Raw genomic sequence first — 55,255 nt, 5'->3', positions numbered from 1 at the left:
GCCCGAGTTCGCCGCGGCGGTACGGCGGGCCGCCCGCGAGATCGGTGAGCGGGTCAGCTGCGACGCGCGGTACGTGCACCGGGTGGAGGCCGGCGAGATCCGCTGCCCCAACTACGCCTACGAGCGGGTGTTCCTGCACATGTTCCCCGGCCGCACCCTGACCGACCTGGGCTTCGCGCCCCGCTCCGCGGTGCGCGGCCGCCGGGCGCGAACCGCCGGGGACCTGCTCCCCGGACCGCGCGCCGAGAACCCGGCGGGCCACACGAATGAGAACAGCGGGACGCACGAGCCGTATGAGACGCACAACCGGTACGACACGTACGACACGCACGACCACGAGGAGAGCGACGTGCTGCGTCGCGCATTCATGACCGGCGGTGGCGCCACGGTGGCCGCCGCCTCACTGAGCCCGCGCGGGCTCGCCCCGGACGCCGCGGCGGCCCAGCGCGCCGTGCGCCGCCCGGGCGCGAGCGACGCGGGCGCGCTGGAGGAAGCCGTCCGCCGGATCCGGCTGCTGGACGACCGGCACGGTGCGGACGGGCTCTACCGCCGCGCGGCGGCACCGCTGCGGGCCGCCTACGCGCTGCTGGACGCCGGGGCGACCCGGCAGCGGACGGCGGACCGGCTGTACGCGGGCGCCGGTGAACTGGCCATCTCGGTGGGCTGGCTGGCGCACGACTCGGGCCGCTTCGACGACGCGCGCTCGCACTACGCGGAGGCCCTGGCGACCGCACGGGTGACCGGGGACCCGGGACTGGAGGCGCACGCCTTCTGCAACACGGCGTTCCTCGCACGGGACGCGGGCCGGCCCCGGGAGGCGGTCAGGGCGGCGCAGGCCGCGCAGCGGGTGGCGCGGTCGCTGGGCTCGCCCCGGCTGATGTCGCTGCTGGCGCTGCGCGAGGCGGGCGGCTGGGCGGGGCTCGCCGACCGTACCGGCTGCGAGCAGGCGCTGACCCGGGCGCAGACGTACTTCGAGCGGGGCGCCTCGGAGGCCGACCCGGAGTGGATGACCTTCTACGGAGAGGCGGAACTGGAGGGCCTGGAGGCGCAGTGCTGGTCGACGCTGGGCGACTGGCCGCGCGCGGCGCGGCACGCACGGCGCGCGGCGGAGCTCCAGGATCCGCACTTCACCCGCAACATCGCCCTGTACACGGCGGAACTGGCGGACGACCTGGCCCGCGGCGGCCGGCCCGACGAGGCGGCCCGGGCCGGCATGCGCGTCCTGGACCTGCTGTCGGACGTCCAGTCCTCCCGCGTGCGCACCATGCTGGCGGGCACGTCCCGGGTGCTCCTCCCGCACCGCCACGCCTCCGGCGTCTCGGCGTTCCTCGACCGCCACGCCGCACTGCCGCGCATGGTGTGAACGCCGCGCCCCACGCGCGCCGAAACGCCGGGGACGGGACGGGCGCGGCGCGCTCGGGGCTCTCCGGCCATTGGGGCTCGCGGGCACGGGCGAACCACTGGGGTGCGGCCCGTTTCGCGGGACGGTCTCAGGCCGTCAGGTGGCCCTGGTCGTTCCAGGTCTCGACGGCCGGTTCGCCGTAGGCCCAGCCGAGGACCGACAGGGACGTCGGGTTGAGGCGGATGCGGGCGGCGAAGTCGAGCGGAAGGCCCAGCCAGCGGGCGCCGATGGAGCGCAGGATGTGGCCGTGGGCGAAGACCAGCACGTCGCGGTCGGCGGAGCGGGCCCACGCCACCACCTCGTCCGCGCGGGCCGTCACCTCGGCCAGGGTCTCCCCCTCCGGCACGCCGTCCCGCCAGATCAGCCAACCGGGGCGGACGGCCTGTATCTCGGCCGGGGTCATGCCCTCGTACGCCCCGTAGTGCCACTCCATGAGCGTGTCCCAGGTCTGCGCGCGGTCGCCGAACCCGGCCAGCTCACACGTCTCCCGCGCGCGGGACAGCGGGCTGGTGCGCACCTCGACACCGGACAGGCCGTCGTACGGCGCCCGGTGCAGGCGCTCGCCGAGGAGCTTGGCACCACGCCGTCCCTCCTCCAACAGCGGTACGTCCGTGCTGCCGGTGTGCTTGCCGGACAGCGACCACTCGGTCTGTCCGTGCCGGGCCAGCAGGATGCGCGGTGCCATGGGAGACCTTCCAGGAGGAATTCGCAAGAGGAACTACTCCATCATCGCTCACACCGGTCGCGGGCAACCCGGCGGGCGATCTCGACGTCTATCAGGGCCGAGGGCGTCTGCCGGGTGAACGGGCCACACCGTAGAGTGGCTGGCCGCCGACGGAGCGCCGCGCGAGACCAAGGGGGAGCGATCGGATGCCGCACACCGAGACACCGGGCACCGGGACAGCCCCGGCAGCCCGGCTGCGCTGGTGGTCCGAGCTGCCGATCATCCTCCTGGTGTACGCCTGCTACTCGGCGGGACGGCTGGTCGTGCGCGGCGACGTCTCCGACGCCGTGGACCACGGTCTGGCGATCCTGCGCATCGAGAAGGCGCTGCACCTCAACGCCGAGCACCCGCTGAACCGTCTCTTCACCGCTGAGCCGTGGCTGGGCATACCGGCCGACTTCTGGTACGCCTCGCTGCACTACCTGGTGACCCCGGCGCTCCTCGTCTGGCTGTTCCGCTCCCACGCGGTGCGCTACCGGGCCGCCCGCACCTGGCTGATGACGTCCACCTTCATCGGCCTGATCGGCTTCACCCTGCTGCCCACCTGCCCGCCCCGGCTGCTCGACCCGAGCCACGGCTTCGTCGACACGATGGCCCACTACAGCGCGTACGGCTGGTGGGGCGGCGAGGCGAGCGCGCCGCGCGGGCTGGGCGGCATGACCAACCAGTACGCGGCGATGCCGAGCCTGCACGTGGGCTGGTCGCTGTGGTGCGGGGTGATCCTGTGGCGCTACGGGCGCACCCCGCTGGCCAGGGCGGCCGCCGTCGCCTATCCGCTGGTGACCGTGATCGTGGTGATGGGCACCGCGAACCACTACTTCCTCGACGCCGTCGCGGGCGCCGCCGTCATGGGCGCCGGACTGCTGCTCGCGCCGTACGTGATGCGGTGCACCGACCTGGCGAAGGCGCGGTGGCTGTCCCGGCCCGCGCCGGTCACGGCGGCCGCGTCGGGCGCCGGTTCCCCGATTGTCAGTGCCGGATGCCAGACTTCCGCGGGTGAGCGATTTCCACGGCAGCGGCAGCCCGAGTCGCGGTACGGACCAGCAGCCGAACCGGGTGCCTCCCCCTCGGACGCGGGAGAAGGCGCTCCGGCACCGGCTCGCTGAGCTGCGCGGCCCCGAGGTGCCGGCGAAGGCGCTGGACGCGCGCGCCCTGGCCGCCCTCGCCGCCAACCCGGGCTGCAGACGGCGCGCGATCCTCGACGGCGCCGGGGTGAACAAGGCGGCGCTGGCGAGCGCGCTGGGCGCACCGTCGGTCTTCGGCCAGTCGCAGTTCGCGTTCGTGCGGGGCAACGCCTTCGAGGCGAAGGTGAAGGCCGACGGCGGTACGGAACTGCTGCGCCTCGCCCACGAGAAGCTGGACCGCGCGGCCGAGCCGCCCGCCGGCGCGCACGTGCCCGACCTCACCGCACAGGGCCCCGAGGGCCGCACCGCGCGCACGGAACTGGCGCTGCGCGAGGCCACCGAGGCCGCCACCGCCGCACCGGGCGCCTGGACGCTGCTCGACCACCCGATGCTCGCGCTGGACGTCGCGGGCTCCCCCGCCTTCCTGGAGCCGGACGCGGTCGTGGTGCACCCGGACGGCAGCTGGACGGTCGTGGAGATCAAGTCCTTCCCCATGCTGGACGGCGCCGCGGACCCCGCGAAGGTCGGCGCGGCGGCCCGCCAGGCCGCGGTGTACGTGCTGGCCCTGGAGCGGGTCGCCGCGCGGCTGGAACCGTCCCCGCGCGTGCGGCACCGGATCCTGCTGGTGTGCCCCAAGGACTTCTCCAACCTGCCCACCGCGTCCGCCGTGGACGTGCGCAAGCAGCGCGCGGTGACCGCCCGCCAGCTGGACCGGCTCACCCGTATCGAGGAGATCGCCGACACGCTCCCCGAGGGCACCTGCTTCTCGCCCGAGCTGCCCGCCGAGCGCCTGGCCGCGGCCGTGGAGTCCGTCCCGGCGACCTACGCGCCGGAGTGCCTGTCCGCGTGCGAGCTGGCCTTCCACTGCCGGGACCGTTCCCGCGCGGCCGGCGCGGTGACCCGGCTGGGCCGTCCGGTCCGCGCGGAGCTGGGCGCCCTGACCACCGTCGAGGAGGTGCTCGCGGCGGCCCGCGGCGAGGCCGGCGACCCCGACGACCCGACGGTGGCGGCGCTGCGCCGGGCGGCGGCCCTGCGCGCGGAGGCTCTGGCCGACGCGCCCGTTCCCGTCGCCGCGCGGGAGGTGGCCCCGTGTCGCTGATCGCCACCCTCGCCCGCCTCGAGGCCGTCAGCACGGGCCGCGCCCAGCCCGCCGCCACCGTCCGGCACCGCCATCTGTCCGCCCGCCCGCTGGTGTTCGTGCCGCTCACCACCGCCGGTGAGGCGGGCGCGCCGCTCGGCGCGCTGGTGGGCACCGACCGGGACGCGCCGAAGCTGCTGGCCGTGCCGCAGCCGCGCGACCGCGACCTGCGGTTCGCGTTCCTGTCCGAACTGGCCGACGTGGTCCTGCCGTACGTCGACGGGTTCGCCGACGCCGTCGAGGCCGCCGAGCGCGCCGAGACCGACCCGGAGACCGGCAAGCGGATCAAGGTCGAGGTCGAGCTGTGCGCGGACGCGCCCCAGCTGATCGTGCCGTCGCGGGCCGGCATCGACCTCGTACGGCTCCTCGGGCGGTCCATGCGGTTCCGGCGCACGGCGGAGCAGGACCCGGAGGCGCCGTTCCCGGCGCCGCCGCGGGTGCCGCTGCTCGGGCGGTGGCTGACGCACTTCGGGGAGCGGGCCCGGGTGCCCGGCTCCTCGCTGCTGCTGGCGACGACCGACGTGCTGTCGCGGCACTGGGCGACCGGCCAGTCCACGCTGGAGGACCAGCACCTCGGGGCGCTGCTGGCCTGGATCGACCCGCCCGAGGGGCGCTTGGGTGCCGAGGCGGCGCAGGAGGCCGAGCTGGCGCGGGACGCCGACGGCCAGTTGTTGTGCCCGCCCGCGGGCCCGGCGACCGACCCGGCGTTCGACAACAAGCTGCTGGCCCCGGCGATCGAGCGCTACGACCGGGCCCGTACCGCGCTCGCCGCCGCGGAGGACGGTCTGGAGGCCGACGACCGCCTCGGTGCGCTGACCGCCGCCGAGCGGGAGATCCGCGCGCTGGTCGAGAGCCGTACCCGGCCCACCTGGGACGCGGTGTGGCGCGGCCTGGACCTGCTGCGGGAGCTGCCGGAGGGCGCGCGGGTCGAGGAGCGGTGGACGCGTGACCGCTGGTCGTTCACCTCGCACCGGGACCGGGTGCTGGCCGGTGAGCCCCCGCAGCCGCGCCGCGACGACGCGGTCACCGCGGCGAACAAGCTCGCCGTGCGCGAGCGGGAGCAGGCCCGGCTGGAGGCGCAGGAGGCCCTGGACGATCCGCTGGTGATGGCGGGCCGGCGGCTGGCCGGGGAGGCGTTCGCGGGCGAGGTGGTCGACGTGGTGATGGCGTACAGCGACAGCAAGCGGCCCAGCCCGCGCCCGCTGGTCACCGTCCGCACCGACGACGGCCCGCATCTGGGCGAGCGGGCCCGGGTGTACCGCTCGCTGGGCGGGAAGCCGCAGGCGGCGGAGTTCGTCGGCCGCGAGGACGGGCCGGGCGGCGACGGCGGGGAGACGCTGCTCGTCCTGCGCATCCTGGACAAGATGGGGCGCGGCAAGGAGCCCGAGGCGGGGTCCGTGCCGGAGAAGGGCGACCGCGTGTGCTTCACACTGTTCGAGCACGAGCCGCGCGGCGGGGCGAAGCTGCCCGACCCGGAGGAGACCCCGTGGACCCATGGCGGGCCGCCCGGTGAGGAGGCCGTACCGGAGGCCGCGGACCCGGTGACCGAGGAGGACCTGCTGTGACCGCCCCCGCCGAAGCGGCCGTGTTCGATCCCGGTGCGGCGGCCGCGCGCGCCACCGACGCGATCCTGCGCGACACGCTGCACGGCGCCGCGCGCGGTGTCGTCGTCGACTCCCCGCCCGGCGCCGGCAAGTCCACGCTGGTGGTGCGCGCGGCGCTGGAACTGGCCGCGGCGGGCCGCCCGCTGATGGTGGTGGCGCAGACGAACGCGCAGGTCGACGACCTGGTGCTGCGGCTCGCCGAGCAGAACCCGGACCTGCCGGTGGGCCGGCTGCACAGCAGCGACTCCGACCCGTACGACAAGGCGCTCGACGCGCTGGACAACGTCCGTACGTCGGCGAAGGCCGCCGATCTCGCCGGGCTCGGCGTGGTCCTGTCGACGGCGGCGAAGTGGGCGCACGTCAAGGGCGTCGAGCCGTGGGAGCACGCGATCGTGGACGAGGCGTACCAGATGCGCTCGGACGCGCTGCTCGCGGTGGCGAACCTGTTTCAGCGGGCGCTGTTCGTGGGCGACCCGGGTCAGCTGGACCCGTTCTCGATCGTGGGCGGCGAGCAGTGGGCGGGGCTGTCGTACGACCCGTCGGCGTCCGCGGTGAGCACGCTGCTCGCCCACAATCCCGATCTGCCGCAGCACCGGCTGCCGGTGTCGTGGCGGCTGCCCGCGTCGGCGGCGCCGCTGGTGTCGGACGCGTTCTACCCGTACACGCCGTTCCGCAGCGGCACGGACCACGGCGACCGGACGCTGTCCTTCGGGGTCCCGTCGGACGGTTCGGGCCCGGACCGGGTGATCGACGAGGCGGCCGCGTCCGGCTGGGGCCTGCTGGAGCTGCCCGCCCGGCACACCCCGCGCACGGACCCGGAGGCGGTGCGGGCCGTGGCCACGGTCGTACGGCGGCTGCTGGACCGGGGCGGCGCGGCGACCTCGGAGCGCTCGCCCGACCCCGTGCCGCTGACCGCCGGCCGGATCGCCGTCGGCACCGCGCACCGCGACCAGGCGGCGGCGGTACGGGCGGCGCTCGCCGAGCTGGGCGTGGCGGACGTGACCGTGGACACGGCGAACCGGCTGCAGGGCCGGGAGTACGACGTGACGGTGGTCCTGCACCCGCTCTCCGGCCGCCCCGACGCCACCGCGTTCCACCTGGAGACGGGCCGCCTGTGCGTCCTCGCCTCCCGGCACCGGCACGCGTGCGTCGTGGTGTGCCGCGCGGGAGTGGGCGAGCTGCTGGACGACTACCCGTCGACGGAACCGGTGCAGCTCGGGACGCTGGTGAAGTTCCCGGACGGCTGGGAGGCCAACCACGCGGTCCTGGCCCACCTGGCGGAACACCGGGTGGCCTGGCGGCCCTGACACGCCGTGCGGCCCGTTCCTGCCGACCGGCCGTCCTGCGTACGGCAGTTGGGCGTCCGGCAGTCGGGCGGCGGCACCACTAGGGTGGCCGCCATGTCTGTGAACCTTCGCATAGAACTGGACGTCCGTGGACTCGTCTCCCGTGAGCAGGCCGAGGAGGTGCGGAGCGCGGTCCATGAGGTGATCCGCGACGAGCGCATCGACAACGAGGTGACGCTGTCGCTGCGGGAGCACGACGGTGAGCACATGGTGCTGGGGCGCACGGGTCACTACCCGGTCATCATCTCGGGTGTCCGGCACTGGGAGCCGGAGTTCAAGCGGGGGCTCGAGGTGGCCGTGCGGGAGGTGGCTCCGGAGGCCTACGTCCGGTTGTTGTGCGTCGACGTCGACCTGGAGCGGGCCATCGAGGCGGGCACGATCTGAGCGCGCGCGTTCCCGGGTCGCGGACCGCGCCGCGACGCGCGAGCCGGCACTACCCGTCCCTCTGCCGGGAATAAGCGGGGACTGCCTCCTGTTGGTCCCACCGCAGCGGAACGTCACGTACTCACAGGAGGCACCCCACCGTGGCCGCAGACGAGATCCGGGGCTCAGCCGACGGCACCGCCCCCGTGCCCCTCTCCGTCCTCGACCTGGTCACCGTGGGTGCCGGGCGCACCGCCTCCGACGCGCTGGGGACCAGCGTGGAGATCGCGCGCCTCGCCGAGTCGCGCGGCTTCCACCGCTACTGGGTCGCCGAGCACCACTCCATGCCGGGCGTGGCCTCCTCCTCGCCCGCCGTGATCCTGGCGTATCTCGCCGCGCACACCGACCGCATCCGCCTCGGTTCCGGCGGCGTGATGCTGCCCAACCACGCGCCGCTCGTCATCGCCGAGCAGTTCGGCACCCTGGAGGCCATGGCCCCGGGCCGGATCGACCTCGGCCTCGGCCGCGCGCCCGGCACCGACGGGGCCACCGCCGCCGCCCTGCGCCGCACCGACCGGCTGAACGAGGGCGCCGACGACTTCCCTCAGCAGCTCGCCGAGCTGACCCGCTTCCTGGACGACGACTTCCCCGACGGGCACCCCTACCGCCGCATCCACGCCGTCCCCGGGCCCGTCCAGGCCACCTCGCCGGGCGGTGTGCAGTCCCCGCACCGGCCGCCGCTCTGGCTGCTCGGCTCCTCCGGGTTCAGTGCCCGGCTGGCCGGCATGCTCGGCCTGCCGTTCGCCTTCGCGCACCACTTCTCCGCGCAGAACACGATTCCCGCGCTGGACCTGTACCGCGAGAGCTTCCGCCCGAGCGAGGTCCTCGACGCGCCGTACGCCCTCATCGGCGTCTCGGCGCTCGCCACGGACGACGCGAAGGAGGCCCGCCGGCAGGTGCTGGCCGCCGCGCTGAACATGGTCCGGCTGCGCACCGGCCGTCCCGGCCTCGTCCCGACACCCGAGGAGGCGGAGGCGTACGACTTCAGCCCGATGGAGCGGGAGTTCGTCGACTCCTGGAACGCCAACGTGATCCACGGCACCCCGGACGAGGTCCGCACCGGCCTGGACGAGCTGCAGAAGCGCACCGGCGCCGACGAGTTGATGATCACCGCCAACGCGCACAGCGGCGACGTGCGCCTGCGTTCCTACGAACTGATCGCGGACGCCTACGGGTTGCCGACGCCCGCCTGAACGCCGGGCGTGCCCAGCAGTTCGGAGATGCGGTCGGGTGACACCGGGCGGGAGTACAGCCAGCCCTGACCGGTGTCGCAGCCGATCCGGCGCAGCCGGGTGGCCTGCGCCGAGGTCTCCACGCACTCCGCGGTGACCGTGAGGCCGAGCCGGTGGGCGAGCTGCACCATCGCCTCGACGATGACCTCGTCCGCCGGGTTCGCGGGCGCGGCGGCGCGCTCCTCGTACTGGAAGCCGCGCACGAAGGAGCCGTCGAGCTTCAGCACCGACACGGGCAGGCGGCTGAGGTAGGCCAGGTTCGAGTAGCCGGTGCCGAAGTCGTCGATGGCGATGCGCACGCCCATGTCGCTGAGCGCCTTCAGGGCCTCGATCGGCCGGCCGGAGGAGCCCATCACCGCCGACTCGGTCAGCTCCAGTTGCAGCAGGTGCGGCGGCAGGCCGGTCTCCGCGAGGGTCTCGGCGACGTCCGCCACCAGGTCGGAGTCCCACACCTGACGCACCGCCACGTTCACGCTGACGAAGATGGGCGGCTCGTCGGGGTGCTCCACCTGCCAGTCGCGGGCCTGCCGGCAGGCGGGGCGCAGCACCCAGCGGCCGAGCGGCACGATGGAGCCGTCCTCCTCGGCCAGTCCGATGAACCGATTCGGCGTCAAGGTGCCGAAACGCGGGTGGTGCCAGCGGATCAGGGCCTCCACGCCGTGCACCCGGTCGTCCTCCATGCCGACCAGCGGCTGGTACTCCAGCGCGAACTCGCCCCGGTCGATGGCCGGGCGGAGCGTGGAGGCGAGGGCCTGGCGCGTCACCCGGTGGGCGTTGCGCTCCGGGTCGAACAGCGTCCAGCGGGCCTTTCCGTCGGCCTTCGCCCAGTACAGCGTGGTGTCGGCGGCCTGCATCAGCGCGGTGGGCGTGGTTCCCGCGGCGTGCCGCTCGACCACACCGATCGACGCCGAGACCGACAGCCGCCGGCCGGAGAGGTCGAACGGCGCCTGGATCGCGCCGAGCAGCGACTCGGCGAGGTCGGCGAGCTGTTCGGTGCCCGTGGAGTCCTCCACCAGCAGCGCGAACTCGTCCCCGCCGAGCCGGGCGACCAGCGGGGTGCCGGCCCTGGTGCGGCCCGCCTCCTGGGCGCAGCGCGTCAGGCGTTCGGCGACGGCGGCCAGCAGCCGGTCGCCGACGCGGTGGCCCAGGGTGTCGTTGATGGCCTTGAACCCGTCCAGGTCGAGGTAGCACAGCCCGATCCGGCCGGTTCCGCTCTCCTCGTACGACTCCGCCTCCAGCGCCGCCGTCAGCCGCTCCAGGAACAGCGTGCGGTTGGGCAGCCGGGTCACCGGGTCGTGCATCCGGACGTGCCGCAACTGGGCCTGGAGTTCGCGGTGGTCGCTGATGTCGTCGACCGAGAGGAGCACGCCCCCGTCCTCGGCGGGCAGCGGTGAGACCGTCACCCGCACCCACAGCGCGTGCCCCTCGGGGTGCTTCAGCCGGCGTGTGCAGCGCAGTTTGGCGCGCTGTCCGCGCAGCAGCTCCCGGTAGGCGTGCCAGGTGCGGGCGTCGCCGGAGAGGTCCACCAGGTCGGCGGCGACGGCACCGGTCAGGGTGTCCGGGTCGCGGCCCAGCAGGCCGGCGAGGGCGGCGTTGGCGCCGGTGACCGTGCCCTCGCGGTCGACCACGGCCATGGCGAGCGGCGCCGCCGTGAAGACGGAGCGGTACGCCGGTGACGGTGGTGGCGCCGGGGACGGAGGTGGCGTGGATTCGGTACCCGGAGACGTGACGATCTCACTCTCTGTGACGACCGGCCGGTTGAGTTCTGTTGCGGGCGCCGGCCCTTCGGACGTTCCGCTCACCGCTCGCTCCCGCAGTGCCCTCGATCGCTGTTCGTGCAGGGAAGTCTCAGGAAAGTGTGCCGATCATAGAGGCCCGTGTCCGGGCCTTCCAGCTACTGTCCAGTCTCCAGGAGGGGCCCGCATCTCTGCCAGATCGTTTCTGCCCAGGGGTGGACGGCTTCTGCAGCCCTCCGACCAGTTGTGACGTTCCGTGAGTGAACAGGGTGTCGACCCCGCTTGGAATTCCGCCTTTCTCACTCGTCCGGTGCATCCGAACAGGGCGTAGTACGACAAGTCATCACAATCTGGGTGCGGTGTCCCGTGAACCGTCTCCCGGAGGTCCCCGTGCCGCGTCAGCTCACCCCGGGAGGACTCGGCCGTGAGACGCTCCGGGACCGGCTGAGCCGTTCGGGTGTACGGCCCCGGCTGCGCAGCACGGCGGCGATGTGCACCACCATGTCGGCGCTCGCGGCGACCTCGATGGTCAGCGTCCCCTCCGGCGCCGAGCCGTTCTCCGCCGCGCCCTGCGCCCTCACCCGCACCGACGCCCACCACTCCGAGGGCCTGGACACCTGGAACGCCGCCTACCCGCGCCCGACCCGGAGCCTGGACGCGGTGATGGTGTTCCTGTCCTTTCCCGACTCCCACCCGCTGACCACGCCCGGCGAACTCGCCGCCGACCACTTCCCGGCCACCAGCGACTTCTTCCGGCAGGCGTCCTACGGCAGGTTCACGCTGCGCCCGCACGCACTGAGCCGGTGGATCCGCATGCCGCGCCCCTCCACCGCGTACGCCATACAGCGCGACTGGACGGTGGCCCACCGCGCGGCCTATCTGCGCGACGCGCTCGCCGTGACCGACCGGCACGTCGACTTCTCGCGCTACGACGTCGTGTACTTCGTCGCCGACCCGGACGCGCCGGGCGTGGACTCCGACGCCACGAAGGTCGTCAACCTGGACACGCCGCTGCGCGCCGACGACACCGACATCCGCCGGGTCGTCACCGTGTTCGAGAACCACCCTCCGGACCGGCTGGTCCTCGCGCACGAGACCGGGCACGTCTTCGACCTGCCGGACCTCTACCACCGGCCCGTGGACGGCAAGGGCGACTGGGACACGCATGTCGGCGACTGGGACCTGATGGGCAGTCAGTTCGCGCTGGCGCCCGATCTCTTCGGCTGGCACAAGTGGAAGCTGGGCTGGCTGGAGCCGCGGCAGGTGCGGTGCGTGCAGGAGGCGGGGCCGGTGCGGCTGACGCTGGAGCCGCTGGCGGCGGGGCCGGGGACGCCGGTGACGGGTGCCGCCGGGGCGCCGTCCTTCGGGCTGGGCCGCGGGACGAAGCTGGCGGTCGTGCGCACCGGACCCGACAGCGTGCTCGCCTTCGAGGCGCGCGGCCAGGTCGGCAACGACGCGGCGGCCTGCCGGCAGGGCGTGCTGGTCTACCGGGTGAGCAGCGGCACCCGGTCCGGGCGCGGCCCGGTGGAGGTCGTGGACGCCCATCCGGACACCGAGGCCTGCTGGGAGGACTCGGTCTACCCGCCGCTCGCCGACGCGCCGGTCGCCCTCGGCGAGAGCTTCACGGTGCCCGGGGAGTCGGTCCGGGTGGAGGTGGAGGGGCGGACGACGGCGGGAGCCTGGACGGTGAAGATCACCACCGGGTGAGCGCCAGGGCGTACGAGAAAGGCCCCCGGTTCTCACCGGAGGCCTTCTCGTGTCGTGCGCCGCCAGGGACTCGAACCCCGGACCCGCTGATTAAGAGTCAGCTGCTCTAACCAACTGAGCTAGCGGCGCCTGCTGACGTCGTAGACATTAGCACCACGATCGGCGGGAGGAGAAATCGATATCCGCACGGCCTCCCGGGCCGCCCGCACCGCCGCCCAGAGCAGCACCTCGGGGCCCGGCAGCCAGGGGTGACGGGTGTCGGGGGCGACGAGCCAGCGCGCGGCGGGCGCGGACCCGCCGGTCTCCGTCGGCGCGCCGGCGGAGGACAGGGCGGGGGAAGCAGCCGGGCAAGCGGCGGGGACGGTCACCGCGTCTCCGGTGCCGTGGCACAGCAGCGGCGGGACGCCGCCCGTGCGGCCGGTCCGCTCGCGGTCGCGGCCCTGCCCGGCCCACTCCTCCCACTCCATCAGGGCGGGCAGTCGCTGGGCCGTGCCCGGCGCCGCGAACAGCAGCATCCGGCCGCGGAACTCCGCCACCGGCCCGGAGCCCGGCCCCTCCGCCCACATCCGGTCCAGCATCCGGCGCCCGAAGATCGCGGGCGCGCTCACCACGTCGAAAACCACGCCGCAGGGCAGGACGACCGGGGCGTCCGGGCGCTCGCCCCACAGCGAGAGCGTGCTGCGCGGATACGTTCCGGCCGAGGCGAGCCAGGCGGCGCCGTCCGGGGTGACACCGCTGACGTCGGAGGCATTCCGTGTGCTGCTCATGACCCACAGGTCTACCCGCGGTGAGGGAACGATTCCGCTGAGTTGCGCAAAATGGGGACACGAGGGCCGAGAAGGGGGTACCTTGCCCGCCCGGCATATGCCATGCCCGTTCGGGCGGGTGCGCGGGCCGCCGGTCTACACCGGGTCGACGTGCCCCGGACCCTCGCCGCCGCGCATCAGGTCCCGGCCGAACTCGACCATCTTCTTCGCGTAGTCCTCGGTCCACTCGGCACGCTCGGCGATGTCCGCCGTGGTGAGCCGGTCGAAGCGGCGGGGGTCGGCCAGCTGGGCCGCGGCCATCGCCTGGAACTCCACCGCCCGGTCCGCCGCGGCACGGAACGCGAGCGTCAGCTCGGTCGCCCGCTCGAGCAGCGCACGGGGATCCTCGATCGACTCCAGGTCGAAGAAGTGCTCGGGGTCCGAGGCCGCTTCCGCGGGCTCGAACAGCAGGGGCGCGGGGCGTAGCCGCGGCTGGTCCCGGCGCGGCGTGTGCTCCGCCATGTGCGTCTCCTTCTCGTACGTCACGATCGGCCTTCACCCGCGAGCGGGGGAACCCAGGGAGGTGGGCCACCGTCCATTGTCCCGCGCCCGCGCAAGAGGGCCTCCGGCCGGAGTCCGGCAGGAGGCCCGCTGCGTCCGCGGTACGGCCGTCGCGCCCGGCGCGGGCGTCAGACCTGCACGATCGGCTCCCGGGTGAACAGCGCGCCCAGTTCCGGTGCGTTCACCCGGCGGTCGGTCAGCCGCAGGCACTCCCAGGCCGTGACCTGGTTGGCGGTGAGCACCGGCTTGCCCAGCTCCTTCTCCAGGGCGGCGATGTGGGCGACGGTGTGCAGGGCCGTGTCCGGCAGCAGCAGCGCGTCGGCGTCCGGGGTGTCGGCCGCGCGGGCCAGCGCGAACAGCTCCGCCTCGCCCCAGGTGCCGACCTCCGCCGCGGTGACGATCCCGGAGCTGCGCACCCCGGTCACCTCCGCCCCGCCGGCCCGCAGGAACCCGGCGAAGAGCTGGGCCACGTCGTCCGGATAGGTCGCGCCGACGGCGACCCGCCGCGCCTCGACCTCCCGCACCGCGTGCACGAAGGCGAAGGACGTCGACGACGCGGGCATGCCGGCCGCCCGCGCCAGCTCGCGCACCTGCTCGTGGGCGCCGTCCCAGCCGTGCACGAAGCTGCCGCTGGTGCAGGCCCACACCACCGCCTCGGCGCCCGAGAGCCGCAGCTGCTCCAGGCCGGCCGCCAGCCGTGCGGGCGAGCCCATCTCCAGCAGGGCGTCGACCCGGTGCGCGTCCTCACCGATGTCGGTGTGCACCAGGTCCACCCGGACATCGCTGCCCAGCAACTGCTCGATGCGCGGATAGTCGTCCTCGGCGGAGTGTCCCGGGTAGAGGAATCCCAGTGCGGTCATGTCCAGCCTTCCTGCTGCTTCTCTTCCGGCACGTCCGGCAGTACGGCACCGGACGCCTGACCCGGCAGCGCCGTCCCGGCGCGCGCCGACGCGTCGATCAGTGCCTGGTACGGCCCCACCGCCCGGGTACCCAGTCGGCGCAGCGCAGCCCACACGGTCACCTGGTTGGCCGAGATGACCGGGATGCGCAGTTCCGCCTCCAGTTGGGGGATGACGTCGTAGGTCGGCAGGTTGGTGCAGGAGAGGAAGAGCGCGTCCGCCGCGCCGAGCCGGCCGCGCGCCGCCGCCCGCCTGGCCATGTCCACCACCTCCCGGTAGGTGACCTTCCAGATGTGCCGGGTCAGGCCCATGTACGCGCACCCGGTGACCGTGACCCCGGCCAGCGCGACATAGCCCTCCAGCACCCGGGTCACCGACACGGTGTACGGCGTGACCAGCGCCAGCCGGCGCACGTCCAGCTCCACCAGCGCCTCCAGGAGTGCCCCGGAGGTGGTGATCGCCGGCACCGCGCCGGCCCGGCTCATCGCCTCGCACATCGCGCGCTCCCCCACGACACCGCCGACGAAGCTGCCCGACGTGCAGGCGTAGGCGACGACCTCGGGCGCCACCGTGGTGAGGGTGCGCACCGCGTCGCCGAGGGTGGCGTGCTCGCTGACCAGCCGGGCGAGGTCGAGGCTCACCTCCACCGGCACGTACGGGGTGCGGGTCAGATGCAGGGAGACCTCGTCGGGCACCCAGCGCCACAGCTCGCGGTCCAGCGCGAAGTCGAAGGGGGCGACGACACCGACACCGCGCTGCGGGCCCGGGCCGCCGAGGGAGGAGACGTCCATGTCAGCACCGGCCTCACGGTGGGAGACGAGCACACAACGGATCGCGGGAACGCCCGTGTTGACGACGGTAGGTTCGGGTGCGAGCGTGGTCAATCCGCACATCCCAGACGTCTGCACCTTGTGTGTGCCGGACCCCGGCCGTGCCGGAGAAACGGCAGCTCATGACCCTGCCCACGCTGCTCGTACTGGACGCCGACCCGCCGCCCCGCCTCGGCCGGCTCACCGGCCGGGTCCGGGTCGAGCACGCGGACGCCTCGACGCTCGCCGGCCGTCTGCCGTCCGCGGACGTGCTGCTGGTGTGGGACTTCACCTCGCACGCGGTGCGCGAGGCGTGGCCCGGCGAGGGGCCGCGGCCGCGCTGGGTGCACACCGCGAGCGCGGGCGTCGACCATCTGCTCTGTCCGGAACTGGCCGCCTCCGACACCGTGGTGACCAATGCGCGCGGCGTCTTCGACCAGCCGATCGCCGAGTACGTCGCGGCCCTCGTCCTGGCGTTCGCCAAGGACCTGCCGCGGACGCTGGAGCTGCAGCGGGAGCGCACCTGGCGGCACCGCGAGTCGCGCCGGCTCGCCGGGACGCGCGCCTGTGTGGTGGGCTCCGGGCCGATCGGCCGGGCGATCGTCCGCACGCTCGACGCGCTCGGCGTGACGACCGCGCTGGTCGGGCGGGCCGCGGGGGACGGCGTGCACGGCCCCGAGGACCTGGACCGGCTGCTCGCCCGCGCGGACTGGGTGGTCGCCGCCGCGCCGCTGACCGATGGGACGCGCGGCATGTTCGACGCCCACCGGTTCGCGGTGATGCAGCCGTCGGCGTACTTCGTGAACGTCGGCCGGGGGCAGCTGGTCGTGGAGGAGGCGCTGGTCCGGGCGCTGCGCGAGCGGGTGATCGCGGGGGCCGCGCTGGACGTCTTCGCGTCCGAGCCGCTGCCCGGCGACAGCCCGCTCTGGGAGGAGCCGGGGCTGGTCGTGTCGCCGCACATGAGCGGGGACACGGTGGGCTGGCGGGACGAACTCGGCGCGCAGTTCGTGGAGTTGTTCGAGCTGTGGGAGGCGGGCCGGCCGCTGGTGAACGTGGTCGACAAGCAGCGCGGGTATGTACCCGGTCACTGACGTTCCTGGGAGGTCGCATGTCCGAGCTCACCGCGCTGACCGCCGTACGCCTCGTCGAGGGCTACCGCAAGGGCGAGTTCTCCCCCGTGGAGGTGACCCGGGCGGCGCTGGAGCGGGCCGAGGCGGTCCAGCCGGAGGTGAACGCGTTCGTGCGGCTGCTCGCCGAGGACGCGCTCGGTCGGGCGGCCGCGTCCGAGGAGCGGTGGCGGCGGGGCGAGCCGTGCGGGCTGCTGGACGGGGTGCCGGTGACGGTGAAGGACATCCTGCTGCTGCGCGGCGCCCCGACCCTGAAGGGTTCGCTGACGATCGACGCGGCGGGCCGCTGGGACGAGGACGCGCCGTCGGTGGCCCGGCTGCGGGAGCACGGCGCGGTCTTCCTCGGCAAGACGACGACTCCCGAGTTCGGCTGGAAGGGCGTGACGGACTCGCCGCTCAGCGGCGTCACGCGCAACCCGTACGACCGCTCCCGCACCGCGGGCGGGTCCAGCGGCGGCGCGGCGGCGGCCGTGGCGCTGGGCGCGGGACCACTGGCCCTGGGGACGGACGGCGGGGGCAGTGTCCGCATCCCGGCGGCGTTCTGCGGGATCTTCGGGCTGAAGCCGACGTACGGGAGGGTGCCGCTGTATCCGGCGAGCGCGTTCGGCACGCTGGCGCACGTCGGTCCGATGACCCGGGACGCGGCGGACGCGGCGCTGCTGATGGACGTGATCGGCGTGCCCGACTCCCGTGACTGGTCGGCGCTCGCACCGGCTCCGGGTTCGTTCGCGGACGGGATCGCGGGCGGGGTGCGCGGGCTGCGGGTGGCGTACTCGCCGTCGCTGGGCGGGCAGGTGGCGGTGCGGCCGGAGGTGGCGGCGGCGGTGCGGCGGGCGGTGGAGCGGCTGGCCGCGCTCGGCGCGTACGTCGAGGAGACCGATCCGGATCTCGCCGACCCGGTGGAGGCCTTCCACACCCTGTGGTTCGCCGGTGCCGCGCGGGTGACCCAGCACCTCACCCGTGACCAGCGGGAACGACTGGATCCCGGGCTGCGGGAGATCCGCGCCGAGGGTGCCCGGCGCTCGGCGCTGGACTATCTGGCCGCGGTGGACGTCCGGGTGGACCTGGGCCGTCGCATGGGCCGCTTCCACGACGCCTACGACCTGCTGGTCACGCCGACCCTGCCGGTCACGGCGTTCGAGGCGGGCGCGGAGGTGCCGAAGGGGTCGGGGCACCGGCGCTGGACCGGCTGGACGCCGTTCACCTACCCCTTCAACATGACCCAGCAGCCCGCCGCGACCGTCCCCGTCGGCACCGACGCCGACGGGCTGCCCGTCGGTCTGCAGCTGGTGGCCGCCCGGCACCGGGACGCGCTGGTCCTGCGAGCGGCCCACGCGCTGTACGAGGCGGGAGCGACCGCGGGCGTCAGGCCCGCCGGAAGCTGAGGGTCTCCCCGGCCGCTCCCGTGCGCCACAGGTCGTTGCAGCCCTCGGCCATCGCGTCGAGCCCGTCCACCACCTGGCCCCAGACGATGCCGGGGACCCAGCCGACGTCGCCGTTGAGGAGGAGGTTGTTGCGCTCGTAGAAGAGCGCCAGGTCGACGACGGTGGTGCCGGGGCGGACCTCACGGTCGTAGCCGTACGCCCCGGTGCCCAGTTCGGTGCCCGCGAAGGAGAAATAGCACAGGTCACCCGGAATGGGCGTGACCGTCGGATTCTCCAGTGGTGGCTCGGATTCCGCGAACGGCGGGAACAGGGCATAGATCTCGTTACGCGCGTATTTGGCGTGGTAGACGTCACCGGACAGCGGGAGGGATTTCCAGACGGCTTCGCAGGTGATCGGCGCCCGGTCGTCGAGGAGTCGGGCCGTGCAGGTGATTCCGCGTTTGACCAGCGTGATCTCGAGATATCGCTCTGCCATGTTCTCCATCGTCCCGCGCCGGTCAAGACCGCCCGACCGCCGAACGGGGCCGAATCTGGCCGGAATAACTCGCATCCGTTCGGGTAGCCGCGCCGCCATGGCTCCACCACTACAACCACTGAGACGACTCCGGGAAACCTCCGGGCCCTCTCGCCGGTCGCTGCTCGCGGGGGTCGCGGCGCTCGGCGCACTGGGTGCCGCGGGGTGCTCGCGCGTGCCGACCGCCTCCACCGCGGACGGCGGTGACCTGCTGGACCGGCTCAAGGCGGCGGGCGTCGTCCGCCTGGGCATCGCCGGTGAGATTCCCTTCGGTTACATCGACAGGAACGGCGAGCTGACCGGCGAGGCGCCGGAGCTGGCCAAGGTCATCTTCAAGCGGCTCGGGGTGGACCGGGTGCAGCCCGTGCCCACCGAGTTCGGTTCCCTGATCCCGGGGCTGAACTCGCAGCAGTTCGACGTCGTGGCGGCCGGGATGTACGTCAACCCGGAGCGCTGCGAGCAGGTCATCTTCTCCGACCCCGATTACCAGATGCTCGACTCGTTCATCGTGCGCAAGGGCAATCCGCTGGGGCTGCGCGACTACCGGGACGTCGTCGAGAAGAAGGCGAAGTTCGCCACCGGCACCGGGTACGCGGAGATCGCGTACGCCGTCGAGGCCGGCTACAAGGAGAGCGACATACTGATCGTCCCGGACCAGGTCGCCGGCCTGAACGCCGTCGAGGCCGGACGGGTCGACGTCTTCGCCGGTACCGCGCTCACCACCCGCGAGGTGGTGAAGAAGTCGGCGAAGGCCGAGGTCACGGAGCCGTTCAAGCCGATCGTCGACGGCAAGCCGCACGTGGACGGCGGCGCCTTCGCCTTCCGGCCGACCGAGACCGGGTTGCGGGACGCCTTCAACGTCGAGCTGCACAAGCTCAAGGAGAGCGGCGAGCTGCTCCGCATCCTCAAGCCCTTCGGTTTCACCGAGGCGGAGATGACGGATCTGACCGCGAAGGAGTTGTGCGGCGGATGACATCGGGACTCTGGGAACTCGTACTGAGCGGCGTCTGGGTCACGATCCAGCTGCTCGTCCTCAGCGCGCTGCTGGCGGCGGCGGTGTCGTTCGTGGTCGGTGTCGCACGCACCCACCGGCTGTGGGTCGTCCGCTTCCTCGCGGGCGTCTACACCGAGGTGTTCCGCGGGACCTCGGCACTGGTGATGATCTTCTGGGTGTTCTTCGTGCTGCCGCCGGCCTTCGGCTGGCAGCTCGTGCCGCTGTGGGCGGGCACCCTGGCGCTGGGGCTGACCTACGGGGCGTACGGCTCGGAGATCGTGCGCGGCGCGCTCGCCGCGGTCGACCCGGCCCAGCGTGAGGGCGGTATCGCGCTCAGCTTCACCCCGTGGCAGCGGATGAAGCTGATCCTGCTGCCGCAGGCGGTGCCGGAGATGATCCCGCCGTTCTCCAACCTGCTGATCGAGCTGCTCAAGGGCACCGCCCTGGTGTCGATCATGGGCATGGGCGACCTGGCGTTCAGCGGCAACCTGGTGCGCCTCGCGCTGCAGGAGAGCGCGGAGATCTACACGTACGTCCTGCTGATCTACTTCGTGATCGCCTTCCTGCTGACCCGGCTCATGCGCGGGCTGGAGAAGAAGCTGAAGGCCGGGGTCGGCAAGGCGCCGCGGAAGAAGCCGGCCACCGTGCGGGTACCCGAGGGAAGTGGTGTCTCGTGAAGTGGGACTGGAGCGCGGTCTCCGATTTCATGCCGCACTTCTGGGACGGGCTGATCGTCACACTCCAGGCGCTCGTCCTCGGCTCGGCGATCTCGTTCGTGCTGGGGCTGGTGTGGGCGCTGCTGATGCGGGTGCCCACGCGCTGGGTGACCTGGCCGGTCGGCGCGCTGACGGAGTTCATCCGCAACACCCCGCTGCTGGTGCAGCTGTTCTTCCTCTTCTACGTGCTGCCCGAGTGGGGTGTGACCTTCTCGGCGCTGACCACCGGCGTCTTCGCGATCGGGCTGCACTACTCGACGTACACGATGCAGGTCTACCGCGCCGGTATCGAGGCCGTGCCGGTGGGCCAGTGGGAGGCGGCGACGGCGCTGAACCTGCCGCTGCGCCGGACGTGGACCGTGGTGATCCTGCCGCAGGCCGTGCGCCGGGTGGTGCCCGCGCTCGGCAACTACGTCATCTCGATGCTGAAGGACACCCCGATGCTGATGGCGATCACCGTGCTGGAGATGCTCGGCGAGGCACGGCTCTTCGCCCAGCAGAACTTCCAGTTCACCGAGCCCCTGACGGTGATCGGCTTCGCCTTCATCGTCATCTCCTACCTGGCCTCCCTTGCCCTGCGAGCCCTGGAGCGACGCCTTGTCCACTGAAATGCACCCCACCGACAGCAAGCCCGACCCGCGCCGGAGCACCGGTGAGCTGATCCGCCTCGAGCAGGTCACCAAGCGGTTCGGCGACCACACGGTCCTGGACCACCTGGACTTCTCCGTGGACGCCGGCAAGCACGTCACGCTGATCGGGCCGTCCGGTTCGGGCAAGACCACGATCCTGCGGCTGCTGATGACGCTGCTGAAGCCGGACGAGGGCACCATCACCGTCGACGGCGATCAGCTCTTCCCCGCGCCGGAGAAGCAGGTCCGCGAGGTCCGCAAGAAGATCGGGATGGTGTTCCAGCAGTTCAACCTGTTCCCGAACATGACGGTGCTGAGGAACATCACCGAGGCGCCGGTCACCGTGCTCGGCATGTCCAAGGACGCCGCCGAGGAGCGGGCGCGGGAGCTGCTGGAGCTGGTCGGGCTGACCGAGCACATGCACAAGCACCCCTCGCAGCTGTCCGGCGGGCAGCAGCAACGGGTGGCGATCGCCCGGGCGCTGGCGATGCGGCCGCAGGTGCTGCTGCTGGACGAGGTGACCTCGGCGCTGGACCCGGAGCTGGTCGCGGGCGTGCTCGACGTGCTGCGGGACATCGCCCGGTCCACCGACATCACCATGCTCTGCGTGACGCACGAGATGAACTTCGCCCGGGACATCTCCGACCAGGTGCTGATGTTCGACTCGGGCCGGATCATCGAGTCGGGTTCGCCGGAGAAGATCTTCAGCGAGCCGGAGCACGACCGCACGCGGGAATTCCTCAGCGCGGTCCTGTGACCACGCCGGTGTGAGACCGGCAACGCCCGAGGTCCCCGCCTTGGGTCATCCCTCTGGCATGTGCCAGAAGGTCGGCGCCGCAGTTCGGAGGGGCCGCGATCTCGTCAACAGCCGCTTCCCGAAAGGTCTTTGACCGCTATCGTGGAAGGGATTCGCTGACCGGATTGCGGCCCCAAGAGCGAGCGCAGGGGGAAACCGTGGCGCTGAGGCACGAGCCGAACGCGTCGTACCACTCGGTCCAGGACTCGCTGCGCGTCCTGGAGACGGTGGCACGGCACACCACAGGAGTCACCGAAACGGAAATCGCCCGCGAGACCGGCCTGCGCACGGAGCGACTGACCACGCTCCTGCGGATGCTGCGCCGCGAGGCCTACGTCGAGCAGATCGCCGACGGCACCTACGCCACCGGGGCGGCGTTCACGCGCCTGGGATCGGCACACGGACACGAGGGGGCGCTGCGCGAACAGCTCCAGCAGATCCTGGACCGGCTCCGCGACTCCGTGGGCGCCGCCGTCTACATCAGCCGCTACGAGGACGGAGAGGTCAAGGTCACCCAGTACGCCGACAGCCCGGCCACACCGAAGGTGAACGAGTGGGTGGACTTCCGCTGCTCGGCGCACGCCACCGCGGTCGGCAAGAGCCTGCTCACCCAGCTCGACCACGACGGCCGGCGCGACCACCTGGCCCGGCACAAGATGGCCCGGCTCACCTCGCGCACGATCACCAGTGACAAGCTGCTGCTCTCCCGGCTGGCGTCCCAGCCGCCGACGGTGCCGGTCCTGGACCTCCAGGAGTACGCGATCGGCACGGTCTGCGCGGCCGTCCCGATCACGGCCGGCTCCTCGGTCGGCTGCCTGGCCCTGTCACTGCCGGTCGAGCACGCCCACCGGCTGCGCCGGGCCGCGGACACCCTCAACCGCAACGCGGCACCGGTGCTGCTGTCGCTGACGATCTAGACGCCCGGAGGGCTCCCGACCACCGCCGACGGGTGCGCACGGTGCTCCCGCCGGCGGTGGTCGGGAGCACCCCCGCACACCGGGTAGTATTTTCTCCGTCGCCGACCGCGGAAGCGGACGGCGGGAGTCATGCGCCGCTAGCTCAGTTGGTTAGAGCAGCTGACTCTTAATCAGCGGGTCCGGGGTTCGAGTCCCTGGCGGCGCACCTGGAAGGGCCTCTCGTGGGAGCGAGAGGCCCTTTGTCGTGCCCGGGGTCCGGCGGGCCGGTCCCCGGGAGTCCTCAGAACGTGACGTCCGAGCAGGCGTAGAACGCGTTGCCGGTGTCGTGGACCGTCCAGACCGCGAGGATGACGTGGTGGCCGCTGAGGCCGGACGGCAGGCGACCGCTGTGCGAGAGGGTCTGTGGCGGGCGCTGGCCGTTGTAGGGCACCGTCAGGAACGGGGTCAGGTTGAGGTCGGACCGGGCCAGGTTGTGGTTCTGGTTCCAGCCCGGCTTGGTGACGTAGTACTTGAAGTCGGTGGTGGCGTGCATGGCCGTGAACTGCCACCGGAAGGTGTAGTCCTGGCCGCCGGTGACCCGGGTGGTGGGCCAGGCGCCGCCCGACGGGGTCCGCGGGCTGTCGAGCTGGGCGAACCGGGTGTTGTTGGCCGAGCAGAGCTGACCGTCGGCGGGACCGGAGGCGGGGAAGCCCTTCGGCCCCTCGACGCTCTGCGGCTCCCACTGGATGGCGCCGCAGTTGGTCACCGTGCCGTTCTGGCAGAGCTTCTGCCGGCTGACCGGCAGGTCGGTGTAGCCGTGGCCGCTGGCACCACCGGAGGAGAGCACGAGGGCTCCGGTCGTGGCCAGCCCCACGGCGGCTGCGTACATCTTGGTCCGTGTGCGCATGCTGCCGCTCCTGGTGAACGTGGGGAGTTTCAGTGAGCCGTGCAGGTAGGTCTAGACCAAGTCTGAGATTATGGCCGCGGATTGAACATGTCCATACCAATCGCAGGACTGTTCGCGGAACGCTTCGAGGCACGGGACGGCGCCGTCACGGCCCCGGCTCGGCCCGTCCCGCGCAGAACGCCACCGTGAGGTCCTTCACCAGCACCTTGCGTTCGTAGTCGTCCAGCTCCACCAGGCCCCGCGTCGTCAGGCGGGTCACCGTGTCCTCCACCGAATCCACCACCGAGCCGAGCACACTCGCCCGGTGCTGCGCGTCCAGCGCCGCGATCCTGCGCCGATGCATCGCGGCGGCCACCTCCGGCGCGTACTCCACCCGCACCGGCCGCACCGCGAACACCTCCACCCCCACCGGCGCGGTGTCGGCCGCCACCAGCCGGGTCAGCGCGTCCTGCGCCGCCTCCGTCGTCTCCCGCCCCGCGCCCGGCGCCGCCATCGGCACCCGCAGCAGCGCCGCCTCCACGCACGCCCGCAGATACGCCTCGTGATCCTCCACGGCGAGCGTCGCCCGCGCGGTGTCCCGCACCCGCCAGACCACCAGCACCGCCACCCGCAGGGCCACTCCGCCGCGGTCGGCCGCCTGCATCGGCTCGCCGCGCCAGTGCCGCAGCCGCACGTCGACCCGGCGGCGCAGCAGCAGCGGGTTCACCCACAGCAGCCCGGTGCGCCGGACGGTCCCCCGGTAGCGGCCGAACAGGCCGAGCACCCAGGCCCGCCCGGTCCGCCCGCGGGCCAGCCCGCAGAACCCGAACAGTCCGAGGGCCCCGGCCGCCGCGTACGCCGCCCACTGCGCGGGACCTGGCCCGCCGGTGCCCGTCCGTGCCACCAGGCCGAGCGCCTCGCTCGCGGCCGGCGGCAGCACGCCCGCCCACCACGAGGTGGCCAGGCAGCCGGCGGCCCCGCACGCCCCGGCGAGCAGCCCCGCGGCCCCGGGCAGCACCCGGGCCGGCCGTTCCACCAGATCGGGGTCGATCCGGGGCACGGCGGGACGCCACTCGCGCGCGGCGCCGGCCCCCGCGCCCGGCCCGTCCCGGCGGCCCGCGCCCGGCCGGCGGGTGACGACCGCCGGGCGCAGCCGCACCGCCGCGGGGCCGGGATCGTCACGGAACAGCAGGTGAACGGGGATCTCGGTGGTGGACTCGGTGTGGATGAGCCGCACCGGACGAGCGGCCGCCGCACCGTCCGCGGGCCCTCCGGGCTCCGGGACGTGTTCGGGGGTGTGGGACGTCGTCGTGGTCATGCGTGCCTCCAGCCTCCGCGCCAGATGCGTCACATCGGGGGACGTGGGCGCCCGGAAGGGCCTGGCGCCCGGATGGGGCGTGGCCGGGGTGGGCCACGCGTCTGGGTGGGGTCAGGAGAAGAGCCGCCGCCAGGTCTCCGGGCCCGGACAGCCGTCGGCCGCGCCGCCCCGCCAGCCCTGGGCACGCTGGAACGCCTCCACGTTGCGGCGGTCCGCCTCGCTCCAGCGCGGTCCCGGCCCCGTCGTGTAGTACCGGCCGAAGCCCTTCTTCACCAGCTGCCTGCCGAGCCGGGTCACGTGGTCGTTGACGGCTCCGGGACGGAACGGCGCCCGGCCCGGATAGCCCGGCACCCCGTGGGACGACGGGCCGGAGGCACCGCCCGGCGAGCCCGCCGGCAGGCCCGGCGAGTGGCCCGCCGGCAGGCCCGACGAGTGACCGGCCGGCAGGCTCGGCGAGTGGCCCGACGGCAGGCCCGGCAAGGTGGAAGCGGAAGCTCCGTTTGGGATGTTCCGGCCCGTTCCCGTCACCAGCAGCTCCCACGTCAGCGGCCCCGGCAGCCCGTCCGCGGCCGCCCCGCGCCACCCCTGCGCCTCCTGGAACGCCCGGGTCGCCCTGCGGTGGGCGTCCGTCCAGCGCGGGCCCGGCGGTGCGGCGAAGAAGCGCCCGGCACCCCGGCGGACGAGCATCCGGCCGAGTTCGGCGACGTACCTGTTGTGCGCGCCGGGGCCGAAATAGGCCACTCCGGGGAACGGCGTACGGGCCGGTACGGCATCCGTCGCCGGGCCGGCTCCGCCGCCCGCCGTACCGTCGGTCACCCCCAGATAGCGGTACGGCACATAGCGCGCGGAGTTGCTCCAGTAGGCGTACGGAGTGGTCGCGCGACGGGTGTGCGGGCGGGTCTGCTCGTAGGCCACGTAGTGCGTGCGCGCGGAGTTCGTCCAGCCGCCGAAAAGGACGACGTGGGATCCGTTGTGGGGGTCGGACGCATTGTGGAACAGCAGCATGTCGCCCGGCTGGAGTTCGTCCTTGGTGATGCGCTCCGCGTACTTTCCGAGACTTCCGGTCCATTCGTTTCCGGGCAGCTTCCAGGCCATCGACACATAGCCCGAACAGTCCTGCCGATAACCGTCGGACCAGTACGACCTCACGCTGTACGGAACCCTCTGCGCGACCCAGCTCCGGGCCCGCTCGATGATGTCGGCGCGGCTGATCAGCGGCGCCCTCGCGGGGCTCGCGGGCGGGGCCGCCTGCCCGCCGGGACCGTGCAGCGGCGCCTTCTTCCCCTGCGGCGTCCCGGGCCCGTCACCTGCGGGAACGCCGGGATCGGCGGGGTGCCGGGCGTGGGGGGCGGCGACCGCGGGGACGGCGGGCGCGATGATCGCCGCGGTGGTCAGCGCGGCCACCACGGCGGCGGTGCGGCGCGCCGCCGGATGACCCGGGAAGCGGCCCGCCGCGGAATGCGGCAGCACGCGCCGCCAATGCGCGCAGCCGGGGCAGTCGCAGTCCGCCGCCGGATCGAATTCCTCGAATACCGGAGACTCCATGCGATTCCCCTCACATTTCCGGTCCGTTCCTCCGCGCCTGTGCACGACGGCCAGTTTCGCAACTGTCTTCCCGGTGCGCATGCTGACGGTCCGAATGATGTAAAGGCGGCGGTCGGCGGCGGCCCGCCCGTGCGGCCCCGGCCGCCGGGGGTCCGGGGCACCCTCCGGGGGCCTGTAGAGTTGTGCCGTCAGCGCGCGCCGCTAGCTCAGTTGGTTAGAGCAGCTGACTCTTAATCAGCGGGTCCGGGGTTCGAGTCCCTGGCGGCGCACCGACAGGACGGGCTCCTCGTGCACACGAGGAGCCCGTCGCTTTTTGGCCGGATTCCCTCTCGCGCCCATTGAGCGCAACCCTCTCGCCCCCCGTATGGAACAGTGGCCCCTCCGGTCCCCCTCAGTGGTCACAATGGGCACATATGACCGGTGAACACCGTGTTTCGCATCTTGCGATCATGATGCGCACCGTAGAACCTGGGTTTTTCAAGTAGCTGCCGTTTCGCGGCTGTTGGGGGGTAAGGGACCGGTTGCCACGGTGCGGGACGTCTTGGGGGATCCCGTCCTTGAAGTGATGCCGAGGGGGGCATCCTGCAACCGGAGGAGCGCTGCACCGTGTCTATAAGGTGTGGGTGACGTGGTGACAGCGGTCAACCATTGACACGTCCGTGAAGGTCGAGGGGAACCGGCCCCGGGCGGAAGGAAGCGACGAAACACGCGGCGACCACCGCGTGTGGGGGGATGACTCATGACCTCGACGCCGACGGGCGCCCGGAGGGACGACGACCCGTCCCAGACCACTCAGCTCAGGGTGCCCTCCCATCGGAACTGGAACACGGGAGCGTTCCGGCGGATCAAGAAGACGCTGCCGAGATACGACTACGAGCACTACAGCAGGCTCGCCGGTCCCCTCACCCAGCCCGACCCGAACAAGCCGTACCGGGTGCAGTACCGCTCGCTGATATCGCAGGAGCCGCACCGCATCCGCATCGCGCTGATGCTGGCCGCCGCCCCCGTGCTGTCGCTGGTGCTGCTGGTGTGGCTGCTCCAGCCGTCGCACTGGACCGAGCGTGACTACCCGGCGTTCGCGTGGCTGCCGGCCCTCGACGTCGTGATGCTCGTCTCGATCGGGCTGATCGAGTTCTTCCGCTGCATGAACGTGCTGTCGAACGCCCACGCCACGCTCGTCGCCCGCGACCCGGTCCCGGTGGTGCCCGAGACCGGCACCAAGGTCGCCTTCCTCACCTCCTTCGTGCCCGGCAAGGAGCCGCTGGAGATGGTGACGAAGACGCTGGAGGCGGCGGTGAGGATCCGCCACCGGGGCCTGATGCACGTCTGGCTGCTCGACGAGGGCGACGACCCGGAGGTGAAGGAGGTCTGCGCGCGCCTCGGAGTGCGCCACTTCTCCCGCAAGGGTGTCGCCAAGTGGAACCAGGCCAAGGGCCCGCACCGCGCGAAGACCAAGCACGGCAACTACAACGCCTGGCTGGACGCGCACGGCGACGACTACGACTTCTTCGCCTCCGTCGACACCGACCACGTGCCGCTGCCCAACTACCTGGAGCGGATGCTCGGCTTCTTCCGCGACCCGGACGTCGGCTTCGTCATCGGCCCGCAGGTGTACGGCAACTACGACAACTTCGTCACCAAGGCGGCCGAGTCCCAGCAGTTCCTCTTCCACGCGCTGATCCAGCGCGCCGGGAACCGCTACGGCTCGCCGATGTTCGTGGGCACCTCCAACGCGGTGCGCATCAAGGCGCTCAAGCAGATCGGCGGCCTGTACGACTCGATCACCGAGGACATGGCGACCGGCTTCGAGATGCACCGCGCCAAGAACCCGGCGACGGGCCGGAAGTGGCGCTCGGTCTACACCCCGGACGTCCTCGCGGTCGGTGAGGGACCCAACGCCTGGACCGACTTCTTCACCCAGCAGATGCGCTGGTCGCGCGGTACGTACGAGACGATCCTCAAGCAGTACTGGAAGGGCTGGTACTCGCTGCCGCCGAGCAAGCTCTTCAACTACACGATGATGATCATCTTCTATCCGATGTCGGCGCTGAACTGGATCCTGGCGGCGCTCAGTTGTGCGCTGTTCCTGGGCGCGGGCGCCTCGGGTGTGAACATCGACCCGGTGGTCTGGCTGATGCTCTACGGCAACGCCTCCGCGCTGCAGATCGGCCTGTACGTGTGGAACCGCCGGCACAACGTCTCGCCGCACGAGCCGGAGGGCTCCGGCGGTGTCGCCGGCATGGTGATGTCCGCGCTGTCGGCGCCGCTCTACGCGAAGGCGCTGATCGACTCGGTGCTGCGCAGGAAGAGCAAGTTCGTCGTCACCCCGAAGGGTGACTCGGCCAGCCCGGACACCTGGTTCGGGACGTTCCGCTACCACTGGTACTTCATCCTGATCTTCGCCGGCTCCATCGCCGCGGGCGTCGTCCAGGGCAACGCCCACCCGGCGATGGTGATCTGGGCGACCTTCGCCCTGCTGATCACCGCCGCACCGATGTTCGCCTGGCGGCACGGCATGCGGCAGGACCGGCGGAAGCCGGGCGCGCACGCCGCCGGTGGCCGGCCGCCGGCACCGGCACCGGCACCGGCACCGGCGCAGGAGACGCCGACGCAGCAGTTGCCGCGGATGCCGCAGCAGCAGCACTACGCGCCGCACCCGCCGCAGGACCGGCCCGGCTGGGCCGCCTCGTACGGAGGGCCCGCGGGCACCGGGGGTGGCGCCCCCGTGGACGACCAGACCATGCAGATCGCCCTTGGTGGACTTGGGGGACGTAAGGAATGAAGGACCGTGCAGGCCGCCGTCGCGCCCGTCGGCTCGCGATAGGCACGGCGGTGGTACTCGCGCTGGCCGGAATGAACGGGCCGTGGCTGTACCGCTTCGGCTCCGAGCAGTACCACCAGTACAAGATCGACCAGCCCGAGTACAAAGCCGCCAACGGCAAGTGGGAGATCGTCGAGTTCCCGGAGGAGTACCGGCAGAACACCATCCACGCGGCGCTGCTGCGCACCGGCAAGGTGCTGCTGGTCGCCGGGTCGGGCAACAACCAGGACAACTTCGACGCGAAGAAGTACGACACCCGGATCTGGGACCCGGTCAACGGGACCATCAAGAAGGTGCCGACGCCGACCGACCTGTTCTGCACCGGTCACACCCAGCTGGCCAACGGCAACCTGCTGATCGCGGGTGGCACCAAGCGGTACGAGAAGCTCAAGGGCGATGTGAAGAAGGCCGGCGGCCTGATGCTCGTCCACAACGAGAACCCGGACGAGCCGATCACCCTGCCCGCCGGGACGAAGTTCACCGGCAAGGAGAACGGCAAGACGTTCGTCTCCAAGGACCCGGTGCTCGTCCCGCGCGCCAAGAAGAACTTCGACGAGGAGACCGGCGAGTTCCTGGGCAACACGCCGGGCGTCGGGCGTATCTACGTCGAGGCGCAGCGGGAGGGCGCGAAGTACGAGACCGGCACGCAGGACAACTACCGGGTGCAGGGCCTCACCGGCCTCGACGCCCGCAACACGTACGGCATCGCGGAGAAGCTCGCCCTGGACAAGAAGGACTTCCAGGGGATCCGCGACGCGTACGAGTTCGATCCGGTCGCCGAGAAGTACATCAAGGTCGACCCGATGAAGGAGGCCCGCTGGTATCCGACGCTCACCACGCTGAGCGACGGCAGGATCCTCAGCGTCTCCGGGCTGGACGACATCGGCCAGCTTGTCCCGGGCAAGAACGAGATCTACGACCCGGAGACCAAGGAGTGGGCCTACACCGACAAGGTCCGCCAGTTCCCGACGTATCCGGCGCTGTTCCTGATGCAGAACGGCAAGGTCTTCTACTCGGGTTCGAACGCGGGCTACGGGCCGGACGACGTGGGACGTGAGCCGGGCGTCTGGGACGTGGAGACCAACACGTTCACCAAGGTGCCCGGGCTGAGCGACCCGGACATGATGGAGACGTCCGGGACGGTGCTGCTGCCGCCCGCGCAGGACGAGAAGTACATGGTGATCGGCGGCGGCGGGGTCGGCGAGTCCCGGCTGTCCAGCGAGAAGACCCGGATCGTGGATCTCAAGGCGGACGACCCGAAGTTCGTGGACGGCCCGTCGCTGGAGAAGGGCACCCGCTACCCGCAGGCGTCGATCCTGCCCAACGACGACGTGCTGGTCTCCGGCGGCTCGGAGGACTACCGCGGCCGCAGCGATTCCAACATCCTCCAGGCGCGGATCTACGACACGGAGACGAACACGTTCAAGCGGGTCGCCGATCCGCTGGTGGGCCGCAACTACCACTCGGGGTCGATCCTGCTGCCCGACGGCCGGGTGATGTTCTTCGGCTCCGACTCGCTCTACGCGGACAAGGCCAACACCAAGCCGGGCGAGTTCGAGCAGCGCATCGAGATCTACACCCCGCCCTACCTGTACGGCGACAACGAGCAGCCCGACCTGTCGGGCGGGCCGAAGACCATCGCGCGCGGTGAGTCCGGCACGTTCACCTCGAAGGACGCCGCGTCGGTGAAGAGCGTGCGGCTGATCCGGCCGAGCGCCTCGACCCATGTCACCGATGTCGACCAGCGGTCCGTCGCGCTGGACTTCACGGCGGACGGCGACCGGCTCACGGTGACGGTGCCGGACAACAAGAACCTGGTGCAGTCGGGCTGGTACATGCTGTTCGTCAACGACGGCGACGGCACGCCCAGCAAGGCCCAGTGGGTCAAGGTGCCGTAGCGGCACCTCGGTCGGCGTCCAAGGGCGCGGGAGCGACGCGGCGGGCCGCGTCGCTCCCGCGCCCCGGCGCGTTCAGCCCCGGGCCAGGTCCAGGGCGTACTTCGGCCACCACTCGCCGGCCTTGGGGCCGCCCTTGCACTCGCCGTCCGACTCGCCGGGCCGCTTCACCCACAGGTAGGCGTCGACCAGCGGGTCCGCGGTCTTCACCGTCGGGGTCTCGCCGAGCGCGCGGCCGGGCGGGTTGCACCAGCGTTCGTCCGCGTCGCCGCCGGTGTAGGGGCCGTTTCCGTTGCGGCTGGTGTCGATGACGAAGTGCTTGCCGCCGACCTTGGCGGACAGCTCCTTGCCGTAGGCGATGGAGTCCTCGGTGGAGTAGAAGTTCGACACGTTCACCGCGAAGCCGTCGGCGCGGTCGATGCCCGCCCGCTTCAACGGGTCGAAGATCTGGTCCGGGTTGCCCCAGCCGGCGTTGCCCGCGTCCAGGTACACCTTGGTGTTCTTCAGGCCCTTGAGCGTGGCGACGGCGCCCTGGAGGAGGTCGTAGCGTTCCTCGTGGAACTGCTGCGGGGTGCAGCCGTCCACGAGGTGCAGCACCGCGTCGGGCTCCAGGATGACCGTGGCCGGGCGGTCGCCGATGCCCCGGGCGACCGCGTCGACGAAGGCGCGGTAGGCGTTGCCGTCGGCGGCGCCGCCCTGCGAGTACTGGCCGCAGTCGCGGTGCGGGATGTTGTAGAGGACGAGCAGCGCGGTGCGGCCCACCTCGTCGGCGGCCTCGGTGAAGCCGCGCGCCTGTTCCTCGGCGTTCTCCGGGCTGATCCACTCGGCCACCGGCTGTTCGGCGATCCTGCGGATCCGGTCGGCCTCCTTCTTCCTGCCGTCCTCGGTCAGTTCGGCGACCTTCCGCGCGGCCACGCCGTCGGGGTTGACCCAGTACGGGTCGGCCTCCTTCGGCTGCTGTGTGATCGCCGCGCCCCCCTTGTCCCCCTTGTCGTCGCCGTCGGAGGAGCACCCTGTGAGCAGCAGTGCCGCCCCCAGCACCACTGCCGACGTCCGCCCCCCGGCGAACGCCCCGACCCCCCTGGTGCCGTACATCCAACCCCCCTTGGGTGTACCTGGTCCATGTGCTTCGAGCCTCAATCCTGACATACGTCCCGGTACGCCCACGAGGCCGAGCGTGCCTTGTCCGCGAGCCGTTACAGCCCACGCGGCCGGTCGGACGTCGCCGGCCCCGCACCCGCCGCCGACCACCCCCACCTGCAATGATCACCAACCGCTACCGTGCGGCAACTTGGCGTCAATCACCCCTGCGCCCGGCCCGTCCGTCCCTCTAGAGTCGTGCCACCGACCCCGGCCGGGCCCGTTCCGGCCGGTGCTCGTGCGCGCCCTGGGCCATCGCGGCCTCCCGCGCGGTCTGCCGGGTCACTCCCGCGGCCCGTGCCCGCGCGGTCGAGGACCAGCCCGGTCGGCGGCCTCCGGGGAGCGGGGCGCCGACCGGGCCGGGCGTGCTCCTTCCGCGGGTTGGTCAGGGGCCGGGTGCGGCCTCTCCTCGGGCCTGTCAGGGTCCGGTTCCGGTCAGATGCGCCGAGACGACGACGTCGGCCGTGCAGCCGCCGCCCGCCGGGCCGGTGCTCACCGCGCAGGCCACCAGCCGGAGTTCGGCCCGCGCCGGGCGCTGCACCGCTTCGGCTCCGACGCGGTGCACGCCGGCCCCGGCCTCGCTGTCCGGCGTGGCGACGTCGACGCGCTCCACGGTGAACTCGGCGACCGTGCCGTCCGCGCGGGCCACGCGGATCTCCGCGCCGGGCCGCAGCGTGCTCACCCGGTGGAGGACGGCGGGCCCGGCGCCGCTGCCGGTGTGTCCCGCCAGCAGCGCGGTGCCGGGCGTCCCGGGGGCCGCTCCGTCCGCGTACCAGCCGACCTCGTCCGGCCGGCCGGACGGCGGCGCCGGTGGACGCGGGACGCCACGGCCGTCCGGGCGGAGGGCAACCACCGGTGCCCGCACGCCGAGGCCGGGGATGTCGAGGCGCAGCGGTGCCGCGGCGCCCAACGGGCCGGTGGCGGCGGGCCGTTCGGTCCTGGGCGGCCGCCCGGCCGCCGCCATGTCACCGGTGGTCGCCTCCGACGCCCCGGTCGACACCTCGCCCGGACCGCGCCCCCACAGCCACAGGGCGAGCAGCAGCACCACCCAGGCCACGCCGGCGAGCAGCCGCCCGCGCCCGGACGAACCGTGCTCCGCGCACTCCTCGTACTCCTGGTGCTTTTCGTACTCCTGAGGCTTTCCGTACTCCTGATGCTTTCCGTACTCCTGATGCTTTCCGTACTCCTGATGCTTCTCGCACGCGTGGCGCTTCTCGTACTCCCGGTGCTCCTCGCACTCGTGGTGCTTCTCGCACTCGTGGTGCTTCTCGTACTCCTGCTGCTCCTCGCATCCGTCGCGCACCATGGTCAGCTCGCACGGAGAGTGAGTGACAGGGAACCCATCGTGCACCTCCAGACATCTGGAGGGTCGCCCGCCGGGTCCGGCACCGCATCCCCGTACGCGCGACGACTACTCCGTCCGAGTGAAGCGGCAGGCGTACGGGGAGGGCGGACGGGCGGCGTCAGATCAGGTCGACGAGGTCCGCGATGGAGTCGACGACCTTGGACGGCCGGTACGGGAAGTTCTCCACCTGCTCGGGCCGGGTCAGCCCGGTGAGCACCAGGAACGTCTGCATCCCGGCCTCGATGCCGGCCAGCACGTCGGTGTCCATGCGGTCGCCGATCATCGCGCTGCTCTCGGAGTGCGCGCCGATGGTGTTGAGCCCGGTGCGCATCATCAGCGGGTTCGGCTTGCCCGCGAAGTACGGCTGCCGGCCGGTCGCCTTGGTGATCAGCGCGGCCACCGCGCCGGTCGCCGGCAGCGGCCCCTCGGTGGAGGGGCCGGTCTCGTCGGGGTTGGTGCCGATGAAGCGGGCGCCGTTGTTGATCAGACGCACCGCCTTCGTCATGGCCTCGAAGGAGTACGTACGGGTCTCACCGAGGACGACGTAGTCCGGCTCGTGGTCGGTGAGGACGTACCCGATGTCGTGCAGCGCGGTGGTCAGACCGGCCTCGCCGATGACGTACGCCGAGCCGTTCGGACGCTGGTCGTCCAGGAACTGGGCGGTGGCGAGCGCGGAGGTCCAGATGTTCTCGATCGGCACGTCCAGGCCCATGCGGCGCAGCCGTGCGTGCAGGTCGCGCGGGGTGTACATCGAGTTGTTGGTCAGGACCAGGAACGGCCTGCCCGACTCGCGGAGCTTCTTGATGAAGGCGTCGGCACCGGGGATCGGTACGCCCTCGTGGATCAGCACCCCGTCCATGTCGGTGAGCCATGATTCGATCGGCTTGCGGTCTGCCATGTGCGGGATCTCCTGCCGTACGCGGTCCTGCGTGCGCTTCAGCCTAAACAGACCCGGATCTTGAGGGAATGGCCGATACGACGCGGCGTGCGGCGCGCGCGGTCAGCGGCGCCGACGGGACAGCAGCACGGCGAGGGCGCCGGTGAGCAGTGAGGCGGCGGACGCGGCGGCGGTGGCGGCGAGGACGGGGGCCCGGCCGGGTCCGGTGGCGGCGAGTTCGTCGGGGAGGCCGTCGGTGAGGCCGCCGCTCAGCCGGTCCGGTCGCGCTCCCGGGTCCGTGCCTGTGTCTGCGCCCGGGTCCGTGCCTGTGCCTGGGCCCTCGTCCGTACCTGTGCCGTCGTCCTTGTCCTTGTCCGGCTGGGACTCGGACGTGGACGGGGGTTCGGGTGGGGTCGCGTGGTCGATGCGGAAGCGGTAGTCGTTCGACTGGCCGACCCAGTCGCCGTCGTTCTCGCGGCGCTGGACGACGGCCGCGTTGGCGGTGACCTCGTTGGCCACGGCGTCCGAGGTGAGCGCGAGGCGGACCTTGACGGAGAGGGTCTTCCCGGCGCCGACCGTGAACCCGGGGAAGCCGGCGTCCTCGGCGGCGAAGACACCGACGAGTTCGTCCTGGTCGGTCGCCTCGAAGCGCACCGGGTGGGGGCGCCGGCCGTCGTAGAACTCCAGCTGCGGCTGCGAGGGCCGCAACGCCCGCTTCTGGTCGACCAGGACGACGACGGGATGGATGCCGGTGCAGGTGCGCCCAGTGGTGTTGGTCAGCTCCAGCCGCCAGGTGCCGAAGCCTCCGCCGGCCGGGTAGGAGGCGGGGCCGCCGTGGATGCGGGCGGTGAGCGGGAAGGTGTGGTCCTCCTCGGGCGCGCAGGCGGGCAGCGGTGTCTGTGCGTACGCCGGTGCCGCGCCGGGAAGGACGGTCACCGCCGCCGCCAGACCGAGGGAGACGAGCGTGCAGAGTCGCATGATCACATGACCCTGCCGCACGCCCGGCACCTCCGCTTCCCGGTACCGGGTCGCCCCCGCCCGTCCGGGTCACACGTCCGCCCGTTCGGCCCAGGCGGGAACACGGGGGGCAACCCGCCCGCCGGCGCCGCACTCCACAGGCCCCGCCGGCACTCCGTGGGCCCCCCGTACTCCGTGGGTCCCCGCCCGCACTCCGCGAACCCTTGGACCGCGGCGTCCCTTTCGACCATGGGCGTCCCCGTCGACCGCGGGCGTCCTCATCGACCGCGGCGTCCCTTTCGACATGGGCGTCTCCATCGACCGCGGCGTCCCCTTCGGCTCAGGCGTCCCCTCGGCCGAACATCGGCGCCAGCACCAGTTGGGCCGCGCCCTCCGCGACGCCGAGGCCGCCGCCGGAGGCGACGCGGACCGGGACCGCGGTGTCGCCGGTGCGCCGGGCGCGGGCGTCCAGCACGGCCTGCACGCCGCGCACGAAGGTCTCCGGGGCCGACTCGACGGTGCGTCCGCCGAGCAGGACGCGGTCGATGTCCAGCAGCCCGACCAGGTTCGCCGCGCCCGCGCCCAGCACCCGCGCCGCCTCCCGCACGTCGCCGCGCGCCACCGCGCCCAGGCACAGCGCCTCCACGCAGCCGCGGTCGCCGCACCCGCACGGCGGCCCGTCCAGCTGCACCACCTGGTGCCCGAACTCGCCCGCCCCGGTCCGCGGCCCCCGGTGCACGCTCCCGCCGATCACCAGTCCGGCGCCGAGGCCCGTACCGAGGTGCAGATAGGCGAACGAACCGCCCTCGCCGCCGACCGCCAGGCCCAGTGCGGCGGCGTTGGTGTCCTTGTCGACGACCACCGGCACGCCGAGCCGCCCGGCCAGGGCGTCCCGCAGCGGGAAGCCGTCCCACTCGGGGAACCCGGTCACCCGGTGCAGCACGCCCCGCCCGTGGTCGAGCGGTCCCGGCAGCGCGACCCCGACGCCCAGCGGGGAGCGGGCGGCCCCGGCCGGCTCCGGTCGCAGCGCCGCGACGACACCGGCCACCCGGGCCAGCACCGCCTCCGCTCCCGCGCCCAGATCCAGCGGCGCCTGCCGGCGCGCCACCACCGTGCCGTCGAGGTCGACCAGCACCGCCCGCATCTCGTCGCGGTCCAGGTGCACGCCCACCGCGTGCCCGGCCTCCGGGACCAGGCGCAGCACCGTGCGCGGCTTGCCGCCCGTGGAGGCCCGGCGTCCGGCCTCCGCCGCGAGCCCGTCCTCCCGCAGCCGGGCCGTGATCTTGCTGACCGCCTGCGGGGTGAGCCCGGTCCGCTCGGCGAGCTCCAGGCGGCTGATGCCGTCCGCTCCCGCGGTCCGCAGCAGATCCAGTACGAGCGCGGTGTTGTGGCTGCGCAGGGCGAGCAGGTTCACCCCCAGGTGGGCCCCGCCGATGCCGTCGTTGGTCCTGTTCACCCGGCCATTCTCTCTCCTGCTTGCACTTTGGCAACAGCGTTGCGAAAGTAGGGGCATGACTGGCAACCCCCTCCGCGTCGGCCTCGTCGGCTACGGCCTCGCGGGCTCCGTGTTCCACGCCCCGCTGATCGCCGCGACCGAGGGCCTCGCGCTCGACACGGTCGTCACCTCGAACCCGGAGCGGCAGCGGCAGGCCCGCGCCGCCTTCCCGGACGTGACCGTCGCCGCCACCCCCGACGAGCTGTTCGGCCGTGCCGGCGAACTGGACCTGATCGTCGTCGCGTCGCCGAACAAGACCCACGTCCCGCTCGCCACCGCCGCCCTCGAAGCCGGTCTGCCGGTCGTCGTGGACAAGCCCGTCGCCGGTACGGCGGCCGAGGCGCGCGAGCTGGCGGCCCTCGCCGAGAAGCGCGGCCTGCTCCTGTCCGTCTTCCAGAACCGCCGCTGGGACAACGACTTCCTCACCCTGCGCGGACTGCTGGCCGAGGGCCGGCTCGGTGACGTGTACCGGTTCGAGTCGCGCTTCGAGCGCTGGCGGCCGCAGCTCAAGGGCGGCTGGCGGGAGTCCGGCGACCCGGCAGAGATCGGAGGTCTGCTGTACGACCTCGGCAGTCATGTCGTCGACCAGGCGCTGGTCCTCTTCGGCCCGGCGACCTCCGTGTACGCGGAGACGGACATCCGCCGCGAGGGTGCGCGCACCGACGACGACACCTTCATCGCGCTGACGCACGCCGGCGGTGTCCGCTCCCACCTCTACGTCTCCGCGACCACCGCCCAGCTCGGCCCGCGCTTCCGCGTCCTCGGCTCGAAGGCCGGTTACGTCAAGCACGGCCTGGACCCGCAGGAGGCCGCCCTGCGCGACGGCCTGCGCCCCGGCGCCGGCTGGGGCACGGAGCCGCAGGAGCTGTGGGGCCGCGTCGGCGTTGGGGGTCCCCCCTCCGGGGGAGAGTCCCCGGTGACCGGCGGCGGCGAGCCCGTACCGACCCTGCCGGGCGACTACCCCGCCTACTACGCGGCCGTGGCGCAGGCCCTGCTGGCCGGCGGCCCCAACCCGGTGACCGCCCTGGAGGCGGCCGCCGCCCTGGACGTCCTGGAGGCGGCCCGCCGGTCCGCCCGCGAGAAGGTGACGGTGACGCTGTGACCACGCCCCGCACGTCCGCCGAACTCACGCCGTCCGTGGAGGAGTTGGAGGCGCAGGAACGCCGCCTGGTGTTCCGCCGGTTCACCCACGACGACGCCTGGGCGCTCGGGTCCCTGCTGGTGGAGATGGCGCGCGAGCGCCGCGCCCCGGTGGCCATCGACATCCACCGCGCGGGCCAGCAGCTCTTCCACGCCGCGCTGCCGGGCTCCGCGCCCGACAACGACGCCTGGATCGCCCGCAAGCGCCGGGTGGTCGAGCGGTACGGCTGCGCGTCCTACCTGGTGGGCGCGCGTCACCGCGCCAAGGGCACCACGTTCGAGGAGTCCTCCCGCCTCGACCCCGACACCTACGCGGCCCACGGCGGTTCGTTCCCGATCACGGTCGAGGGCGTGGGCGTCGTCGGCGCGGTGACGGTCTCCGGCCTTCCGCAGCTCGAGGACCACCGCATGGTGGTGGAGGCCCTGGAGCGGTTCCTGGACGGCACCTGACGGCACGCGCCACCGGGGGCCTCGGGCCTGCCCCTGGTGGCGCGCCTCAGCCGCAGGGCGCGTCCACGTCCAGGTCCTTCAGGTAACGGTCGCGTTCCGCGGCCGGCAGGGGCTGGCTCACCAGGCCGCACAGCAGGTCGCGCCACGCCTCCACACCGGCCGTGCGGCGCACGATCTTCAGGTCGGGGCCGAGGACGAGGATGTCGTCGGCGGGGCCGGGAACGATCTGTACCCCGGTCCGGGACGCCGCGGAGGCGGCCGGCGGGTCGGTGGTCCACACGTCGAGCTGGTCGCCGCTGTCCGCGTCCAGGACGCGCACGCCCTGGCTGCTCGCGGTGCGGAAGCCCTGGAACACCAGACGGCCGTCCCGGCTGAACGCCATGTCGTCGGCCATGCTCGGCAGGTACCCGGTGGCGCGCACCTGCCGGCCTGAGTCGAGGCGTACGACGTACACGTGGCTCTCCGTGCCGGAGACGGCCGCCTGCCTCCCGTCGTGGTCGACGCGGACGTTCACGAGGCCGGAGTCGACCGGCACGGTGGTGTGGGCGACGTGCTCGAAGCCGGTGTCGCCGTCCCAGCGCCAGGCGTCGACGTCACCGCCTTCCACGTGCACCACCGTCCTGCGGTCCCCGCTCAGGGCGAGCGTGCCGTACGCCTCCACCGGGAGCACCGGGGTGCGGGTGCAGGCGCGGGTGTCGACCAGTTCCACGGCGTCGGACGTGCGGCCGACGACGTACCGGTCGCCGGGCAGGAAGGCGAAGACGCCGTCGACGCTGCCGAGGGGCAGGCCGCAGTCCGTCCGCCGCCCGGTGCGCAGGTCCCAGATGTCGAACCGCCTCCTGTCGCCCTCCTCGCTGCCCTCCCAGGTCTTCATGCCGACGTACCGCTTGTCCTCGCTGAGCGTGTACGCCGTGTCCTCCTCGTTCACGGACGGGTTGGCGTACGGGATCGCGCCGAGCCGGCGGCCGGTGTGCGGATCCCAGAACTCGGTACGTCCCTCCGTCCGGCGCACGGCCAGCCGCCCGTCGGACGTCAGGTCCCCGGGAGTGAACGCGCGGCCGTCCAGGACGACACGCTGTCCCCGCCTGGCCTCGGTGGTGAAGAGGGTGAGTTCGCCGCCGTACGAGCCGGCGGCCACCCGGGTGCCGTCGGCCGACACGGCGACCGTGCTGGCCGGCCGGACCAGGCGGCCCAGCGTCGTACCGGGCCGCAGGTCGGTGTCGTGGAGCCGGACCGTGCCGTCCTGCCCGCCCATCACGAAGGTCCCCGCACCGTCGGCGACCTTCAGGTTCTCGTACGGGGACAGGGACCGTCGGGCGATTCGGCGGCGCTCCACCAGGTCCCACACCTCGGCGCGCTCCGATGTCCGGGTCAGGGCCTTGCGCGCCCCGTCGAACAGCAGGATCTCGCTGTGCCGCAGGGCTTCGGCGGGGGCTTCGGTCATTCCGGGCAGCGACCGGGCCGGCTCCCAGCGCGCCGGCCCCGTGAGGAAACGCCGGACCTCCTGACGTCCGCTGTCGACCAGGGTCATCCGGGAGCCGTCGGCGGAGAAGCCCAGCCCGACCCTGGTGTCACTCACCCGCAGGCGACCGGTCTCCCGTCCGGTGGACGCGTTCCACACGACGACGAACGCCTCACTGTCAGGGGTGTAGTGGGAGGCCGCCGCCCACCGGCCGTCGGGCGAGAGGGCGAAGGCGTGGAGCCCGTGCGCGGCGTGTGGGAGGTACTTCGTGTGCCCGGTGGTCATGGTGCCGAGGCGCGTGCCGGTCCGGGTGTCCCACAGTTCCACCCGGTTGAGGTGGGCCTCCAGGGCCAGGACGCGTCCGTCGCGGCTCAGCGCCTTGGGCCTGCCGTCGGTGCGCAGCACACGGGACTGCCGGGCGGAGCGCACGTCGTAGACGCGTACGCCCTGGGCCCTGTCGAACGCCGAGCGGTAGGCGGCCGTCGTCCCGTCCGCGCTGATCACGACGTCCGTTTCGGCCGGTTCGCTCGCCCCCTCCATGTCGGTCACGGAGTCGGCGTCCGCGCGCAGCCGCCGCGTGGCGTGAGGGGCGGCGGTGACGGCCTGGGCCAGGGCGCGCCGGGACTCGGGGGTGGAGCGGGTGGCATCGGCGTACAGGGCGTACTGCGCGGCCTGGTTGGGGCTGGTGGCGAGCAGTTGTCCGGAGCGGGCGGCCAGCGCCTGCGAGGCGGAGGTGCGGGCCTGTGCCACGGCCGCGTCACGCTGTCTGCCTGCGTCGAAGAAGCCGTAGACGGCGAGGACGAGCAGCGCCAGGAGCAGGGCCACGCCCGACCAGCTCAGCCGTTTGACGAACCGGAGTTGCCGGAAGTCGTCGTGCTCCAGCTCCTCCTTCGGCCGGCCGTGCAACGGGGCGGCCAGGGTGGCGACGGCGGCGCGGAACGGCACGTACCGCAGGGACCACTGGCTCCGTTGGCCGATCTCGCGGAGGTCCACCCAGAGCGGCGCGGACGAGAAGTGGCCGGCCAGGCTCCGCGGCAGGCACGTGGTCTGCTCCCAGTCGAAGTCACCGGTCTCGTCGTCCCACCTGATCCCACCGTCCGCGACGGCGATGAGCAGGTGTTCCGTGTCGCGTTCGCGCAACCAGTAGTCGACTTCCCTGGCCACCCAGGGTGAGGCGGCGGCCTCCGGGGACGCGAGCAGGATGAAGTAGCGGGAGCGCGCCAGTTCACGCTGGATCGACTGCCACAGGTCGTGGTTGGCGGGCAGGCTCGTGACATCGCGGAACACGCTCATCCGCATGGGTCGGAAGCGGGAGACGGCCAGCCGTTCGAGGCCCCGCTGGAGCTGTTTGGCGAGCGCCGCGTTCTTGCGCTGGCTGTACGAGATGAAGGCGTCGCGCCGCTTCACCCCGCCCGGCGCCGCGGCTCGCGCCTCGACCTCTCCCACGGCATCCCCCCATGACGTCACACGTGTCCCTTCCCCACGTTCACGCCCGCGCCAACGCCACGGCGCCACGGGGCCGCGCCACAGGACGGACCACGGGACGGACCACGGGACGGCACAACACCACGGCGCAACACCACGGCACACGGGACGGATCAACGCGGCGAGCAACTCCCATACGTATCACGCCCGTTGGCGGCCGTGGGCGCGGAGGACCACAGTCCCCCGCGCCACCGTCCGGCGTCCGGCGTCCGGCGTCCCGCGTCCGGCTTCCGGCGTCCGGCGTCCGGCCTCCGGCGTCCCGCGTCCGGCGTCCGGCGTCCGGCGTCCGGCGTCCGGCGTTCGGCGTCCGGCGTTCGGCGTCCGGCCCAGCTCTCCCCGCGGAGCAGCTACGCGTCCTTCAGCTCCTGCCGCTGCCGCCCCAGCCCCGTGATCTCCAGTTCCACCACGTCCCCGGCCCGCAGATACGGCTTGGGTTCCGGCCGGCCCAGTGCCACCCCGGCCGGTGTGCCCGTGTTGATGACGTCGCCGGGGTACAGGGTCATGAACCGGCTGACGTACCGCACGACTTCACCCACCGGGAAGATCTGCTCGGCGGTGGTCCCGTCCTGCTTGAGTTCCCCGTTCACCCACAGCCGCAGCGACAGGTCCTGCGGGTCGGGGATCTCGTCGGCCGTCACCAGCCACGGACCGAGCGGGTTGAACGTCTCGCAGTTCTTGCCCTTGTCCCAGGTGCCGCCCCGCTCGATCTGGAACTCCCGCTCGGAGACGTCGTGCGCGACGGCGTACCCGGCGACGTGCGCGAGCCCTTCCTCCGCCGACTCCAGATACCGCGCCGTACGCCCGATCACGACCGCCAGTTCGACCTCCCAGTCGGTCTTCTCCGACCCGCGCGGCACCAGCACCGTGTCGTTCGGCCCGACGACGGTGTCCGCCGCCTTGAAGAAGATCACCGGCTCGGCGGGCGGCTCGGCCCCCGTCTCGCGGGCGTGGTCGTGGTAGTTGAGGCCGATGCACACGATCTTGCCGATCCGGGCCAGCGGCGGCCCGGTCCGCAGTCCCGTCTCGTCCAGGGCGAGCAGTTCGCCGCTGTCGGCGGCTGCCCTGATCCGGTCGAGCGCCGCCTCGTCGGAGAGCAGCGCCCCGTCGATGTCCGCGACGAGACCCGACAGGTCCCGCAGGGTCCCGTCGGCGTCGAGCAGCGCCGGCCGTTCCTGTCCCGCCGTACCGACTCGCAGCAGCTTCATGATCACGTCTCCCTCGATCGCGGGCGCCACCGACGTGTGCGGCCCGGATGCGGCGAGCGCAGCCATCGGAGGACTGGTCGATCCTCCAAGGTGGCGTTCCGCTCCGCAATACCCCGTTCACGTACTGGACCGGCTGGACCGGCCGTGCCGGCCCGGCCGGGGCGGTCACCGGTAGAGCACCGCCCGCTCGGCCACGCTCCACGTCGTGCTGGTCACCATGTACAGCGCGGCCGCCAGCGGTACGACGGCGACCGTGACGAGCGTGAAGAAGGACATGAACGGCAGCACCCTGGTCATCGCCGCCAGGCCCGGCACCTGCTCGCCGTCACCTGCGACGGGCTGCGCGGCCGTCGCCTTCCGGGTCAGCCGGTAGCCGAACCAGGCGACGACCGCGACGACCGCGAACAGCCCGGCGTAGACGAGCCCGGCCGCGCCGAACACGCCGCCGTCGCCGAGCGCGTCCGTCCAGCGTCCGCCGAGCGGCGCGGCGAACAACCGGTGGTCGAGCAGTTCGTTGGCCCGCCCGCCGATCGTCCCGCTGGAGAACAGGTGGTACAGCAGGAAGAACGCGGGCAGCTGGATCAGGCTCGGCAGGCATCCGGCCAGCGGCGACACCTTCTCCCGCGCGTGCAGCTCCAGTACGGCCCGCCGCAGCTTCTCCGGGTCGCGGCCGTGCCGGCGCCGCAGTTCGGCGATGCGCGGCTGGAGCGCGGTCCGGGCCTTCTGGCCGCGCGCGGCCGCCCGGGACAGGGGGTGGACGAGGAGACGTACGAACGCGGTGAACAGGACGATCGCGGCGGCCGCCGCGGAGACGCCGAACAGCGGCTGGAGCAGGTCGGCCAGGCGCTCGACCAGGCTGGCGAAGACGGACATGGGTGAGCCCTCCGGGGGTCTCGTCGTGCCGGGAGTCCCGGGGCTGATCCGGGACGGGAGTACGGATGGCGGCATGACGACCCGCGCGGGGCAGGCTGGACGAGAAGGACGGACAGGTGCCCTACGCGGCGGTCGCCGGCAGGGCGTGTCCCGGTGCCCGGGGCCGGGTGCGCCCCTGGGCGTCGGGGTCGCGTTGGGGCAGGAAGGCCGTCCGCAGGTCCCGGTCGCGTATCGCCGTACGGATCCGGGTGGGCGGCACGGCGGGTGTGCAGCGCGCGGCGACGAGCGCGCAGACGGCGAGCGCGGCACCGGCGGCGGCGGTCGCGGCGAGCGCGACCTGGACCATGTCGGCCGGCAGGAGTCCGCCGGCGGCCGGCAGGACGAGCAGCGCGAGCTGGAGCAGCGGGAGGAGCACGGCGAGGGCGCGCGGCACGCGCGCATCGCTGCGGATCACTCGCCGTCCCTCCCCCGCTGGTCCATCCGTCGGCCCCGTCGCGCCGGATCTCCCCCGGCACCCCCTACAACGCCCGGCACCAGCCGGATGGTTCCCGCGCCGCGGCACGGCACCGGGAACCCGCCGCCGACCGGCCACCACCCGACCCCACCGACCCACCTCCCCGCAGCCCCCGGCCCTCCGCCCACCGGACCCCCTCTGACCTGCCGCGCTCTCACCCTTGTCACTCACCGGCAGTACGGTGTCCCCCATGCGCCCCGACACGCCTGCCGAAAACGTCGACCACACCGCCGAAGCCGCCCGCCTGGAACGGACCGCCGCCCTGTATCCCGAGGACGCCGAGGCCCTGCTGCTGCGGGCCGCCGCCCACCGGGAACTCTCCGGCGACCGCCCCGCCGCCTCCGCCCTCTACGACCGTCTGCTGGCCTCCGGCACGGAACTGGACGACCCGCTCCTGGTCCGCGCCCTGAAGGCCTCCAACCTCTGGGAGTACGGTCACGAGGCGGAGGCCCGCGCGATCATCGACGGCATCCGCACGGCGGCCCCGCGCGATCCCGCCCCGTGGGTGATCGTCGCGGAGTCCCTGGAGTCGCACGACGAGCTGGAGCAGGCCCACGAGACGTTCACGGAGGCGGTGCGGCTGCTGCTGACCGACGTCGCGGAGCCGCCGTACGCCACCCATCCCCTGCTCTTCGGCCGCCACCGCGTCCGCAGGATGCTCGGCGCCGACCACGACGAGTGGGACGCCCTGGCCGACTCCGTGCACACCCTCCCGATCACCCTGGACGAACTCCACGACCCGAAGCGGGTGTGGTCCCTCGGCTCGGAGAACCCGGCGGAGCTGGAGGCGGAGATCTCCCGCCTGCGGGCGGAACTGGGCGCGTACCGGGCGGCGTTGTCCCGCCCGTTCCCGGTGGCGGTCCTGCACTGGCCGGCGAGCGAACTCGCGGAACTGACGGAGGCGTACCCGTCCCTCGCGGAGGAGTACCCCTCCTACGACGCCCACCTGGCGACGACCGAGGCGGCCCTGCGCGAACTGTCCGCCTCGGGCACCCCGAACCTGGGCATCGTCACGGGCACGGTCCCCTCGTACGAGGCCTTCGCCGCCTCGGAGGGCGCCTCCCCGTCCGACACCACCCTGCTCCCCCAGTACGCGACGACCCTGGCGGCGCGGGGACGGGCGGTGGCGTGGCCGCCGGAGCCGGGCGCGCAGTGCTGGTGCGGTTCGGGACGCACGTACGGGGAGTGCCACGGGGCGGGCTGACCGCGCCCGCCGGGCCGGCGAGCACGGCCCGGCACCGGCCGCGTCCGACGTCTCCCCCTGGTGGGGGAGGCGGTTCCCCCGCGCACGGGATCCGCCCGCGCCGCCCCGGCGGCTGTACTGAGGGGCAGCCGACGCCGAGGGAAGGGACCCGCGATGCGCACCTGGACGAGACGACACCTGCTGTTCTCCGCGGCCGCGGCGGCCGGACTCGCCGCGACGGCGTCTCCGCCGGCCGGTGCCGTGACCGGGAAGCCGCGCGTGACCGACGGGTCCGACGACACGCTGGTGCGGCGTCTGCGCGCCCTGCCGGGTGTGCGGATCGTGGAGGAACGACCGGGCGCCGAGCCGGGGTACCGCTTCTTCGTCCTCGGGCTGCGCCAGCCGGTCGACCACACCGACCCCTCGGCCGGCACGTTCGAGCAGCGCCTCACCCTGCTCCACACCTCCGCCGAGCGGCCCACCGTCCTGTTCACGACCGGCTACGAGGCCGTCCTCACGCCCCGGCGCACCGAACCGGCCATCCTGCTCGGCGGCAACCAACTCCAGGTCGAACACCGCTACTTCGGCACGTCACTGCCCCGGCCGCACGACTACGCGTACCTGACCGTCCGGCAGGCCGCCGACGACCACCACCGCGTCGTCCGCACCTTCCGCCGGCTCTACCCGGGCGCGTGGATCTCCACCGGCGGCAGCAAGGGCGGCATGGCCAGTGTGTACCACCGCCGCTTCCACCCCCACGACGTGGACGGCACCGTGGCCTACGCGGCCCCCAACAACGTCGACGACCGCGACGACTCCGCCTACCTCCGCTTCCTGAACACCGTGGGCACGGCCGCCGACCGCGAGGCCCTCGCAACCGTCCAGCGCCGGCTCCTGCTGCACCGTACGGAACTGGTCGCCCGCTACGAGACGGCGACGACCGCCGCCGGGGACACCTTCCGCATCGTCGGCAGCGCCGACAAGGCGTTCGAGATCGCCGTCCTGCGCGCCCCGTTCATGTTCTGGCAGAACGGCGGCAGCCCGGCGGACCTCGCCGCCGTACCCGCCGCGGACGCGAGCACCGACGAGCTGTACACCTGGCTGGACCGCACGGCGGGCCTGGCCCTCTACGCCGACAACAACGCCCGCGCCTTCATCCCGTACTGGTACCAGCTCGGCACGCAACTGGGCTACCTCGACGTCCCCACCGCCCACCTGGCCGACCTGCTGCACCACCCGGACGCCATCGAGCCGCGCACCTTCGTCCCCCGGACCATCCCCATGCGCTTCGACACCGGCGCGATGCCGGACATCGACCGCTGGGTCCGCCGCAGCGGCAGTCGGCTGCTGTTCGTCAACGGCACGCAGGACCCCTCCGTCGCCGAACCCTTCCACCCCGGCCCTCACGACTCCCGCGTGCTGTGGGTCCCCGGAGCCAACCACCACACCACCATCGCCGCCCTCCCCGAAACGACCCGCACGGAGGCCACGACGATGCTCACCCGCTGGACCACCGCCGGAACACGCCCACCGAGGCCTTGAGCTTCCGACGGGGACGTCGGCCGCGTGGTGTCCGATGTTCACACGGTGCTCGGCGGCGAGGGCCGTGAGTGAGGCCGCGAACGGGAACGGTCCGCGGCCGGTTCATCCGTGTGGAAAGGAACGTGGGCGGTACCGATGCCATGGTGTCGTCCCGGTTCAGCGGGACGTTGGCCCCTGTGGGTTCCCATTACTCGCCCGCGACATGTGAGCGACCGGGTCGCCCCTCTGTGGCGACCCGGTCGCGTGGCGTGATGGTGCCGTCCCGAAGGACGAAGCCGGGGTCGGCCCGACTGCAGGGCACGCAACGGGCGGGGCGCGGTGGCGGCCGGGGCGGGACCGGCATACCACGCGCTCCCGGAGGAGCCTCCCACCCGAACCCCCTCCACACCGAAGCGCCGGCAGAATGCTTGTGTGCCTGGTGCTGTCCCGTCCTCTCCCAGCGTCTCCGCCCGCATGAGCCGCCAAAGCTCCCGCGACACGGCTCCCGAGGTGGCGGTCCGGAGAATCCTGCACGCCGCCGGCCTGCGGTACCGGGTGAACGTGCCGGTGCCCGGCATGTCTCGACGGACGATCGACATCGTCTTCCCCAAGGCCAAGGTCGCGGTCTTCCTCGACGGCTGCTTCTGGCACGGTTGCCCGCAACACGCGACAAGCCCCAAGTCCAACGCGGAGTGGTGGCGGGCCAAGCTCGACAAGAACATGGCGCGCGACGTCGAGACGACCGAGCACCTCGAGCAGGAGGGCTGGACAGTACTTCGGTTCTGGGAGCACGAACCCGCCGAGGATGTCGCCCTTCGGATCAGAGCCGTCGCGAAGGGTCAGGGCAAGGGACCCGACCGGCCGTGAACGCGACGAACACGGCACCACACGTATCCCTTTTTGCCCCGGTACACCCGCTTCAAGGCCCGATCGATCGGATGAGTTGTCAGATCAATTCACCCATCAACCATCACTACCAATAATGTGTAGGCGATGTGAACAACGGGGCCGTGACCTGTGTCGTGGTGTCTCCGGGGAACAGTCGACTGTATGAACGAGAGCGGGGGGCGGTCGATCTCATGACCGACGATTTCGATGCGATGTATGAGACGTTCCAGGCACTCCTGGAGACGTTCCCGCCGTCCGAGGCCGTCAAGAGGCTCGAACTCTTCGGCATCGAGCAGGACGTCATCGAGGCGATTCGGGCCCGGCACGAGGAACAGACGATTCGCATCAAGGAACTCGAAGAGCCTCATGCCGTCGTCATGGGCAACCGTGACACCTGGTACACGGGCCCGCAGGCCAAGGACAAGTGTTGGCCCGCCATCGTCAAGTTGCTTCGCAAGGAGGGTTGGCCGGAGCAGCCCGCCATCCGGGACCTCGACGACTCCTCCACCCGGGTCGTCTCTCTGCTCAACCACCCCAAGGAGAAGGCGTTCTCGACCCGTGGCCTAGTGGTCGGATACGTGCAGTCGGGCAAGACGACCAACTTCACATCGGTCATGGCCAAGGCTGCGGACCGCGGTTACAAGCTCTTCATCGTGCTCGCCGGCATCCACAACGGGCTCCGACGGCAGACGCAGGCTCGTCTGGTACAGCAACTCATCGAGCCGAACCCGTCGATGTGGTCCCAACTCACGGGTCTGGACAACGACTTCACTCCACAGGAGAACCCGGCCTCGTACTTCGGCAAGCGCAACAAGACGCACGTCCTGTGCGTGGTGAAGAAGAACGCCACAGTCCTCCGCAAGCTCGCGCAGTGGCTGGACAAGGCATCCGACTACCTGGAGGACTGCCCCGCCCTCATCATCGACGACGAGGCGGACCAGGCCACGGTGGCCACGAAGTCCATCAATCCGCTGATTCTCAGCATCATGAGCAGCCTGCCGCGCTCGGCCTACGTCGGATACACCGCTTCCCCGTTCGCGAACCTGTTGATCGACCCGAGCGCGCAGGACCTCTATCCGCGCGACTTCGTCGTCAACCTTCCCAAGCCGGAAGGGCACTTCGGCACCGAGGTGCTGTTCGGCCGCTACGCGCTGGACGGCGAGGACCCGGCCGACGTCGACGACGGCTACGACATGATCCGCTCGGTGCCGGCAGAAGACGTACCCTGCGTCCGTCCGGAGACGAAGGCCGACGTCGAGGGCTTCGAGCCCGTGCTCACGGACACCCTGATGCGAGCCATCGACTACTTCTGGATGGTCACCGCAGCCCGCCGGGTCAGGGGCACGGGCAATCCGCACAGCACCATGCTCATTCACACGAGCGTCAACACGTCCGTGCACAACAGCTTCAAACGCCCGCTGGAGCACCTGAGGGGGAAGCGGGCGAAGTCACTCACCGACGTCGCCGTCCTCAACCGTCTGCGAACCGTCTGGGAAGAGGAGACCGCTCGCGTACCTGCCGAGGACTTCGGTGAAACACCGGTCTCGTTCGACTCGTTGCTGGCCGAGTTGCCCGACGTCCTGGACAGTTGCCGAGTCATCATGGACAACTCCAGCAGCGAGGACCGTCTCGACTACGAGAACGGTCCCGTGGTGGCGATCGCCGTGGGAGGCAACACTCTCTCCCGGGGACTGACGCTCGAAGGACTCTCGGTGAGCTACTTCGTGCGCGCCGTCTCCGCGTACGACACCCTGCTGCAGATGGGCCGATGGTTCGGCTTCCGACACGGCTATGCCGATCTGCCCAGGATCTGGATGACCGACGAGTTGGCCGAGTGGTTCCGCCACCTGGCCACCGTCGAGACGGAGATGCGTCGCGACATCGACATCTACATGACGGAGTCCGAGACCCCGCTCCCCTTCGCCGTCCGCCTGCGTACACACCCGGCCCTACGGGTGACGGCAGCGGCCAAGATGCGCTCGGCCGTCACAGCGGCCTCGTCCTACGCCGGCAGGCGGGTGCAGACCCACTACTTCCGGACCGACGCCGAGTGGCTGCGCGGCAACATCAGAGCCGCGCGAGACCTGGTCGAGGCCTCCATCGCGAACGCTGTCAAGGTCGAGGACCGCTCGGCCGAGGGTCGCTTCGTGTTCCGCGACGTCCCGTACGACGTCGTGACCGACTTCCTGGCCTCCTACCGGTTCCACGAGAAGTCTCCCGAGAACGACGCGGATCTGATCAGCGCATACATCCGTAAGCGGGTCGCCTCAGCGGGTTCGCTGCGCCGATGGAACGTGGCCGTCGTCGGGAACCCCCACGGAGAACCGTTCGCCTTCACCCCCGACGTGGTGGTCGGTCGCAGTGTTCGTGCCCGCCTCGCCGACACCCTCGGCCCCGGGTCCGCCGACATCAAGACCCTGATGAGCCGCCGCGACGCCGCCGTGGACCTGTCCGGCGACGCGTCGAAGCTGACGGAAGAGGACATCATGAGGGAGCGGCAGACCCAGCTCCCCGACACCGGGCTGTTGGTGCTCTACCCGATCGACAAGACGTCCGAGCCGAATCCGCCCAAGAAGACCCGTAAGGCACTCGCCGCCGAGGAGCACGTCATCGGTGTCGGCCTCGTCTTCCCCAAACCCCGCAACGGGGACAGCACCGTGGAGAAGTACATCTCCGCCGACCTGTCCGGGGTACGCATCGAGGACGAGGACCTCAGCCTCCTCGAAGAGGAGGAGGCGTGAGCGAGCCGGCGTTCGTGCAGCTCGTCGAGCAACACTGGACGGCACTGGAAGCTCGACCCGCCAGCGCGGAGAACCGACTGCGCGTGTCCCGACTTCCCGGGGAGACGGACCAGGGCGCCTTGGCCGCGGCGGTGGATCACGAGGGACACCGCCACCTGCTGGTGCCGGTCAACACTCGCCTCACCATACGCTCGGGTCTCGACGGCCCCGTACTGCGCCTGCGCAAGCGGCCCCTGGAGGACGAGGACAGCTACCAGACGTACGCAGACCTGGCCTGTCTCCGCCCGGACATGAACGACCTGTTCACGAAACTGTGCGTAGATGTTTTGAGCACAGTACGTGACGTCCCCGCGACTCCCGTCAAGGCCCTCTACCGCGTTCTCGACCGTTGGAAGGCTCTGTTCCAGTCTTCGGGGCCCCTTCTGGGACCCGAGCAACTGGCGGGTCTCTTCGGCGAACTGCATGTCCTGGACCAACTGCTCGAACACGACCCCGGCGCCCACCGCATCTGGGTCGGTCCGAAGGGTCATCGCCACGACTTCTCGACAGGGATCGGTGCCGTCGAGGTGAAGACCGCGGTGGACGCGAGCCGTCGTAGGCCCCGAATACACGGCTTGGACCAACTCGAAGCACCCGCCGGTGGAAGCCTCTGCCTCGTCTGGGTCGGTCTGCACCGCATCACCACTGCGGCCGGCGGCACGGGGTTCGTGGAGCTGGTGGAGCGCACTCTGCGGCGGTGCGACGACGAGAGCGCGCTGCTCGGGCTTTTGGCGGAAGCCGGCTACCGCCACTTCGAAGCCGACCGTTATCGAGACGTCCGCTACGGCATCGGCGAAGAGCTCTGGTTCGACGTTGGGCCAGGGTTTCCCCGACTTACCCGGGGCGCACTTGTCGCGGCCGGACTTCCCGTCTCCGTACTCGACGTCGAGTACACCATCGACCTCTCGGTCGAGGCCCTCACACCTCTGACACCTGAGCAGGTGTCGCGGACGGCCCGGCGCATCATTCAGGAGTCCGAATGACGGAGCCCAACTGGTACTCCCAGCCCTATCCGCCGGAGGGCGCCAGCGCCGCCGAGGGAATCCGCAATCAGCTCGGGCGGCCCGAACTCGACCTGCTCACCATATTGGTGCGGGAATCCGCCCAGAACAGTTGGGACGCCCGCATTCCGCACTCTTCCGCGCCTGTCGAGTACAGCATCGACATGTGGACGGTGAGTCCGGCACACGCCGCAGCCTGGCGTGCGCTCCTTCAGACGGGCGCCCCCGCGAACACTGCGAATTTCCCGCTCAGGGAGACGCTCAGGCGTGGGGTCGTCCGACTGCTGGCCGTCTCGGACCGGGGGACACGCGGTCTGGGGGGTCCGACCCGCGCCAACCACGCCATCGGTGCCGATCGGGACTTCGTATCCTTCATCCGCAACATCGGCGAGCCCCGGGACACGGCGCTCGGTGGCGGCACCTACGGATTCGGCAAAGGCATCTTCTACTTGCTGTCACGGTCCGGGTCCGTGTTGGTGCACTCACGCTGCCGCACCCCGCAGGGCGGCTACGAGACGCGGCTCATCGGCTGCACGCTCTGGAAGAGCTATGTCGCCGCGGACGACGGTGAGAGCCACCGCTACACGGGCAGGCACTGGTGGGGCGACACGTCCGGCGACGTCGTCGAACCTCTCGTGGGGCCCGCAGCCGAAGCGGTGGCCCAGCGTCTGGGCCTGCGGCCCTTCGGCCCCGAGGAGACGGGGACGACCGTGGTCGTCATCGACCCGAATCTCGACGAGTTGCCGGCTTCCGAGGCGGCCGACTACCTCGCCGACACGATCGCATGGCACCTGTGGCCCAAGATGATCTCGACGGACGGCACGCCCCCGGCCATGAGTTTTTCCGTCACCTGCGACGGCGTGCGGCATCCCGTGCCGGATCCCCGCGTCACACGCCCTCTCAACATGTTCGTCGCGGCCTACGAGGCGATGAAGGGTCCGGAGGGACGCGACCTGGCCTGTCTGAAGCCGAAGAAGCACCTGGGTCGGCTCGGTCTCGTGAAGCGCATCCTGCCCGCCTTGGAGCCGACGCGCGCGCAACGCATGTTGAGCATCGAGGACCTGATCCACCATGTGTGCCTGATGCGACCGGCGGAACTCGTCGTCACCTACCGACCCGGGCCCAAACCGCCGAGTGCACACCAGGGTTATGCCGGAGTCTTCCGGGCGGACGAGACCATGGACGACGTCTACGCCAAGGCCGAACCTCCCACTCACGATGCCTGGAACCCCCATTCACTGGACAGGCCCGAGAGCACGTACGTCCAGACGACGTTCCGTCGCATCGACGAGGCCCTGAACGGTTTGCTGTCCCTCAACGGAGGGGCCCGCCCCGGAGCCAGCAGCGTTGCCCTCGGGGCAGCCAGTTCGTTCTTCTCCGGCCTGGTGGGCGGAGCGTGGGGAGCAGGTGGTGCGACCGACTACTCCAGGCCGGGCAGCACAGCCACGCGTTCGTCCCGTGCCGACGAGGCGGAGGAGCGAAGGCGACGTGCGGCGAAAGGCGGTCGTGCGTCGGGCCGGGGCTTCGACGAGACCCGCGACGGCGCCGGCCTCGGGCAGGACGACCTGTCGAACGCGGCCCGGGACGGTGACGTCACGCCGCGTCGACGCCCTCGAGTGCAGTACGTCGGCGAGCCCTACTACGACGACCGCGAAGACGACTCCGTGCTGGTTCAGGAGTTCCGACTGCCGGTCCCCGGACCACAGCGAGTACGCATCGATCTCGCCGTCACACTGCCGGGTTCCGGTGGGCGCGAGACGGATCCCCCCGTCGGGGCCGACATGCCCGTACTCGTCGGCTGGGAAGACGAAGCAGGACGCGTGCATGCCGAGGACCCCTGGGTCGTCGAAGGCGGCGAGTCCCTGTGGCGCGCCCTGGTCCGTCCCGCGCCCGACACCATGACTGAGATCGGCATCAAAGTGGAAGCGGTGAGGCCGTCGTGAGCCGGCGCGTACTTCCCTACCGTGTGCCGTCCGAGGCCGTCGTCTCTGCGGACCACTGGCGACTCGTGGTGGACGACGGCGAAGTTCCTCTGCCGGAAGCACTGCCGGACTGGGACTACCAGATGGATCTGCGCCTGCGCAGGTCCGTCCGTGTCGATCTGGATCGGGCACGACGTGAGTCGGGACTCCCGACGGGCGCCGCGCTCATGGTCTCCGCCGTCTGGACCGCCACCGGCTCGAACCTCAGCGGTCCCGCTCAGCACATCCGGTTGGCGGAGGCCGGCACCACCACGGTGGAGTTCGATTTCGGCCTGCGTGGTGCCGACCTCGGTGGTCTGCTCCTCCTCGACACTGCGCTTCTGCTCTCCCAACGCAGAAGCGACGCCCGACCGTCCTCCCCGCGCCGTGCCGGTTCCGTGTTGTGGAGCGACCGTGAGGCCGTACGCCTTCAGGGCGACGCCCCTCAGTTCCCCATGGCCGTGATCGACTTCGCGCGCACGTCCTTTCCCGACGACGCGGCCTGGCACCTCCACATCAGTGGTGGTCTGGAGAGCGCGACCATGGGCTCGCTGCTGCTCCTCGTCAACGAGCGGAACAAAACCACCACCGACGCGTTCCAAAGGGCCGCCAGGCCGAATCCCGTGGATCGGATCGTCCTTTCGGCGGTCTATGCCGACGCGGCCCGCATCATGGTCGAACACGCCCTGAGTCAGGAGGACTTCGGTGAGGATGCCGACTTCCCGGAGGGTTCGCTGGGCGCCACCCTGCTGAGTCTGGTCGATCAACTCTTCCCCGGACAGTCGATCACTGACATCCGGCTGCGTCAGAGGCAATCCGCCGCACTGTTCGCCTCGGACCTACAGGCGGCCGTCAAGATTTTCGGGGAGTCGTCATGAGCTTCCTCTACCCTCGCCTGCTCGCGGAACAGGCAAAACCGCTGTACGACGAGTACCGCGATCTGGCCGTCACCGAACTCTCCCGCCGTGTGGACGTGACGCACGAATCCTGCGTCTACGTCGCCACGGGTGGCGACCGAATCCCGACAAGCCGCCTCAAGGACCTGCGGGAGGGTGTTCTCGACCTTGCCGAGCAAGCCGGATTCCCGCAGGAATCCGATCGTGCGCGTAACGCCGAGTTCGACCTGCACCTGGCGGCTCTGCTGCACGCCGAGACGGGCATGGTGCCAGCCGAGGCCGCCTCACGGGACGTCTGGGCATTCCTGGCTCTGGTGCTGATGCCGGACATCGCCTTCTGGCGCTACCCCCAGCCGCCGAGAGACCGGATCCTCGGCACGGACCTCACCCGGCACGTCTTCGGCCGTCTCTGGTGGCGGGCTCAACTGGTCCGCTCCCCCGAGGCCGCGGATCCGTATCACGCGCTTCGGATTCTCGGAGAGGCAGCGTTCGACCAGATCTACGCCCGCCGCGCCGCGCTCGGCGGCAGTCCTCATTTGGTTCGCGCCATCCTGCGTGTCTGGAACGACCTCGACCTGAGAGGCCTCAACGAACGCGACACATTGCGGGACTTCCTCAAACGTCTCCTTCGCCTTGCGCCCTTCGTGCTCTTCGACGGCATCGACGAGCGATCCCTCGACGAGGAGTTGCGCGCCGTCGCTCGGGAATCGGTCGACGCGCAGAGCAACTCTTCGTCGGTACCTGCCGGCGCGGACTCACCGGACAGTGGTAAAAGGGTCGCCTCTTCCACCGCCCGGCGCCCTCACTCGGTCGAATCGGCCCACGAGCCGTCCCCGGGACCCGACCGGACGGAGAGGCGCTTCACCTCGGTGGAGATCTGCGCCGGAGCAGGGGGCCAGGCGCTGGGACTGGAAGCCGCGGGCTTCGACCCGGTCGTGCTGATCGACAGCAAGGCGGATGCGTGTTTCACCATCGACCGCAACAGGCCCGCCTGGGACATCATCTGCATGGACATCCTCGAGTTCGAACCGGAGGCTCGCCCCGAGGTGATGGGAGTGGATCTCCTCAGCGGTGGGCTGCCGCGAGTGAAGTCACTCGCAACGGTCGGT

General features: G+C 71.9%; 46 protein-coding genes and 3 tRNA genes (1 of these 49 running past the window's edge). 29 read left to right on the top strand and 20 right to left on the bottom strand.

Going from position 1 to position 55,255, the window contains the following annotated elements:
* The coding region (locus FGW31_RS21960; RefSeq protein WP_233452543.1) for a tetratricopeptide repeat protein at positions 1-1,363 on the top strand (1,363 nt) is incomplete at its 5' end.
* 127 nt (positions 1,364-1,490) lie between these two features.
* On the opposite strand, the gene FGW31_RS21955 is transcribed toward FGW31_RS21960, so the two are convergent.
* On the bottom strand, positions 1,491-2,087 hold the full coding sequence (locus FGW31_RS21955; protein ID WP_142195173.1) for a histidine phosphatase family protein: 597 nt from the start codon (positions 2,085-2,087) through the stop codon (positions 1,491-1,493).
* 185 nt (positions 2,088-2,272) lie between these two features.
* Between FGW31_RS21955 and FGW31_RS21950 the strand changes: the two genes are divergently transcribed.
* The 6 genes from FGW31_RS21950 to FGW31_RS21925 all read left to right on the top strand — a co-directional run bounded on the left by FGW31_RS21950 (position 2,273) and on the right by FGW31_RS21925 (position 8,954).
* A complete protein-coding gene (locus FGW31_RS21950) occupies positions 2,273-3,232 on the top strand; it encodes a phosphatase PAP2 family protein (protein WP_142195172.1) in 960 nt (319 codons plus the stop codon).
* Complete coding sequence (locus FGW31_RS21945; protein WP_142195171.1) at positions 3,183-4,349, top strand: hypothetical protein; 1,167 nt, start codon at positions 3,183-3,185, stop codon at positions 4,347-4,349. The genes FGW31_RS21950 and FGW31_RS21945 overlap by 50 nt, the downstream gene beginning before the upstream one ends.
* The gene (locus FGW31_RS21940; protein WP_142195170.1) at positions 4,340-5,953 is read left to right on the top strand and encodes a hypothetical protein; all 1,614 of its coding nucleotides are present in this window, start codon (positions 4,340-4,342) and stop codon (positions 5,951-5,953) included. Before FGW31_RS21945 ends, FGW31_RS21940 begins: the two co-directional genes overlap by 10 nt.
* Positions 5,950-7,299 (top strand): AAA domain-containing protein, encoded by a 1,350-nt coding sequence (locus tag FGW31_RS21935; protein ID WP_142195169.1) that lies wholly within the window; start codon positions 5,950-5,952, stop codon positions 7,297-7,299. The genes FGW31_RS21940 and FGW31_RS21935 overlap by 4 nt, the downstream gene beginning before the upstream one ends.
* Before the next feature lie 93 nt (positions 7,300-7,392).
* Positions 7,393-7,722: a hypothetical protein gene (locus FGW31_RS21930; protein WP_142195168.1), complete on the top strand. Its 330-nt coding sequence runs from the start codon at positions 7,393-7,395 to the stop codon at positions 7,720-7,722.
* 140 nt (positions 7,723-7,862) lie between these two features.
* A complete protein-coding gene (locus FGW31_RS21925) occupies positions 7,863-8,954 on the top strand; it encodes an LLM class flavin-dependent oxidoreductase (RefSeq protein WP_142195167.1) in 1,092 nt (363 codons plus the stop codon).
* On the opposite strand, the gene FGW31_RS21920 is transcribed toward FGW31_RS21925, so the two are convergent.
* Complete coding sequence (locus FGW31_RS21920) at positions 8,930-10,795, bottom strand: putative bifunctional diguanylate cyclase/phosphodiesterase (protein WP_142195166.1); 1,866 nt, start codon at positions 10,793-10,795, stop codon at positions 8,930-8,932. The genes FGW31_RS21925 and FGW31_RS21920 overlap by 25 nt on opposite strands.
* Positions 10,796-11,218: 423 nt before the next feature.
* On the opposite strand from FGW31_RS21920, the gene FGW31_RS21915 reads away from it, so the two are divergent.
* Complete coding sequence (locus tag FGW31_RS21915) at positions 11,219-12,436, top strand: M6 family metalloprotease domain-containing protein (protein ID WP_161175554.1); 1,218 nt, start codon at positions 11,219-11,221, stop codon at positions 12,434-12,436.
* A gap of 55 nt (positions 12,437-12,491) precedes the next feature.
* Here the strand turns inward: FGW31_RS21915 and FGW31_RS21910 are convergent.
* The 5 genes from FGW31_RS21910 to FGW31_RS21890 all read right to left on the bottom strand — a co-directional run bounded on the left by FGW31_RS21910 (position 12,492) and on the right by FGW31_RS21890 (position 15,433).
* Positions 12,492-12,565: transfer RNA gene (locus FGW31_RS21910), tRNA-Lys, on the bottom strand.
* A complete protein-coding gene (locus FGW31_RS21905; RefSeq protein ID WP_142195165.1) occupies positions 12,556-13,203 on the bottom strand; it encodes a bifunctional DNA primase/polymerase in 648 nt (215 codons plus the stop codon). Before FGW31_RS21905 ends, FGW31_RS21910 begins: the two co-directional genes overlap by 10 nt.
* Positions 13,204-13,338: 135 nt before the next feature.
* Entirely contained in the window at positions 13,339-13,704 is a 366-nt protein-coding gene (locus FGW31_RS21900; RefSeq protein ID WP_142195164.1) for a hypothetical protein, read from the bottom strand.
* 167 nt (positions 13,705-13,871) lie between these two features.
* On the bottom strand, positions 13,872-14,603 hold the full coding sequence (locus FGW31_RS21895) for a maleate cis-trans isomerase family protein (protein WP_142195163.1): 732 nt from the start codon (positions 14,601-14,603) through the stop codon (positions 13,872-13,874).
* Positions 14,600-15,433: a maleate cis-trans isomerase family protein gene (locus FGW31_RS21890; protein WP_142195185.1), complete on the bottom strand. Its 834-nt coding sequence runs from the start codon at positions 15,431-15,433 to the stop codon at positions 14,600-14,602. The genes FGW31_RS21895 and FGW31_RS21890 overlap by 4 nt, the downstream gene beginning before the upstream one ends.
* 161 nt (positions 15,434-15,594) lie before the next feature.
* On the opposite strand from FGW31_RS21890, the gene FGW31_RS21885 reads away from it, so the two are divergent.
* Positions 15,595-16,542: a D-2-hydroxyacid dehydrogenase gene (locus FGW31_RS21885; RefSeq protein WP_142195162.1), complete on the top strand. Its 948-nt coding sequence runs from the start codon at positions 15,595-15,597 to the stop codon at positions 16,540-16,542.
* A 17-nt stretch (positions 16,543-16,559) separates the two neighbouring features.
* On the top strand, positions 16,560-17,963 hold the full coding sequence (locus FGW31_RS21880; RefSeq protein ID WP_142195161.1) for an amidase: 1,404 nt from the start codon (positions 16,560-16,562) through the stop codon (positions 17,961-17,963).
* Here the strand turns inward: FGW31_RS21880 and FGW31_RS21875 are convergent.
* Positions 17,944-18,438, bottom strand: coding sequence for a DUF3830 family protein (locus FGW31_RS21875; RefSeq protein ID WP_167530082.1), 495 nt, complete (start codon positions 18,436-18,438; stop codon positions 17,944-17,946). The genes FGW31_RS21880 and FGW31_RS21875 overlap by 20 nt on opposite strands.
* Before the next feature lie 97 nt (positions 18,439-18,535).
* Here FGW31_RS21875 and ehuB point away from each other — a divergent pair, with 97 nt between their 5' ends.
* From ehuB to FGW31_RS21845, 6 genes are all read left to right on the top strand, one after another.
* Entirely contained in the window at positions 18,536-19,450 is a 915-nt protein-coding gene (gene ehuB / locus FGW31_RS21870; protein ID WP_142195159.1) for an ectoine/hydroxyectoine ABC transporter substrate-binding protein EhuB, read from the top strand.
* On the top strand, positions 19,447-20,148 hold the full coding sequence (ehuC, locus tag FGW31_RS21865) for an ectoine/hydroxyectoine ABC transporter permease subunit EhuC (RefSeq protein ID WP_142195158.1): 702 nt from the start codon (positions 19,447-19,449) through the stop codon (positions 20,146-20,148). Before ehuB ends, ehuC begins: the two co-directional genes overlap by 4 nt.
* Positions 20,145-20,795 (top strand): ectoine/hydroxyectoine ABC transporter permease subunit EhuD, encoded by a 651-nt coding sequence (gene ehuD / locus FGW31_RS21860; protein ID WP_142195157.1) that lies wholly within the window; start codon positions 20,145-20,147, stop codon positions 20,793-20,795. Before ehuC ends, ehuD begins: the two co-directional genes overlap by 4 nt.
* Position 20,796: 1 nt before the next feature.
* Complete coding sequence (ehuA, locus tag FGW31_RS21855; protein ID WP_142195184.1) at positions 20,797-21,573, top strand: ectoine/hydroxyectoine ABC transporter ATP-binding protein EhuA; 777 nt, start codon at positions 20,797-20,799, stop codon at positions 21,571-21,573.
* A gap of 197 nt (positions 21,574-21,770) precedes the next feature.
* The gene (locus FGW31_RS21850; RefSeq protein ID WP_142195156.1) at positions 21,771-22,529 is read left to right on the top strand and encodes an IclR family transcriptional regulator; all 759 of its coding nucleotides are present in this window, start codon (positions 21,771-21,773) and stop codon (positions 22,527-22,529) included.
* Between the two features lie 131 nt (positions 22,530-22,660).
* Positions 22,661-22,734: transfer RNA gene (locus FGW31_RS21845), tRNA-Lys, on the top strand.
* A gap of 75 nt (positions 22,735-22,809) precedes the next feature.
* Here the strand turns inward: FGW31_RS21845 and FGW31_RS21840 are convergent.
* From FGW31_RS21840 to FGW31_RS21830, 3 genes are all read right to left on the bottom strand, one after another.
* The gene (locus FGW31_RS21840) at positions 22,810-23,415 is read right to left on the bottom strand and encodes a lytic polysaccharide monooxygenase auxiliary activity family 9 protein (protein WP_142195155.1); all 606 of its coding nucleotides are present in this window, start codon (positions 23,413-23,415) and stop codon (positions 22,810-22,812) included.
* A 145-nt stretch (positions 23,416-23,560) separates the two neighbouring features.
* Positions 23,561-24,712: an SPFH domain-containing protein gene (locus FGW31_RS21835; protein WP_142195154.1), complete on the bottom strand. Its 1,152-nt coding sequence runs from the start codon at positions 24,710-24,712 to the stop codon at positions 23,561-23,563.
* A gap of 111 nt (positions 24,713-24,823) precedes the next feature.
* Positions 24,824-26,257 carry a peptidoglycan-binding protein gene (locus tag FGW31_RS21830; RefSeq protein ID WP_142195153.1) on the bottom strand — a complete coding sequence of 478 codons (1,434 nt, stop codon included), beginning with the start codon at positions 26,255-26,257 and terminating at the stop codon, positions 24,824-24,826.
* Positions 26,258-26,452: 195 nt separating this feature from the next.
* On the opposite strand from FGW31_RS21830, the gene FGW31_RS21825 reads away from it, so the two are divergent.
* From FGW31_RS21825 to glxA, 3 genes are all read left to right on the top strand, one after another.
* A tRNA-Lys gene (locus tag FGW31_RS21825) sits at positions 26,453-26,526 on the top strand.
* Positions 26,527-26,996: 470 nt separating this feature from the next.
* Positions 26,997-29,039, top strand: a complete 2,043-nt coding sequence (locus tag FGW31_RS21820; RefSeq protein ID WP_142195152.1) for a glycosyltransferase family 2 protein — start codon at positions 26,997-26,999, stop codon at positions 29,037-29,039.
* Positions 29,036-30,976, top strand: a complete 1,941-nt coding sequence (glxA, locus tag FGW31_RS21815; protein ID WP_142195151.1) for a radical copper oxidase GlxA — start codon at positions 29,036-29,038, stop codon at positions 30,974-30,976. Before FGW31_RS21820 ends, glxA begins: the two co-directional genes overlap by 4 nt.
* 72 nt (positions 30,977-31,048) lie before the next feature.
* Here glxA and FGW31_RS21810 read toward each other — a convergent pair whose 3' ends face one another.
* From FGW31_RS21810 to FGW31_RS21790, 5 genes are all read right to left on the bottom strand, one after another.
* Positions 31,049-32,068: a glycoside hydrolase family 6 protein gene (locus tag FGW31_RS21810; RefSeq protein ID WP_142195150.1), complete on the bottom strand. Its 1,020-nt coding sequence runs from the start codon at positions 32,066-32,068 to the stop codon at positions 31,049-31,051.
* Positions 32,069-32,531: 463 nt separating this feature from the next.
* On the bottom strand, positions 32,532-33,419 hold the full coding sequence (locus FGW31_RS21805; RefSeq protein ID WP_142195149.1) for a sortase domain-containing protein: 888 nt from the start codon (positions 33,417-33,419) through the stop codon (positions 32,532-32,534).
* A gap of 157 nt (positions 33,420-33,576) precedes the next feature.
* Entirely contained in the window at positions 33,577-34,356 is a 780-nt protein-coding gene (locus tag FGW31_RS21800; protein ID WP_142195148.1) for an HAD-IIA family hydrolase, read from the bottom strand.
* Positions 34,357-34,458: 102 nt separating this feature from the next.
* A complete protein-coding gene (locus tag FGW31_RS21795; protein WP_220510917.1) occupies positions 34,459-35,313 on the bottom strand; it encodes a prolipoprotein diacylglyceryl transferase in 855 nt (284 codons plus the stop codon).
* A gap of 319 nt (positions 35,314-35,632) precedes the next feature.
* Positions 35,633-36,748 (bottom strand): ROK family transcriptional regulator, encoded by a 1,116-nt coding sequence (locus tag FGW31_RS21790; RefSeq protein ID WP_373303409.1) that lies wholly within the window; start codon positions 36,746-36,748, stop codon positions 35,633-35,635.
* Between the two features lie 55 nt (positions 36,749-36,803).
* On the opposite strand from FGW31_RS21790, the gene FGW31_RS21785 reads away from it, so the two are divergent.
* Together FGW31_RS21785 and FGW31_RS21780 are read left to right on the top strand one after the other, a co-directional pair.
* Positions 36,804-37,889, top strand: coding sequence for a Gfo/Idh/MocA family oxidoreductase (locus FGW31_RS21785; RefSeq protein WP_142195146.1), 1,086 nt, complete (start codon positions 36,804-36,806; stop codon positions 37,887-37,889).
* Positions 37,886-38,377, top strand: a complete 492-nt coding sequence (locus FGW31_RS21780; protein WP_142195145.1) for a heme-degrading domain-containing protein — start codon at positions 37,886-37,888, stop codon at positions 38,375-38,377. The genes FGW31_RS21785 and FGW31_RS21780 overlap by 4 nt, the downstream gene beginning before the upstream one ends.
* Before the next feature lie 46 nt (positions 38,378-38,423).
* Here FGW31_RS21780 and FGW31_RS21775 read toward each other — a convergent pair whose 3' ends face one another.
* The 4 genes from FGW31_RS21775 to FGW31_RS21755 all read right to left on the bottom strand — a co-directional run bounded on the left by FGW31_RS21775 (position 38,424) and on the right by FGW31_RS21755 (position 43,856).
* Positions 38,424-41,285 (bottom strand): toll/interleukin-1 receptor domain-containing protein, encoded by a 2,862-nt coding sequence (locus tag FGW31_RS21775; protein WP_142195144.1) that lies wholly within the window; start codon positions 41,283-41,285, stop codon positions 38,424-38,426.
* A gap of 386 nt (positions 41,286-41,671) precedes the next feature.
* Positions 41,672-42,529 (bottom strand): fumarylacetoacetate hydrolase family protein, encoded by an 858-nt coding sequence (locus tag FGW31_RS21765; protein WP_142195143.1) that lies wholly within the window; start codon positions 42,527-42,529, stop codon positions 41,672-41,674.
* 165 nt (positions 42,530-42,694) lie between these two features.
* On the bottom strand, positions 42,695-43,402 hold the full coding sequence (locus FGW31_RS21760) for a YidC/Oxa1 family membrane protein insertase (protein WP_142195142.1): 708 nt from the start codon (positions 43,400-43,402) through the stop codon (positions 42,695-42,697).
* Positions 43,403-43,523: 121 nt separating this feature from the next.
* Positions 43,524-43,856: a DUF6412 domain-containing protein gene (locus FGW31_RS21755; RefSeq protein WP_142195141.1), complete on the bottom strand. Its 333-nt coding sequence runs from the start codon at positions 43,854-43,856 to the stop codon at positions 43,524-43,526.
* Positions 43,857-44,106: 250 nt separating this feature from the next.
* Between FGW31_RS21755 and FGW31_RS21750 the strand changes: the two genes are divergently transcribed.
* The 8 genes from FGW31_RS21750 to FGW31_RS36115 form a co-directional block, all read left to right on the top strand.
* Positions 44,107-45,120 (top strand): SEC-C domain-containing protein, encoded by a 1,014-nt coding sequence (locus FGW31_RS21750; RefSeq protein WP_142195140.1) that lies wholly within the window; start codon positions 44,107-44,109, stop codon positions 45,118-45,120.
* Positions 45,121-45,273: 153 nt separating this feature from the next.
* Entirely contained in the window at positions 45,274-46,641 is a 1,368-nt protein-coding gene (locus FGW31_RS21745; protein ID WP_142195139.1) for a S28 family serine protease, read from the top strand.
* Positions 46,642-47,094: 453 nt separating this feature from the next.
* Positions 47,095-47,487, top strand: coding sequence for a very short patch repair endonuclease (locus tag FGW31_RS21740; protein ID WP_142195138.1), 393 nt, complete (start codon positions 47,095-47,097; stop codon positions 47,485-47,487).
* A gap of 212 nt (positions 47,488-47,699) precedes the next feature.
* Positions 47,700-50,249: a Z1 domain-containing protein gene (locus FGW31_RS21735; protein ID WP_142195137.1), complete on the top strand. Its 2,550-nt coding sequence runs from the start codon at positions 47,700-47,702 to the stop codon at positions 50,247-50,249.
* Positions 50,246-51,271, top strand: a complete 1,026-nt coding sequence (locus tag FGW31_RS21730; RefSeq protein ID WP_142195136.1) for a PD-(D/E)XK motif protein — start codon at positions 50,246-50,248, stop codon at positions 51,269-51,271. The genes FGW31_RS21735 and FGW31_RS21730 overlap by 4 nt, the downstream gene beginning before the upstream one ends.
* A complete protein-coding gene (locus FGW31_RS21725; protein WP_142195135.1) occupies positions 51,268-53,232 on the top strand; it encodes a hypothetical protein in 1,965 nt (654 codons plus the stop codon). The genes FGW31_RS21730 and FGW31_RS21725 overlap by 4 nt, the downstream gene beginning before the upstream one ends.
* Positions 53,229-54,128 (top strand): hypothetical protein, encoded by a 900-nt coding sequence (locus tag FGW31_RS35285; protein ID WP_220450349.1) that lies wholly within the window; start codon positions 53,229-53,231, stop codon positions 54,126-54,128. Before FGW31_RS21725 ends, FGW31_RS35285 begins: the two co-directional genes overlap by 4 nt.
* A protein-coding gene (locus FGW31_RS36115; RefSeq protein ID WP_220450350.1) for a DNA cytosine methyltransferase crosses the window boundary here: on the top strand, positions 54,125-55,255 show its 5' portion. Its footprint extends 696 nt past the window's final position; 1,131 of the gene's 1,827 nt are visible here — the first part of the coding sequence; it begins with the start codon at positions 54,125-54,127; the stop codon falls past the right edge of the window. The genes FGW31_RS35285 and FGW31_RS36115 overlap by 4 nt, the downstream gene beginning before the upstream one ends.

This window comes from Streptomyces calvus, assembly GCF_006782915.1.
In the GTDB taxonomy this organism is placed as follows: domain Bacteria; phylum Actinomycetota; class Actinomycetes; order Streptomycetales; family Streptomycetaceae; genus Streptomyces; species Streptomyces calvus.
The sequence above is the reverse complement of the archived record's forward strand: the minus strand, read 5'-3'. Positions and strand labels throughout refer to the sequence as shown.

Coding starts and splice junctions, on each gene's coding strand:
- FGW31_RS21955 (WP_142195173.1), bottom strand. CDS start 2,087: ATGGCACCGCGCATCCTGCTGGCCCGGCACGGACAGACCGAGTGGTCG.
- FGW31_RS21950 (WP_142195172.1), top strand. CDS start 2,273: ATGCCGCACACCGAGACACCGGGCACCGGGACAGCCCCGGCAGCCCGG.
- FGW31_RS21930 (WP_142195168.1), top strand. CDS start 7,393: ATGTCTGTGAACCTTCGCATAGAACTGGACGTCCGTGGACTCGTCTCC.
- FGW31_RS21915 (WP_161175554.1), top strand. CDS start 11,219: ATGTGCACCACCATGTCGGCGCTCGCGGCGACCTCGATGGTCAGCGTC.
- FGW31_RS21905 (WP_142195165.1), bottom strand. CDS start 13,203: ATGAGCAGCACACGGAATGCCTCCGACGTCAGCGGTGTCACCCCGGAC.
- FGW31_RS21900 (WP_142195164.1), bottom strand. CDS start 13,704: ATGGCGGAGCACACGCCGCGCCGGGACCAGCCGCGGCTACGCCCCGCG.
- FGW31_RS21895 (WP_142195163.1), bottom strand. CDS start 14,603: ATGACCGCACTGGGATTCCTCTACCCGGGACACTCCGCCGAGGACGAC.
- FGW31_RS21890 (WP_142195185.1), bottom strand. CDS start 15,433: ATGGACGTCTCCTCCCTCGGCGGCCCGGGCCCGCAGCGCGGTGTCGGT.
- FGW31_RS21885 (WP_142195162.1), top strand. CDS start 15,595: ATGACCCTGCCCACGCTGCTCGTACTGGACGCCGACCCGCCGCCCCGC.
- FGW31_RS21880 (WP_142195161.1), top strand. CDS start 16,560: ATGTCCGAGCTCACCGCGCTGACCGCCGTACGCCTCGTCGAGGGCTAC.
- FGW31_RS21875 (WP_167530082.1), bottom strand. CDS start 18,438: ATGGCAGAGCGATATCTCGAGATCACGCTGGTCAAACGCGGAATCACC.
- ehuB (WP_142195159.1), top strand. CDS start 18,536: ATGGCTCCACCACTACAACCACTGAGACGACTCCGGGAAACCTCCGGG.
- ehuC (WP_142195158.1), top strand. CDS start 19,447: ATGACATCGGGACTCTGGGAACTCGTACTGAGCGGCGTCTGGGTCACG.
- ehuA (WP_142195184.1), top strand. CDS start 20,797: ATGCACCCCACCGACAGCAAGCCCGACCCGCGCCGGAGCACCGGTGAG.
- FGW31_RS21840 (WP_142195155.1), bottom strand. CDS start 23,415: ATGCGCACACGGACCAAGATGTACGCAGCCGCCGTGGGGCTGGCCACG.
- FGW31_RS21835 (WP_142195154.1), bottom strand. CDS start 24,712: ATGACCACGACGACGTCCCACACCCCCGAACACGTCCCGGAGCCCGGA.
- FGW31_RS21830 (WP_142195153.1), bottom strand. CDS start 26,257: ATGGAGTCTCCGGTATTCGAGGAATTCGATCCGGCGGCGGACTGCGAC.
- FGW31_RS21820 (WP_142195152.1), top strand. CDS start 26,997: ATGACCTCGACGCCGACGGGCGCCCGGAGGGACGACGACCCGTCCCAG.
- glxA (WP_142195151.1), top strand. CDS start 29,036: ATGAAGGACCGTGCAGGCCGCCGTCGCGCCCGTCGGCTCGCGATAGGC.
- FGW31_RS21810 (WP_142195150.1), bottom strand. CDS start 32,068: ATGTACGGCACCAGGGGGGTCGGGGCGTTCGCCGGGGGGCGGACGTCG.
- FGW31_RS21805 (WP_142195149.1), bottom strand. CDS start 33,419: ATGGTGCGCGACGGATGCGAGGAGCAGCAGGAGTACGAGAAGCACCAC.
- FGW31_RS21800 (WP_142195148.1), bottom strand. CDS start 34,356: ATGGCAGACCGCAAGCCGATCGAATCATGGCTCACCGACATGGACGGG.
- FGW31_RS21795 (WP_220510917.1), bottom strand. CDS start 35,313: ATGCGACTCTGCACGCTCGTCTCCCTCGGTCTGGCGGCGGCGGTGACC.
- FGW31_RS21785 (WP_142195146.1), top strand. CDS start 36,804: ATGACTGGCAACCCCCTCCGCGTCGGCCTCGTCGGCTACGGCCTCGCG.
- FGW31_RS21765 (WP_142195143.1), bottom strand. CDS start 42,529: ATGAAGCTGCTGCGAGTCGGTACGGCGGGACAGGAACGGCCGGCGCTG.
- FGW31_RS21760 (WP_142195142.1), bottom strand. CDS start 43,402: ATGTCCGTCTTCGCCAGCCTGGTCGAGCGCCTGGCCGACCTGCTCCAG.
- FGW31_RS21750 (WP_142195140.1), top strand. CDS start 44,107: ATGCGCCCCGACACGCCTGCCGAAAACGTCGACCACACCGCCGAAGCC.
- FGW31_RS21745 (WP_142195139.1), top strand. CDS start 45,274: ATGCGCACCTGGACGAGACGACACCTGCTGTTCTCCGCGGCCGCGGCG.
- FGW31_RS21740 (WP_142195138.1), top strand. CDS start 47,095: ATGAGCCGCCAAAGCTCCCGCGACACGGCTCCCGAGGTGGCGGTCCGG.
- FGW31_RS21735 (WP_142195137.1), top strand. CDS start 47,700: ATGACCGACGATTTCGATGCGATGTATGAGACGTTCCAGGCACTCCTG.
- FGW31_RS21725 (WP_142195135.1), top strand. CDS start 51,268: ATGACGGAGCCCAACTGGTACTCCCAGCCCTATCCGCCGGAGGGCGCC.